The organism is Adlercreutzia sp. (genome assembly GCF_056795635.1).
The window spans coordinates 1-57,671 of the sequence record NZ_JBQIIT010000003.1 but is presented as its reverse complement, the minus strand read 5'-3'; the positions used below and the strand labels follow the sequence as shown (position 1 = coordinate 57,671).

Below are 57,671 nucleotides of genomic sequence, written 5' to 3'. Positions count from 1 at the left end.
TGTGACGGTTATCGATCATGCCGAGACGTCCTTCATCTCGGACATGGCCCTGGAAGAGCTGCCGGCGCGCATCGTGGAGCACCAGTCCACGGGACTCGATGCCATTACGGGCGCGACGGTCACATCCATGGCCATCAAGGCCGCCGTGGAGGATGCCGCCCGTCAGGCTGACGGCGATGTGAGCGCCCTGCAGAAGGCGCCGGAGATCGAGAAGAGCACCGAGGTGAAGGACATCACCTGCGACGTGGCCGTGGCCGGCGCTGGCGCCGGCGGCATGGGCGTGGCCATTGCGGCGGCCGAGGCGGGTGCCAAGGTGGTGCTGGTCGAGAAGACCTCCAACATCGGGGGCAATGCCTTCGTGTCCGGCGGCCTGTTGGAGTTCATCGACGCGCCCCAGGAGATGCGCGCTGAGATGACGCCCGAGCTGGAGGACTACTTCAACGTGCTTTTGGCCGAGGCCCGTGCGGGCGGCGCGGCGCCCGAGTTCGTGGACGCGTTGCAGGCCGATCACGACGCTTACTATGCCGACGGTAAGACCACGGTGTACGACACGACGGGCCTATACGCTCTGGAGCGCTGCCAGGTGGAACGCGCTGGCGACTACTCGTCCATCACGGCGGATACGCCGGTCAACGACCGCGAGAGCCCGTTCGTGAAGGTGGGGCCGTGGCTGACGGGTCTGGGTATGGAACTGCAGGCTCCTTTGGATGTTTGCTTCGGTTACATTTGGCCGAACTTCACGGTGCCGGCCGATCAGTCGGCTGGTTACGGCGGTGCTGGCTATTTCGACTTCTTCAAGAAGACCTTCCTCGATCCGGGCACGCTGGACATCGAGCTCATCACGTGTACTTCGGTGACCGAGCTTATCAAGGAGGGCGACGCGGTGGTGGGATTTACGGCCGTGGCCGACGACGGTACGACCTATCATGTGCGCGCGAGCCGCGGCACCGTGCTCGCCACGGGCGGCTATGCCGGCAATCCCGATATGCTGAAGGAATACAACACCACCTGGAGCTGGGATGACGACACGGTCATCATCAGCGACAACACCGCCGGCCACAAGGGCGACGGCATTGTCATGGCCCTCGATGCCGGCGCCCAGGTGGACGGCATGGGCAGCCCCGAGCTCTTCCCCACGGTGGATCCCGTGCAGCACATCATCGAGAACGTCGTATGCTTCGGTCCCTTCCTGAACAAGGAGGGCGAGCGCTTTGTGGACGAGATGAAGGGTCGCTTCGACATCGTGGAAGCCACGCTCCAGCAGACCGACCACATGCTCTACATCCCCTGCGATTCGGTGTGCCTGGCCGTGGTGGACGGCTACACCATGGGAGGCATCGGCCCTTCGGAGGAGGCGCTTGTCGAGCGCGGCATGCTCTATCGAGCCGACACCCTGGAAGAGCTGGCCGAACAGGCCGGGGTTAACGTCGAGGGCCTTGTAGCCAGTGTGGCGAAGTGGAACGAGATGGTGGTCTCCGGCCAAGATCCCGATTGCGGCCGCACCATCTTCACGAACGAGATGCCCATCGAGACGCCGCCGTTCTACCTGTCGCCTGCCACCTTCGCGGCCCATGCAACCCAGGGCGGCGTCGTTGTTGACGGCAGCGGTCAGGCGCTGCGCGCCGACGGCACGCCCATCGAGGGCCTGTATTGCGTCGGCGAGCTTGTGTTCGATCGTCTGGGCGTACGCTCGGTGGGCGAGGGCATGGATGTCGGCCAGAAGCTCATGGCCTAGAGAAGGAAGGGATTGCTATGACTCAATCGCTGCTGAACGGGCGCGCGCACCTCACGCGCCGCCAAATCGTCTTGATGGGCGCTGTCGGCGCCATGACCCTCATGCTGGGCGGGTGCGCGCCTCAGGCCAAGCCCCTCGGCGAGTCTGGAAAGGCGGGCGCGGGCCTTGCGTTCACGCCCGGCACCTACACCGGGGCTGGCGAGGGCCGCGCCGATGCGATCGCTGTGGAGGTTACGTTCGCTGCCGATAAGATCGAGGACATCAAGGTTGTCGAACACGAGGAGACCGTGTTCATCTCCGATGCCGCTCTGCAAGATCTGCCCGCGCGCATCGTCGAGCTGCAATCAACGGGCATCGATACCGTCACCGGCGCGACGCTCTCCTCTATGGGCGTTATCGCCGCCGTGGAAGATGCGGCTCGGCAAGCCGGCGCCGATTTGTCGGCCTTGCGCAAGGCGCCCTCCATTGAGCCGAGCACCGCGGTGGAAGAGATCGAATGCGACATCGCCATCGCCGGTGCGGGCGCTGCCGGCATGGGCGCGGCCATGGCCGCGGCCAACGAGGGCGCGAAGGTGGTTGTGCTCGAGAAAACCTCCAACATGGGCGGCAACTGCCTGGTGTCCGGCGGTCTTATCGAGTACATCGATGCGCCGCAGGACGTGCGCGCCGAGATGACCGAGCCTTTGGCCGACTACTTCACGAGCCTTCTGTCCGAGGCGCGGGCGGGCGGTGCCTCGGCCGAGTTCTGCGATGCCCTGCAGAAGGCCTACGACGACTACTACGCCGACGGCAAGACCACGGTGTTCGACACGACGGGCCTGTACGCCATGGAGCGCTGCCAGTGCGAGAAAGACGGCAACTACTCCGAGCTCGTGGCCGATATGCCCATCCACGATCCCGAGAGCTATCTCGTGAAGGTGTGCCCGTGGCTGCTGAGTTTGGGCGTGGAGCTCACCACGCCGCTCAATATCTGCTACGGCTACACCTGGCCCAACTTCACGACGCCGGCGCTGAACCTCGGCACGGGCGGTTCGGGCTACTTCGGCAACTTCCGCGACATCATCGCCGAGAAGCAGCTCCCGGTGCAGCTGCTCACCTGCACGCCGGCCACCGAGCTCATTGCCGAAGGCGACGAGGTCGTCGGCCTGGTGGGCGTTGCCGAGGACGGCACGACGTACAACGTGCGTGCCTCCAAGGGCGTTATCCTGGCCACGGGCGGCTTTGCCGGAAACCCGGAGCTGTTGAAGAAGTACAACAAGCTGTGGCCGTGGGACGAGAGCACCGAGCTTCCCTCGACGAACACCTCGGGGCATACGGGCGACGGCCTTTTGATGGTGGAGGCGCTCGGCGGCAAAATCGACGGCCTGGGCAATCCCATGGTGTTTCCGACGGTCGACCTGAAGCAGCATAACATCGAGAACATTGCCTGCGAGGGCATGTACGTGAATCGGGAAGGCAGGCGCTTCGTCAACGAGACGGCCAACCGCGTTGATATCGTGAACGCCACCATGGAGCAGACCGACCAGGTGCTCTTCATCATTTGCGATGCTCCCCGCATGGGCATCGTCGACGGCCTGACCATGGGCGGTTGGGGGCCGAGCGAGGATAAGCTTCTGTCCCATGAGCAGCTGTATCGCGCCGATACGCTCGAAGAGCTTGCCGAGGCCATCGGCGTTGATAGCGCGGGGCTGCTGGAAAGCGTCGAGGCGTGGAACGCGATGATGGCCACCGGCGAGGATCCCGACTTCGGCCGCCGCGTGTTCGATATGGTGGGCCCCATCGAGGAGCCGCCGTTCTACTGTGCGCCGGCCACCTATGCCGTGCACGACTCCGGCACCTGCGCCGGCGTTATCGTGGATGAGAACGGCGCGGCGCTGAGGGAGTCCGGGGAGCCCATCGCCGGCCTTTATTGCGCTGGCGAGCTCGTCAACGACCGCGGTGGCGTGCGCAGCATCGGCGAGGGCATGCAGCTGGCCCTGCGCCTGCTTGGCAAGTAATCCGCCTCTCTCGGGACGGCCGCCTTCCTCCCGGGTGGCCGTCGATCTTCCCCGAGGGCCGCGTGCCGTACGTAACGGCTCGCGGCCCTCTTGCGTGGGCGGGGCTATTCCAGGCCGCGTCCCCGATACGCCTTCTCCACGAAGGTTTTCAGGGCGCGTTGGGCCTCGTTCATGGGCAGATCGGTGCGCCAGAACAGATCGAGCGACGAGGTCACGGGCTTGCCGTCCTCATCGACGAGCGGGATAGTGCGTACATGCTCCACCGACAGGTAGCGCAGGGCGTTCTGGGTGGGCTTCACGATGAACGAAAGCGTGCCGCGCAGAAGCTTCTCCTCGCTAATGGAGGTTATGCGCAGCGGCGAGACACGCTGGTGCTCCAGGCTGATGTCTGCGAAGTTGGGAAGGCCCGACGGGCCCGATTCCATGGAGGGGACAATCATCTCGTAAGGCTCGAGCTGGGCAAGCGAGAGATGCGATTCGCCGCTCAAGGGGTGGTCGATGCTCAGCAGCACGCTGAAGGAGAACTCGGCCAAAGACGAGGAGCAGAGGCGGCCGTCGTCCTTCGGGAAGCTGCCGATACCGAAATCGTAGGTTCTCTCCAGCACGCCCGATGCCAAAAGCGCGTCGGGCAGTTCCGCGAAAATGAACTTGAGGGGTGCGTGGGTGGCCTGGAACTGCTCCATGGCTTTCGCCGACAGGGCACCTCCGAAACTCTCGAAGCACAGCGGCAGCGCGCACAGCGAGGCGGTGGGCGGGTGCTGATGTCGGGCGAGCTCCTTGCCGTGGGCTACGCAGGCGTCGAAGGCCGCGAGCGCTGCTAAGGCGTCCTGATAGAAGGCGCGCCCCTCGGGCGTGAGGCTCACGCCGGTCATCTCGCGGGCGAGCAGCGAGAATCCGAGCGTGCTCTCCAGGGAGCGCAGCCTTTTGGAGAGCGCCTGCTGGGACACGAACATCTCCTTCGCGGCCTTCGAGATGCTCTTGGCATCGACGGCGGCGACGAAGCATCGCAGATGCTGGATATCGTAGTCGTGCACCCCTGCTCCTTCCCCTCGTTGACATTGTATCGAACGTTTCTCGGCGGCGAGAAAGCGGTGCCACAACTTTTCGTCGTAGCCGCACAACGAGGGGTTCTCCGCGAAGTCGAGAGGGCACAACGCAGGCTTGTGGCCCTGCAACGATACGCTGTTTTTCGGGGTTCGGGTTCTTCGCTATGGTTGACCCACCCTGTCATCAAAGGAAAGGAAGGGCAATGGAGGAGAACGTAATGGAAGCACGGCAGTCGCTGTCTCGTCGCGACCTGCTCAAGGGCGCCGGCCTCGTCGGCGCGACGGCTGTTTTCGGGGCTGCGCTTTCTGGCTGCGCGAGCCAGGGCGAGGATGGGACGACCCTGGCCGCCACGGCCGACGTGGAGTGGGCCCGTGAGACCGACATCGTGGTGCTCGGCATGGGTGCCGCCGGCCTGGCCGCGGCCATCACGGCGTCGCGCGAGGGGGCCGAGACGCTGGTGCTCGAGAAGTCGAGCGAGGAAGATTCCGGTGGAAACTCCCGCGTGTCGGGCAACATCTGGTGCGTGGCCACCGATGAGGCCGCGGGCTTGGAGTATGCCCTCAACTGCGCGAACCGTATCGCTGACCAGGACACGGTGGAGTATCTCACCGCGTTCATGAAGGCGGGCATGACGCTCAACGACGACTTCCTTATCGACTTCGACATGGACATCGTGGAGCTGCCCGGCGTTTACGCGCCGGAGCATCCGGGCGTGCCGCACAGCGACGGCTGCTCCGTCGTCTACTGCGCCAACGGCACGGTGGGCGAGTCGGCCCTGTGGGAGGCCATGCGCGTGGGACTCGACGAGTGCGAGAACGTGGAGGTGCTCTACGAGGCTCCCGGCCTGCGCCTCATCACCGACGCTGACGGTGCCGTTATCGGCGTTGTGGCCAACGTGGAGGGCGCCGAGGTGAACATCAAGGCGCGTAAGGGCGTCATCCTGTGCACCGGCGGCTACGAGTTCAATGACTCCATGATCGAGAACACCTATCCGGCTTGGCCCCTGTTCGGCCGCGGCACCCCCTACAACACCGGCGACGGCATCAAGATGGCCCAAAAGGTTGGTGCCGACCTGTGGCACATGAACTGCACTCAGATGGGCGTGGGCCAGATCAAGGTTCCGGGTCTCGATTTCGGCAACGGCGCCTATGACTCCGATATCATCACCACGGCGGTGCACTTCACCGTGACTGAGCCCACCGAGGGTCGCCTGTCGCTCATCCACGTGGACAAGCACGGCAAGCGCTTCATGGCCGAGGACCGCCCCGACCGCCACTCCTTCGGTCGTCGCGAGTATCTGGGCTGGTACGACGGCATCGAGTGCGAGTGGCCGAACCTGCCGTTCTGGCTGATCACCGATGCTGCCACGGGCACTGCCGGCCCGCTGGGTGTTGCGAGCAACAACGAGTCGTCGAAGTTCAGCTGGTTCAATGCCCACAGCGGCTACGAGTGGAGCGAGGACAACGCCCCCGAGGTGGAGCGTGGCTGGGTCCTGAAGGCCGACACGCTGGCCGAGCTGGCGTCCATGATGGAGGTGGAGGCCGCCGACTTGGAGGCCACCGTGGAGCGCTACAACGCCATGGCCACGGCTGGTGTGGACGAGGACTTCGGCCGTGCTGCCGAGCTCATGGCCCCGCTGGGCGCAGGCCCCTATTACGCCTTGCAGGTGTTCCCGGCCATCTACAACACCCAGGGCGGCCCCAAGCGCAACACGAAGGCCCAGACGCTCGATCCGTTCGGCGAGCCCATCCCCGGCCTTTACAACTGCGGTGAGTGCGGCGCCGGCTTCGGCTGGGTTTACAACGGCGGCTGGAATATGGCCGAGTGCTGCATTACCGGCATGTGGGCGGCCACCGATGCGGCCGCGCGCGATGCGTGGGACGCCTAGGGCCGTGCGGGGAAAGGAGCGAACCGCGATGGGTTTGATTGAGCGGAAACAGTTCCGCAAGATGCGTTTGGCGGCGCTTTGCGTGGCGTGCGTGGGAGTTCTGGCGGTATGCGCCGCCTGCGCTCCGCAGACGGCGCCGTCTGCGGAAGAGAAAGCCAGCGCCGATGCCGGCGATGCCGTGAGCGTCGAGTGGTCGATGGAATCCGACTGCGTCATGTGTCACACCGACCAGCAGGCGTCCATGGAGAACACGGCTCAGGCCGCTTCCAACCACGCTGCCGTGACGTGCGTCACCTGCCACAACGACGAGTCGGCTATGGAGAAGTCCCACGACGGCAAGACGGCCGATTCGAAGATGCCCAAGAAGCTGAAGCGCTCGAAGATCGATGCCACTGCCTGCGCGAGCTGCCATAGCGCCGAGGATTTGAAGGCCGCCACGGCCGATGTGACCGTGCTCACCGACCAGAATGGTACGACGGTGAACCCCCATGACGTTCCGGCCAACAGCGGCCATGAGGGCCAGGTGGACTGCGCCAGCTGCCACACCATGCATGGTGAGGCCGATGTGCAGGCGGCGGCCCAGGAGAAATGTTCGAGCTGTCACCACAAAGACGTGTACGAGTGCGGCACCTGCCACGAATAGACTTCCCTTGCGGGGGGCTCGCATTGCCCGCACGAGGCGCCCCGGCGTGGTCGGGGCGCCTCCCGGTGAGGGGGCTGCCCTTCCGGCGGGCCGCGATCCTCCAGCTGAGCCGTGGCCCGTTTGCCCGAGGACTTGGTGCCTCCCCCTCGCCCCGTCCACCGTGCGCGGTCGGCGGGGCGAGGGGTTTTCCTTGCGAAACGGCAGGGTTCGGGGTACTATGAACCCAACATCAGGAAGTCAATGGGCGCGTGAGGAGCGGGCCTGTTCCATAGAAGGAGTTTCCCATGCTTGATTTCATTCCCCCCGAGGTCATCTGGGTCAGTGTCGCGGTCATCGTCCTGATCATCGTGGTGTTCATCGCCAAGGGCTTCATGGACGAGATGAAGAAGTAGCATTCCATGCGGGCCCCTTCGGGGGCCTTTTTTGTTTTGGGCCGGCCAGCCCAGGGGCGGGTCGGGTGCCTGCGGCCGCGGGCCGGGGGCGCGTAATCGACGTGGAAAGGGGCCGTCAACCATGGCGACCGAGAGAGACCGTAAAAAGAGGAAGGGCGGCTGCCTCTGGCGCATCGTGTTCTGGGTGGCCCTCATCGTGTTCATCGCCTCGGTGGGCACCCTGGGCTATCTGGCCTGGACCTACTGGTCGAGCCAGAACGAGTACGACGAGATCGCCCAGAGCGCGGGCCCGGCGGTGACCGAGGCCGAAGCGGCTCCGGAAAGCATCAACCTGGCCGACCTGGTGGTAGATTGGGACGCCCTGCGGGCGATCAACCCCGATGTGGTGGCCTGGGTGTACATGCCCGGCACCATGGTGAACTATCCCGTCGCCCACAAGGACGGCGATTCGGAGTACTACCTGCACCACAACTTCAGCCTGGGCGAGGGCTCCTTCGGGGCCGAGTTCGGCTCCATCATGCTGTCGGGCGAGAACGCCGGCGACTTCTCCGACGAGGTGAACATCCTCTACGGCCACCACATGCGCAACGGGTCCATGTTCGCCCTGTTCGCCGAGCTGCGCGATTCCGATATTTTCAACGAGCATCGCACCATCTACCTGCTCACGCCCGAGGGGAACTACCGCCTGCAAACCTTCGCCGTGGAGCACGTGCCCATGACCCATTCCTCCATCGCCACGCCGAACTACGCTACCGACCAGGAGTTCTCCGACTTCAAGCAGTGGCTGCTCGACGAGTCCATCGTCGCTCCCGACAACGATGTGGCGGCCCTGGTCACCGATGCCACGAAGCTCTTCGGCTTCTGCACCTGCGACGGCGCCGACAACACCTGGCGCTACATCACCTTCGCCGCGCCGGCCGAGTTCGTGCCCATCGCCCATGTGGGCACGGGCGACTACCGCAGCGACCTGACGGTGGAGGACGAGGCGGCCACCGACATTGCCGGCGACGTGTCGGACCGAACCGAGTAGAGCCGTCGCCTGAGGCCCGGGCCGCGTGGGAAGCCTCTGCGCCGTTGCGGGGCCCCAGGGCCGTTCCGTCCCTTATACTATGAGCCAGCGGATCATTCTTGGAAAGGAACCCCATGGAAAACCAGAACAGCGTGACCTATGCCGAGGCCGGCGTCGATATCGTCGAGGGCGCCCGGGCCGTGGACGCCATCAAGGACACGGTGCATTCCACCTACCGCCCCGAAGTGGTGGGCGACATCGGCGGGTTCGGCGGCCTGTTCTCCATCGCGGCGGCCAAGGCCATGGACGATCCGCTGCTGGTGTCCGGCACCGACGGCGTGGGCACCAAGCTGAAGGTGGCCCAGCGTTTGGGCGTGCACGACACCGTGGGCATCGATCTGGTGGCCATGTGCGTGAACGACATTCTGGCCACGGGCGCCGAGCCGCTATTCTTCCTCGACTACGTGGCCGTGGGCAAGCTGGACTCCGAGGCCATGGCGAAGATCGTCGGCGGCATCGGCGAGGGCTGCCGCCAGTCCGGCTGCGCGCTCATCGGCGGCGAGATGGCCGAGCACCCCGGCGTGATGGATCCCGATGACTACGACCTGTCCGGCTTCTGCGTGGGCGTGGTCGATCGCCCGAAGATGCTCGATCCCGAGAGCGTGCGCGAGGGCGACGTGCTCATCGGCCTGGCCTCCTCGGGCCTGCATTCCAACGGCTATTCCCTGGCCCGCAAGGTGTGCGTGGAAGGCCGCAGCGAAGAGGCGCTGCGCGAGGCTCGCGAGGACCTGGCCGGTCAGAGCATTCTGGAGGCTCTGCTCACGCCTACGCGCATTTACGTGAAGCCGGTGCGCGCCGCAATGGAGAAGGAGCCCGGCGCCATCCGTGCCCTGGCCCACATCACCGGCGGCGGCATCACCGAGAACCTGAACCGCGCCCTGCCTGTCACGGTGAACGCCGAGGTGGATTTGGGCACGTGGCCCCTCCCGCCCGTGGTGCGCTTCGCCTGCGAGGCGGCGAACCTGTCGGAGGTCGAGGCCCTGAAGACCTTCAACATGGGCCTGGGCATGATCCTCATCGTGGATCCTGCCCGCGCCGAGGCCGTGGAGGCGGCCTTAGGCGCGGCCGGCGAGCAGACCTACCGCGTCGGCCGCATCGTGGCCGGCACGGGCGAGGTGCAGTACGCGGGCGAGGGGAGCCTGTTCGCGTAGCGTCCAGTCCATTTTATGGCTTGAAAAGAACGATCTGGGGCCTAAAAAGAGCGTAGAAGGCATTGCGTGTATTACCAGCGTTGAATTTTCCCAGGTCATGTAATACATCTGGGCGATAAAGCGCATAGAGCGGTTCCCAAGTCGTCGATTTCAAGCCAAAAGCTGGAATAGGAAAGTGCGCGGATGGCCAAACCGTGCTTTTCAAGCCAAGGGAAGGGATTGGAATGACTGACAAGCTGAAGATCGGCGTTTTGCTCTCGGGCAGCGGAACCAACCTCCAAGCCATCATCGATGCCATCGCCCATGAAGGCCTGCCCGTGGAGGTCGTGCACGTGCTGTCGTCGCGCCCCGATGCCTACGGCATCGAGCGGGCTCGGGCCGCGGCCATTCCCGTGACGGTGTTCGACCGCACCGTGTACGAGGATCGCGAGGCCGCCGATGGGCGCATTGCCGCCATCATGGCCGAGGCCGGCGCCGAGTACCTGGTCATGGCCGGCTACATGCGCAAGCTGACCCCCGTGGTGCTGGACGCCTTCCCCGATCGGGTGCTGAACCTGCATCCGGCCCTGCTGCCCTCTTTCAAGGGCGGCCACGCCATCCAGGATGCCTGGGACTTCGGCGTGAAGGTGACGGGCGTGACTGTGCACCTGGCTAATGAGGAATACGACAAGGGTCCCATCGTGGCCCAGCGGGCCGTGCCCGTGCTGCCCGGGGATGACATCGACGCCCTGGAGGCGCGCATCCACGAGGTGGAGCACGAGATCTACCCAGCCGTGCTGCGGGCCATCGCCGAGGGGCGCATGACCATGGACGAGCAGCGCATCGTCCATATCGCCGAGTAGGCAGTTGCAGCGGGGCGGCCCCAGGGCCGCCCTTTTCATTGAGAGATCTGTTGCGAGAATCGAGGAATTCCATGAAGCGCGAAACCCTTGAGGCGGTCATTGCCGATCTGCGAGTGGGGCGCGTGCCCGCGCTCACCCCCGAGGACGTGCCCGCGTTCTCCGAGGCGGCTACCGCGGGCGACCCCCATATCGGCCCTGCGGTTCTGGCGGCCATCGCAGCCGCCCTGAGCGAGGCGGACATCCCTACCTTCGAGCGGGCCCTGCGGGCCCTGGACGAGGGGGACTTGGCCTGGCTCGGCTTCAAGGTGGTCTACGATGCAGCCGCGGCCGTGGGCAATGTGGACAACGAGGTGACGAAGAAGTACGGCGAGGTGGGCTCCGCCGACGGGGAATCGCTCGTGTTCTTCTGCAACGACGCCAAGGAAATTGTGGCATCGCGGCCCCTGTCGCCGCGCGATGTGTTCCAGGCCAAGGACGTCACCCGCGGCCCTTCTATGCACAACGACCAGTTCGCCGGCCTCACCTGGGCGAGCGAGCCTTTGTTCGGGAAGGTGCGCGTGTGGCTTCTGGGCGCGTCCGATGCGGCTGTGGAAGTGGCGGCCCTGGCCGACCATGTGGGCTTCCATGTGATCGCCGTCGACTACGACGAGGCGTTCCTGAACGCTGAGCGGTTCCCCGCAGCCGAGCGCATCCTACTGCACGGCGGCACCTTCGACGAGCTGGCGAACATGCCGGCGCGGCCCGACGACTATGTGTGCGTGCTCACCCGTGGCCACATGTTCGACCCCGAGGGTTGCATCTGGGCGCTCCAGAACGGCGTGCACTACGTGGGCATGATGGGCTGCGCTGGGAAGAACGCCACCGTGCACGACCTGGTGCTGGCCGCGGGCATTACCGAGGAGGACTGGGAGCGCGTGAAACGGCCCATCGGCCTGAAGTTCGGCGCGAAGACCCCGGCCGAGCTGGCTATCGCCATCGTGGCCGAGCTCGTGGACGTGCGCTACCGCGACCGCTACAGCGCCGAAGCCCGCGAGCGCCACGAGCAGAGTCTCGGGCGGGCATAGGCGGTCGGTTGCGCGGCGCATAGCTGGGCGCTCGCGAGGGTGTCCGGCTGGACGGTCGGCGGTGTGCGCGGCCGGGCGCCCGTGTGGTCGGTCGCGGTCCTCTGGCCGGCCGTTCTCGGCTGGCGCGCCCGTGTCCCGGGCCGCGCCGTCCCTTTGGTAGAAATTGAGCCGTTCCTTCGGGAGCGGCTCTTTTATGCCATAATGCTGGGGTCAATGGCTCATCGGGCTGTCTGCGTTGCGGGCAGCGCGGGCGCGGTCGGGTGGTACGGATGCCGCCGGGAGCGCCTGATCCTTGGGGAATGCGGGTGGGAATCCCGCGCTATGCCAGTAACCGTATGGCTCCCGAACCGGTGGCGACCGGTGCCGTGAAGCGCGGGCTTCAACGGGCGGTCGCTTGCGGGCGGGACGAAGTCGGAATACCAAGCCGAGAGGCACGAGCCCTGGAGAGAAAGGTTTGCCTCATGTACCAGTCTATCGTTGCGTCCCCCTTGAAGAAGCTGTCTGCGACCCTGCTGGCCCTGGCCTGCGTCGCCGCTCTGGCCCTGACCGGCTGTGCCGGCACCGAGCCGGCGGCCGATGATGGCGCCGCCGATGCCGCGGCAACCCCGGCCGCCGAGCAGGGTGCCGAATCGTCTTCCGATAACGCCGAGCAAGGCGCGTCGATTGCCGTGTCCGTCGCCATGCCCGAGGGGGCCGATGCCGCCTCCGAGACCGTAGAGGTGTCGCTGCCTGAAGGCGCCACCGTCTTCGACGCCCTTGAGGCCACGGGCTGGGACGTGCAGGCCGAGGACGGCGACTACGGGAAGTACGTCACCGCCATCAACGGCGTGGCCAACGGATCGCAGGGCGAAGCGAGCGGCTGGGTGTTCACGGTGAACAACGAGCAGGTCATGGAGGGCTGCGACAGTTGCACCCTGGCTGCGGGCGACAGCGTCGAGTGGAGCTTCTTCGTCGCCTAGGGTGCCGGTTACCTCGCCCCGCTGATGGGAACCCCTCCGACAGCATTTCTCATTCCCGTTCATCCCATCGTCGAGTTGGGATTCTTCCTGTGCGCCATCGGGCTGGGCGTATTCTTGCTCAGCCCGCCCTTCGCCCTGGTGGGCGCGGGGGCCGCCGCCCTTACGTTGCTGCTCCTTCAGGGGCGCGCGGCAGGGCGGTTGATCGGGGCCACGGTGCCCCTCGCCGCTGTGGTCGCCTTGGCGAACCCGCTGTTCGTGCCCCTGGGCCAGACGGTCCTGTTCGCCTATGCCGGCGGTCGCCCCTATACTGCCGAGGCTCTCGCCTGCGGTGCGACGGTGGCGGCGCTGCTGGCGGCGGTGCTCTGGTGGTTCGCCAGCTTCAACCGCGTTATGGACACGGCCAAGCTCCTGTACCTGTTCGGCCGTTTCGCACCGGCTGTCTCGCTGACGCTCACTCTGGTGCTGCGCCTCGTGCCCACCTTCGGCCGGCGGGCCTCCGCCGTGGCCGAGGCGCGGGCTGGCATCGGGCTCGGCCGCGGGTCGAGCGCGAAGGTGCCCGCGATTGCCCGGGTGCGGGAGGCGACGGTGGTGCTTGCGTCGGTGTCGGCCTGGTCCCTCGAGCACGGGGTGGCCACGGCCGACGCCATGGAGAGCCGCGGCTTCGGCACGGGACACCGCACCACGGTGCCGTGCTGGCCCCTCCGCTGGCGGGACGCCGTGGCTCTCGGCCTTATGGGGGCGCTTGTCGCCATCGTGGTTGCCGGTGCCGCCCTGGGTGTCACGGAGGCGACGTTCTTCCCCCGGATCGCAGTGCCGACGGGCGCGCCGCTGTTCGGGGTATCCCTGGTGGCCTACGGGCTTCTGCTGCTTCTGCCCGCCCTCGTCATGGGAAGGGAGCGGTTGCGATGGCACTTCTCGCGTGCGAGGCGCTGACATTTGCCTATCCCGGGAGCGCCGCGCCGGCTCTCCGAGAGGTATCCCTGAGGGTAGAACTCGGGGAATACCTGCTCGTGGTCGGCCCCAGTGGCAGCGGAAAGACCACGCTGCTACGGCACCTGAAGAGCGCCCTTGCGCCCCATGGCACCCGCACAGGCCGCGTGCTCTTCGAGGGCCGTCCCCTGGAGGCGGTGTCCCGGCGCGAGCAGGCCCAGCGCATCGGATTCGTCATGCAGAACCCGCGCGACCAGATCGTTGCCGACCGGGTGGCCGGCGAGATGGCCTTCGGCCTGGAGAGCCTCGGGTGCGATCCGGCCCTTGCCCGGGCGCGTATCGCCGAGGCGGCGAGTTTCTTCGGCCTCGATGGGTGGTTCGATCGCGCGACCGCCGATCTGTCGGGCGGTCAATGCCAGCGTCTGAACCTGGCGGCCGTCATGGCCGCCGACCCCGCCGTGCTCGTGCTCGACGAGCCCACGGCCCAGCTCGATCCTTTGGCTGCGACCGAGTTCATGGCTCTTGTGCGCCGGCTCAACGAGGAGCTGGGCATCACAGTCATCATGGGGGAGCAGCGGATGGAAGAGGCCTTTGCCGACGCCCACCGGGTGGCGGTGCTCGAAGAAGGAGCGGTGACGGCCTGCGGAAAACCCCGGGCCGTGGCTGCGCGTCTCGTCGCTGAGGACAGCCCCCTGGCTGCGGCTCTTCCGGCTCCCGTGCGCATCTACCGCGGGGTGATGGGACTGGGGACACTGGATGCTTGGAAAGAGGCTGGAGGGGCCAGCGCTGCTGAGTTCGGTAGTCGCGCTGCTGCCGCTGCGCCTGGTCCTCGCGCTTCCCTTCCGATAATGGGCGACGAAGTTCCTGAGGAAGATGCCGTGCCGATGCCCCTTACGGTGCGTGAGGGCCGTCGCTGGTTGTGCCGGTGGTGCGCCGAGCATGGCCACGGGACCGGCGCATCTGCGACCCCCGTGCCCGTAGAGCCGACGGGCCGCAGCGAGGAATCCAGCTTCGCGTCCCCCTCGGCTGCCGAGCCCGAGCGCTGCCCGACCGATGGTTCCGGTCGCAAGATCGGGGCCTCTCGAAGGGTCGGCGTCCACGGCTGCGATGCGGCGCTGACCCTGCGCGATGTGTGGTTCCGCTACGACCGCACCGGGGACGACGTGCTGCGGGGCCTGTCCCTTGAAGTGCCCCAGGGCAGCCTCTGCGCCCTGCTCGGCGGCAATGGGGCGGGGAAGACGACGCTGCTCAAGGTGGCGGCCGGTCTCGCCCGTCCGCTGCGCGGCTCCGTGCGGGCCCTGGGCCGTTCCGCCCGCCGCGGTCCCTTCCCGGGCGTGGCCCTGCTGCCCCAGGATCCGCAGCTGCTGTTCTCCCAGCCCACGGTGGCCGCAGAGCTGGCAGAAATGGCAGACATAGCAAAAGCGGCCGGCGCCAGCCAGGCCGAAGTCGTGGAGCTGTGCGGCCTCGGAGGCCTGCTGGAGCGCCATCCCCTCGATCTATCCGGTGGCGAGCAGCAGCGGGCGGCCCTGGCCAAGGTGCTGCTGGGCAACCCCGCCGTGCTCCTGCTCGATGAGCCGACGAAGGGCACCGACGTCCTCTTCAAAAAGCGCTTCGGCCAGCTGCTCTGCGCCCTGACCGAGCGCGGGGTGACGGTGGTTATGGCCTCTCACGATATGGAGTTCTGCGCCGCATGGGCCGATCGCTGCGTGCTGCTCTTCCGCGGGGCCGTGGCCGCCGATGACGAGCCGCGGCGCTTCTTCGGGGCCAACCGCTTCTACACCACGGCGGCGAGCCGCATGAGCCGCGACGTCTTTGCCGACAGGGTCACCGACGGGCAGGTGATCGCCGCCTGTGGGGCCGTGGCTGCACAGGCGACGGAAGGGGAGTGTCCGTGAAGCCATACTGCCTGATCAGCGTTCTCATCATCGGAGCGGCCCTCGTGCCCTTCTTCGCGGGGTTCGAGCGCCGCCGTCCCACGGCGCGGGATATCGTGCTGTTGGCGGTCATGGTGGCCCTGGCCGTGGCCTCGCGTGCCGCCTTTGCCGCCGTGCCCCATTTCAAGCCCATGGCGGCCGTCGTCATGATAACGGGCATGGCCTTAGGCCCGCGCCAAGGTTTCTTGGCCGGGGCCCTGGCGGCCCTCGCCTCGGGGTTCCTCTTCGGTCAGGGTCCGTGGACCCCCTTCCAGATGCTGGCCTTCGGCAGCGCGGGGCTCGTCTTCGGCCTCGTGGGGCCGCGCCTGCCCGTGCCGCTTTCGGGCTGGGCGCGCCTCGGCCTTGCCGGCGCCGGCTTCCTCTTCGTGGTTCTGGTGCTCGGGCCCACTCTGGACACGAGCTCGGTCTTCCTCATGCTCGCGTCTCTCACCCCGGCCAGCGTGCTGGCCATCTACGGGGCGGGCCTCCCCATCAACGTCATCCACGGGGTTGCCACGGCCCTCACGTTGCTGCTGGTAGCCAATCCGCTGCTCGGGCAACTGGCCCGGTTACGAACGAAGTACGGTCTGGGGGAGTAGAGCGACCCGCGGAGCGGATCCGAACGGCCGCCGAGGCTACTTGCCCGCGAGGGGGTCCACTTCGCCGGGATCGATGAGGGCGAACAGCTCCTCCCGCGAGTGAATGTCCAGCTTCTGGTAGATGTGGCGCACGTGGGCCTTGGCCGTGCCGTTGGCGATGAACAGCTCCCGCTCGATCATGCCCACGGTCTTGCGCTGGGCCAGCAGGTTCAGAATCTCGGTCTCGCGGCCCGTCAGGCGGTAACGGCTCGCCACCTCGGCGCACTGGGCCGCAATGCGCTCGCGATGCAGCTCCTCAGGGCTCTTGCCGCGACCTGTCAGCAGGTTCGCGCCCCAGTTGCCCGTAATCTCCTTCTGGCGGAACAGCAGCAGGGTGGCCAGCAGCACGGCGGTCACGGCGAAGCCCGACACCAGGCTGGCCCCGTCGATGCCGCCGAGGTGCGCCGTCAGGCCCACGTAGGCGACGCTGCGGCCGAGAATCATGAACACGAGCCGCACCGACCGCTCGATGCCGAAGAGCCAGATGGCCGACACGCCGTAGCGGTAGCACATGTTGCTGCACAGCGTCATGATGAGCACCGACACGGCCGTGTAGCCGCCCACGGCCGCCGGTCCGCTGAGGGCGTAGGCCTCGATGCCCAAGGCCGGCACCAGCCAGAAGGCCACGATCATGAGCGGAAGGGCGATGCGCACGATGGAGTTGAAATCGAAGCGCTCCCGACGCAGGGCCACTCCCAAAAAGATGATGAGGGCCACGATGAGGCAGCCCGGCGAGGAATGGGGCCCGAAGCTGCCGGAATAGGCTCGCGTCTCGATAATGCCATAGGCGAAGGCGTATAAGGCCATGAGCAGGAATATCTTCCACGGGGCCTTGAATTTCACGTCGGCGGGAGCCGGGCGCTCGGCGGCGGGCACCTCGTCCATGGCCCGGCGGGCGAAGATGAGGGAGACGAGGGGCAGGATGCTCGCGAACACCGCGAGCCATTCCATGCGGAATCCCATGAACACGTAGACGATGAGGGCGCCGGCGATCATGGAGGCCGCGTAGTACAAGGTCACGCGCAGCGGATTCAGGCACCCGTAGACCTCGCTCCAAATCAGGATGATGAGGCCGAGCCCGATGCCCCCCAGCACGGCGGCCGGCATGCCCAAGAGGGGGGCGACGGCCGGCGCGAGGATGGTGGCGAAGAGCATGGCCGTGGAGACGACCATGGTGGTGCCGCACAGCACGAAGATGCTGCGGTGGCGATAGAAGGGGCCGATGCGGCGGGCGAGCACCACGCAGAGAACCATGACGAGGGCGGCCGTGGCATCGAACCATTCTCGAGTGGGCAGGGGCAGGGAGGGGAAGTTGACGAAGGAGCCGACGAAGGCGATTTCGATCCAAGCGCGGTACACGCCGATGCCGAGGAAGAACAGGGGAACGCGGGGGAGCTTGAACTTCAGCAGCGCGGACAGGCCGAAGTGCCACGGCTCGGCGGTCTCGGTGCCGGCTTCCTCAACGATGGGCATCGCTTCTTTTGGGGTGTCGGGGCGCCCTGGGGCGCAGTCCCGGCGATCTCGATTGGCCATGGTCATGCTTCCTCCCGTTTATGCATGGGGTTATGATACATGAACCTGCCCGTCATCATTTGTTGACAGTTCATCAAATTACCTGATCGTTAAAGGGTTAGAAAAGGGGGTTATAAAAATAATCCCGTGAAGTGGCGGCGTGGTCGACGCATCTCGCCCGAGGTTACGCGCTAGGGTGCCTCCAACGTCGATCGTGATTCGGCGTGGAGGGAAACCCTCGCCGGCTCAGTCTCCGCGAGGTGTTTTGAATCACGGGTCTAGAGAAAGGACCACCCATGACTGCAGAGTTCACTCGTCGCGACATGTTCAAGATCAGCGGCCTGGCCGCCGCCGGCCTCGGCACCGCCGCCCTGCTGGGCGCTTGCTCCCCGGCTGGCAATGAGGCCGGCGCGGGCGCCGGTGCTGCCGCCGGCTCCACCGAGACGGCGACGACCGGCACCACCGTGGTGGCCGGCCATACCCGCGAGGGCCTGCCGAGCTTTTTGGCCGCCCCCGAGCCCATCACCGACGTCGCTGACACCAAGGACTTCGACGTGGTGATCGTGGGCGCCGGCGCCGCTGGCGTGCCCGCCGCCATCACCGCCCGCGAGGCCGGCGCCACCGTGGCCCTCATCCAGAAGGAGGCCACGGCCATCTCCCAGGGCAACACCGCCACGGGCATTCTGCTGGACACCTCCGATGAGGCCGGCGTGGAGGCCGTGGTGTCCCGCCTGCTGAAGGACCACCAGTACCGCGGCAAGCGCGAGCAGGTGGAGCTGTGGGCCAAGAACTCCGGCGAGGCTATCAAGTGGATGCTCGACCTGGCCACCGCCGAGGGCGCCCAGGTTTCCGACACCACCATGAAGTGGACCGCCGCCATCAAGGAAGTGAACGGCTACCCCATGGACTACCTGTCCATCGACTTCGGCCCGAAGCCCTACAACACCGGTGACGGCATGCAGGTGCTCGCCGACTACGCCGCCGCCCAGGGCGTCGAGATCTTCTACAACACCGAGGCCAAGCAGCTCGTGGGCGACGCGGCCGGCGTGACCGGCGTCATCGCCGAGGGTCCCGATGGCATGGTGCAGTTCAATGCCGCAAAAGGCGTCATCCTGGCCACCGGCGACTACCAGAACGACGACGACATGATGGCCTACTATCTGCCCGACCTGGCCAACCTCGGCCGCAAGCAGATGAACAAGACCGGTGACGGCCACAAGATGGCCGTGTGGGCCGGCGGTGCCATCGAGGACATCACCCACACCAAGATGCTCCACGACTTCGACGGCGGCCCGGGCTCCATGGCCGACATGCCCTTCCTGGCCGTGAAGCAGGACGGCACCCGCTTCTGTGACGAGACGCTGGGCATGTCCCTCATGAACAACTTCCTGCGCAGCGAGGCCGATCAGGGCGACTACAACCAGATCTTCGACAGCAACTACATGACCGCCGCTGCCGAGTGGCCGGGCAAGCTGTTCGATCCCGAGGCCATCAAGGTCTACATGCCCGAGGAGGACGTGGAGAAGGTCGGCGTCTTCGAGGATCAGATCGGCACCTTCAAGGCTGACACCCTGGAGGAGCTCGCCGGCAAGCTCGGTATCACCGACACCGCCGCCTTCGTGAAGAGCGTCGAGCGCTACAACGAGTGCGTCGCCGCCGGCAAGGACCTGGATTTCGGCAAGGAGGGCAAGTGGCTCACGGCCATCGACACCCCGCCCTTCTACGGCATCCACCGTCACGTGCGCGTGTCCGCCGTCGTGTCCGGCGTGAACGTGGGCCCGAACATGGAGGTGCTGGCCGTGGAAACCGGCGAGCCCATCCCGGGTCTGTTCGCCATCGGCAACACCGCCGGCAACTTCTACGGCGGCGTGGACTACTCCATGTACATGCCGGGCCTCTCGCTGGGCCGCGCCCACACCCAGGGCTACGTCACCGGCAAGTACGTCGCCAGCCTGTAAGCCGCAGCGCTCCGGCCGGCCTTGCGGGGTCGGCCGGGAATGTCGGCTCCTCACGCTGGCTCGCGCTGCCTCCGGGCGGCGCCCCCACCGTGCCATTCCCTCCCTTTATGAGAAACGCGCCCCCATCCTCCCAGGGGGCGCGTTTCCCGTTTTCGGGCGCAGGTCCCGCGCGGTGCGGGTCGATGGCTATAATGGGGTCCATGCGTTCGTTCGGAAGGCCGCCTCGGCGGCCTCGCTTCAAAGGAGTCCCCATGATCATCATCGATGCCCCCTACGCCTCAGCACCCCTGCTCGACTATATGGAAGAGTCGCAGCATCCGGTGCTTGCCAACGATTTCGCCCGCAGCCTTGCGGACGGTCGCGCCCTCAACCTGGTGGACGACGCCGAGGCGGCGCGGCGCCTGGAGGCAGGGGAGCGGGTGTACACCAATTCCGAGAACGCCCTGGCGTGGATCATGGACCATGTGGACAATCCCGGGCTCACCGAGGCCATCGCGCTGTTCAAGGACAAGGCCCTCATGCGCGAGAAACTGGTCGCGCTGAATCCGAACCTGTTCTACGCCACGGTGACCCGCGACGAGCTGGATGCCGTGAACGTGGACGATCTGCCCCTGCCCGTGGTGTTGAAGCCCTCGGTGGGCTTCTGCTCCATGGGGGTCTACGTCATTGAGGAGCCCGACGACTGGGCCGACGCCGTGGCCGACATCGCCCGGCGCGAGGACGGGTGGCACGAGCGCTATCCGGAGAGCGTGGTGGGCGGTGACGTGTACATCATCGAGGGCTTCATCAGCGGCGTGGAATACGCCCTGGACTGCTATTTCGACGAGGAGGGCGCACCCCATCTGCTGAACGTCCTGCGCCACGATTTCGCCGGCCCCGAGGACACTTCCGACCGCATGTACCTTACCGACGAGGCCATCGTGAACGAGATGGGACCGCGCTTCTTGGCGTGGCTTGAGGCCGTGAACGCCATCGTGGGCGCCCGCAACATTCCCGTACACGTAGAACTGCGGGTGGACGGCGACGTCATCGCCCCCATCGAGTTCAACCCCCTGCGCTTCGCCGGCCTCGGCGGCACCGATGTGGCCTACTTCGGCGTGGGCCTGCGCACCTACGAGGCGTTCCTGGAAAACGAGAAGGTGGATCTGGCCGCCCGGTACGGGGCCCATCCCGGCCGCGTGTTCTCCATGTCGCTGCTGAACCCGGCGCCCGAGGCCGATCTGGCGGCCCCCTTCGACCACGATGCCCTGCTGGCCCGCTGCTCCCATGTGCTGTCCTACCATCGCTTCGATCCCGAGACCGTGGGATTCTACGGCTTCCTTTTCCTGGATACGGGAGCCGACGAGGCGGGGGCGGCCGAGCGCGATTGGCTGCTGCGCAGCGACCTCATGGAATTCGTCGGCTAGGAAGCCCTGCTCCTCTTCGCCGCTGAGCCGGCCAGGCTCGGAATTCCTGCCCGGTTTCTCCTCGTCGCCTCCGGCCCCGCTTCGCGCCCATCGTACCGTGGTGACCCGCATCGCGCGCTCGTTGCGATGCGGGTCACCTGCCACTTACGGGGGGATGACGGGCCGCGAACAAAGCCCGCTCCCTCGGCACCCGGTGCGAATCAGCCCCTATGCTAAGGGGGCGTGGCCCTCCGATCGCCGCGCGTTCTGAGTGAGAAAGGGCGGGTGATCGCCATGGTGGGGAACGGGGAGAAACCGACGAGCCGGTGGCGGCGCACAGCGGCTTGGATCTTGGCGGCTCTCATGGTAAGCGTTGTCGGGCTGATGGCGGCTCCGGTGGCCTTCGCCGAGGAAGCCGACGGGCTGCCGGGGCGCTTGGGGATGCCCCTGACCGCTGCGGCCGCAGGAAGCCAGCCCGAGCCCGTCTCGTTCACTATTTCCGGCATGAAGTACCTGGAAGGCCGGCCCTTGGCGGCCGGGGAATTTTCCTTCCGCCTGGCGGCAGCGGGCGTGTCTTCCCTACCGGCGGGGTCGAATCTGCCGCGGCAGCTGCGCTCCAGCGCGCTCTCCGATGCCGAGAAGTACGAGCTCGTGGCCCATGGCGATCTGACGTACTATCCCGAGAGCGATCAGCCGATGCCCGCCTCGGCTCTGGCCCAGAATAACGCCGGGGGCGCCGTGACCTTCGGCTCCCTTGCCTTCAACAGCGCGTTGCTCGGACAGACGGCCACCGAGCGCTCCGTGGGGCGCGTGTTCTGCTATACCGTCGCCGAGCAGGTGCCGCGCAATCCTGACGGCTCTCTCAAGGACGGGGTGACCCGCGACGAGCGCGGCCACTATGTCTACCAGGGCGTCACCTACGACGACAGCGTGAAGCGCATCTACCTGTACGTGTACCAGACCGCCGACGCAGGCGGCAGCCCGGTGCTCGCGGTGCTGCCCCTGGGCGACGCCACGTTCGACGACCGGCCGGCCAAGCCTACCTCCGGAGCGGGGCAGGGCTTCCTCAACATCTTCAACGGGGCCGTGCTCGATCGCTTCGATGGCGCCGTGCTCCTGGACGGCGAGTCCATCTCGGCCGGCGAGTTCACCTTCTCCGTGAGGGAGGTGGCCGAGGACGGCACCATCATCGAGAGCGGCACCGTGCCCTGCGCCGCCGCGGCGAGCGGGTCGGAGGGGGCGAGCGTGCGCCTGATCGACGGAGCGGTCTTCGATGGGCCGGGACGGTTCTTCTACGCCGTGAAGCAGACGGGCGCGACCCGCTCGGCGCCGGCCGATGTGGTGCTCGATGAGAGCTCCTACATTGTTACCGTGGAAGTGGCCGAGGGCAGCGACGGCGCGCTGGACGCCGCGGTCACCTACGTGCGGAAGAAGCCCGCGAACAGCGACCGCTGGGTGGATGTGGATCTGGATGCCCAGCCGAGCCCCGTGGTGTGGGAAAACCATCTGAAGGCCTCGGAAGAGCCCGGCACCGACACCCCGGCCGACCCCGATCAGGGAGGCGCGAGTGACCGGCCCGGCCAGTCTGGAACCGAGGAGCCCCCGCCAGGAGGCGATGGCGGCCCGGGCGCCGATGCGGATGGGCCGCACGGCGACCATCCTGGCGCAGGGGCCCCCGATGCGACTGACAATGCCGGCGGTTCGTCCGATCAGTCCGGCGGTGCCGCAGCCGGCGGCACGGGCGAAGGGGGCTCCGGGACGGCCGGCGCGAGCTCCGGTGCCGGTCAGGGTGCGGGAAGCGGGACCGCATCGTCTCGTGGCGGGGCGCCGGCTCGGGGCTCGGCCCCGGCGGCCTTCGCCCAGACCGGTGACGACTTGGGCGTGCCCATGGTGATCGCGTGCGTTGTCGTGGTGGCGAGCGGTGCGGCCCTGGCCCTCTTGAGCCGCCGCCGGCCGCCGCGTTCCTAGGAAGGTGCCGACTTTGAGGAGGGCCCCGCTGCCCGTCGCAGGCGTCAATCCCGCTTTTGGCGCCGAGGCGGCGGCGCGGGATGGCGCCGTCGGCTTTCGTTGTCGCGGCGCGGGCCGCCGAAACGGCTTCGGTGGGCTATAATCTGTCGGTGCCCCGAAATGGCCGGGCGGTTCTTGGTACCGCGCGGGACCGGGGCGAGGCCGATCCCGTCGCTGGCGCGGCGGCCGGCGCGAAGGAACCGAAAGGGAGGTGTGCTCCGTGCGTGGCAACTTGCAGAAGATCATGATCGGCGTCGTGGTCGTCATCGTGCTCGCCTTCGTGTTCTTTTCCGGCGATTCGCTCGTGAAGCTCGTCGAGACCATCAAGCAGGGCACGCCGTTCTTCATCGGCGCGGCCGTGGTGGCCCAGGTGTGCAAGTACCTGGCCCAGGGCCGCGGCTTCCAAGCCTGCTTCAACACCGTCAACGGCCACATCAGCTACGGCACGGGTCTGTCGCTCGTGTTCGGCACCTTCTTCATGAACACCGTGGCGCCCTCCATGAATCTGGCGGGCACCTCGCTCGTCATGGCCACGGCCACGAAGAACGGCATGCAGGCCGGCAAGGGCACGACGGCGGCCCTGCTCATGCAGTTGTCCATCGATACCGGCTTCGTCATCATCATGCTCGTCACCTTCGGCGTCCTGTCCCTCACCGTGGGCCTTCAGCCGGGCTGGCTGGCCGTGGGGGCGGTGGCCATTGTGCTCGTGGGCGGCCTCGTGTTCGTCATCACCGTGGGCGGCCTGAAGCCGAACCTGGTGCTGAAGGTGCTGCGGCCCTTCGTGAAGCTGGCCGATTGGGTGCTCGCGAAGTTCAAGAAGGCCCCCATCGACGAGGCTGTTACCCGTACCATCCACAACTTCTCGAGCGCGGCGCACCTCATCACGAAGAACCCGAAGAAGACCGTGCAGTCGTTTCTGTGGACCACGCTGTCGAGCATCTGCGAGATGAGCTGCTTCGTGCTCGTGGGCTTCGCCTTCGGCGTCAATCACCCCGAGGCGCTCATCTGCGGCTACGTGGTGGCCACCCTGTTCGCCATGATCTCCTTCGTGCCCCAGGGCGTCGGTGTGGTGGAGGCGGCAGTCACCGTGGCCTTCGCCCTGTTCGGCATTGATTCGGCCACGGGCTTGGCCGTGGTCATGGTCTACCGCGGCATCGTGTTCTGGTTGCCCTTCCTCGTGGGTGCCTTCGTCATCCAGCGCATGAAGGCCTTCGCTCCGCCCGAGAAGGCCCGCACCCGCAAGCCCGTGCCCCTCGAGGAAGTGCGGGCCCGGGCCGCTGCGGCTCCAGCATCGGACTCGACGGCCGAGAACGGCCTTCCGGGAAAGGAGGCTCCCGATGGAGGCGACGCCGCTGACCGGTAGGGCCGCCGAGGTGGCCCGCAAGCGGGAGACCACGGGGCTGAACCATACGCTGGGCATCGTCATCACGGCGGCCAGCGACGAGCGGGTGGAGGCAGTCATGCCCATCACGCCGGCCATCACCCAGCCCTTCGGCTTCGTGCACGGGGGCGCCACCATTGCCCTGCTGGAAACCGTGGCCTCGGCCGGCGGCGAGATGATCTGCGACGGGCAGAGCGAGCAGCCCTTCGGCGTGGAAGTGTGCGTGCGCCATCGGAAGAGCGGCAAGAACGGCGCCGTGCGCGGGGTGGCCACCCTGGCCGAGCGCGTGCCGTCGCGCCGAGCCGGCTACAAGCTCATCTGGAATGTGGCGGCCTATGACGACGAGGGCGATGTCATGAGCGACGGCCACGTCGTGGTGAAGGTGGTACCGAAGGCCTATCTCGCCGAGCGCGAGGCCGAGCGTGGCCGCTAGAGGCGGCTTCGCGTCGATCGCGCGGGGAGGCCTCGCCAATCGCTCAACTTTTTCCTTGCATGGCGGCCCTTCTGTGGTATCATAGCGTTCGCTGCCCGCAAGGGAGCAAAAACGGGTTGTGGCTCAGTTTGGTAGAGCGCTGCGTTCGGGACGCAGAGGCCGCAGGTTCAAATCCTGTCAACCCGACCATGAAATTTTGAGAGCCGTCCTTCGGGGCGGCTCTTTTTCGTGGTTTGCGCGAGAGTCGCGGGCGGCGCGGGACTGCTTCAAAACACCGGCCCCCGCAGGGTGCGCGAGGGCCGGGGAGGGGGCGGCGTGGCGCACTCTGCGGGAGTGGATGGGGAAAATGCGGGGAAGGGAGCCCGGCGGCCGGCGCTGGGGGCCGGGCCTCGATGCGGGGCCTACTTGCCCGCGGCGGCGTTCTCGCCGGCGATCTTGCCGTAGACCATGCACATGCCGGCCGACAGGCCCTTCAGCGAGATGGGGTACTGTACGGCGAAGCGGCCGCCCTGGGTGGCGCCGGCCACGTACAGGCCGCTGATGAGCTCGCGGTCAGTGTTGTACACGTGGCAGTCCTCATCGGACTCCAGGCCGCCCAGGTTGCCCAGGGTGAGGGCGCACCCGCACTCGGCGGCGTAGAAGGGACCGTTTTCCAGGGGGAACAGGCGCTGGGAGCTCTTGAAGAAGTCGGTGTCCTCGCCGGCGCGGGCCAGCTCGTTGTAACGCTCGATGGAGGCCTTGGCCGTCTCCGTGTCCATGCCCTCGATCATGGCGAGCAGTCCGTCGATGGTGTCGGCCTTCAGGCAGCGGCCCTCTTCCACGGCCGCCTCGATGTCGGCGGGGGTACGCACATTGATGCGCAGGCCGGAGGCGGTGTACTCGGGCAGGGGCTCATCGCGGTAGATGCAGGCCACGCCGTGGGCCGCGGGGAAGTACGCCAGCTGCTCGGGCCAGGAGGCGTCGAAGAACTGGTAGGCTTTGCGCTGCGGCTGCAGCTCCACCTGGTTCTCCAGCTGCTGGCCGGGCAGATCCTCGTTCATGAAGCGCTTGCCGCGCAGGTTCAGCCACAGGTACCCGTTGTTGCCGATGACGCCGCGGCCGTCGGGGCCGGCACCGCCGCCCATATGGTGGATCATCGGGGCATGCCATTGCTCGATGGCACCGCCGATCCAGGCGCCCATCTTGTGGCCCTCGCCGATGTTGGTGAAGGCGCCGCTCTCATCCAAGTCGAGGCTCAGGATGCCGATGCCGTTCTCGATGCACTCCGGGGCGTAGAACTTCATCATGTCTTCGTTGGCCAGGTAATCGCCCGTGGCCAGGATGACGCTGGGCGCGGTGATCTTGATGTAGCCCTCGGAGCCGGCGGCCTGGGCGTAGATGCCGGCGATGGCGCCGGCCTCATCCTGGATGAGCTTGACGCCCTTGGTGTTGTAGCGCACCTCGGCGCCGGCGTCCACGGCCGCCTGCAGGTTGTCCTCCATCACCGTGGCCAGGCTGCTGAAGCCCACCGACGTGGGGTAGCAAGGCAGGTCTTCGGTGGTGTAGTCGTAGGTCTCGGGCACGGGGTACATGTAGGGGAACATGTAGTTGGCCTGGCCCTCGGCGGGAATCTCGGCGTAGCTCTCGGGGGCCATGTACAGGTTCTTGCTCGCGGCGACGAACCAGTCCAGGGCCGCGCCGGACTCGTCGTAGTAGCGGCTGATGATGCTCTGGCTCACATGGTGGCTGCACTCCTCCATGTGCATATTCACGACCATCTTCTTATCGAGGAAGCCATCGCCGCGGCCCCACTGGGCCTGGGTCTGGCCGCCGAAGATGGCCATGTCGCTGGCCACGCTGTTGAGCTTCGGGGACGATTCCAGGCACACGACCTTCGCCCCGGCCTCGGCGGCGGCGCGGGCCGCCGGCACGCCGGCTGCGCCGAGGCCCACCACGACCACGTCGGCGGTCAGCTCTTCTTCCACTTGCCCGTCATCGATGGTCGGCGCCTCGCCGAGCCAGGGCAGCTCGCCGGTGCCGTCGAAGCCCGCGGTGCCGCCCGTGGTGGCCAGCGTGTCCGCCTCGCCGGCGGCCGACGGCGCGGGGGCGGTTGTCTGCGGGGCGCAGCCTGCCAGGCCGGCCCCGGCGATAGCGGCGCTCATAAGCGCGGCTCCGGACAGGAAATTGCGACGAGTGACATTCATTGCGGCCATGATAACCTCCCAGTTTCTCGAGGGGAGCGCGTTGCGGCTGCGCCCCCGCGCCCCCGCTTTTCGAGGGCTTCGTCTCTGAAGCGACCCGCCTTCCGAATCGCTGGGCCCATCATGGCGGTCCGGGGGCTCCGTGGCATCCACCGCGAGGGTCGAATCGGGGTTGAAAGAGGGGAAAGGGGAAGCGGGGCATGGTGGAAACCACGGGACATTGCGGTCGATGGCAAGCAAAACCCCAGGTGGGCCATCGTCCGTTAGGGTTGAATGGGCGCCCCCGTGCTTTTCGCCGCGCTCGTCGTCGGGCGCTCGTTCTTATGCCATAATGGCGTCGGAAGGGAGGAGTGTATGAGTGAGCGTTCGTCCATAGGGGTGCGGCCGGAGCATATTCGCTATGCCGTTGGCTATGCGTGCACCAACGCATGGGGCATCATGATGCTCTATGTGCCCTGGACCGGCTCGCTCGCCTTCTCGCTGCAGGCCCTGCTTTCCATGGTGCCCGGTTTGGCGACGTGCTTGGGGTGCCTGTTCTTCTTCCGACGGCGGCTGGCGCTGGCGGGGCGCACGCCCGTGGTGGCTGCGGCCGCGTTCTGCACGAGCCTGGGAACCCTCGCCTGCACCTATCCGGCCCTGGCGCATTTGCCCGGCGCGTTCGTGGCGGGCATGGTGCTCTCGGGGGCCTTCGCCATCATTCTCATCATGGCGTGGTTCGATACCTACGCATCCATCGGTCCGCGGGGCATTATCGTGCTGTCCGGGTGCAGCATCTTGGTGGCGGCATTGGAGAGCTGGGCCCTCATGCAGTGCGACGGCGCCCTGGCCAGCGTGCTCGTGTCGTTGCTGCCCATGCTGTCGTTCGTGCTGCTGCCCCTGCCCCCCGCGCCGCAGCCGACCACGGCCGCTGCATCTGCGGCGCTCGGCGAGCTGGAGGCCGCGGCGCCGACGACGGGGGCCTTCGGCGGCACAGTGCCCGCGAGGGCGCCCGAGCTCGGGTCGGCGCGGACACCCGGCCTGCGGGATGTGCTCCAGGAGGCGGTACCCCTGCGTACCCTGGCCGGCTTCGCCATCACGTTCTTCGTGCTCAGCTCCATCACTACCGTCGCGGTGGGGCACGAGACGGCACCGTCGCTGAGCTTCGCCTCGCTGCTCATTCCCTTGGCGGCCACGGCGTTCTTCGTGGCCAGCGGCCTGTTCGCTCGGGAGAAGATCGACCCTTCCATCTTGTACAAGGTGCTGCTCGTTGCCTCGGCTGCCTTCGTTTTCTTCTCCTTCTACCTTGGGTACGGCAACGGCGGCCTGTCGCTGCACGCGCACAACGTCATCGAGGTGATGGCCTGGGTGGTGCTGGCCCTGGGCGCGAAGAAGACGCCCGTGGCGCCTCCGCTGGTATTCGCCATGGGCTGGCTCGCCGAATGCGCGGGCAAGACCTTGGGCCAGCTGACGGCGCCCCTGCTGGCCGGCGAGCCGCTCGCGTTCATGGCTGTGGTCGTCATGCTGGTGCTTCTGGGCGTCGGCTTCGCCTTCAGTGAGGGTTACCACTTGCTCGATGTGGACGAGGGGGAAGAAGGAGGGGCGGCCAGCGCGCCTCAGCGCTCCGTCTCCGTTTGCGGGAGCGCGTCCGGCAAAGGCGTTTCGGGCCTATCGGGCGGTGGTGCGGAAAACGGTACGGCGGAAGACGGTTCGCGGGCATGCGCAGAGCCCACTTGCGTTGGGGCGGATGCTGCCGAGAATCCCGACCCCTACGGGGCCTTCTGCGCGGAATACGATCTGTCGCCCCGCGAGAGCGAGGTCTTTCGCCTCTGGGTTACCGGCCACGGCCTGAGGTACATCCAGAATGCCCTGTTCGTCTCGGAGTCCACGGTGAAGTCGCACCTGCGCAGCATCTACCGCAAATGCGATACCCACAACCGCGACGAGATCATCGCCCTCTTCGAACGGGAAACGATGTAAGTCTTTGGCTCAACCTGGAGAACGCCTATCAGCTCAAAACCATCGACGAATCCGCTTTGCCGAACGTGACGGTGCTGGCCCGCTAGGTCTTACTCGTAGCCCATGGCGGCGAGCTGGTCTTCGTCCAGGCCGAAGTAGTGGCCCAGCTCGTGGATGATGGTCTTGCCGATCTCGGCCACCATCTCGTCACGGTCGCTGAAGCAGCGCTCGTGGGGGCCTTTGAACACGGTGATAACCGCCGGGCCGTCCTCGTCGTAGCCGTCGGCCCGCTCCACGAGGGAGAGTCCGTCGAAGAGCCCGAGCAAGTCGTCGGGCAGCTGATCGCCGTTAAGGCCGTCCTCGCTGGCGCTTACGCTGTCGGCGGCGTCCCACGGCCCGTCATCCCCTCCGTCGGCCCCGCCCCACGGCGCGCCATCGGCGCCGTCTTCCCACTCGTCCCCATCGTAGCCCAAGTGGTAGGCGCTCGGCTCCTCTTCCCAGACGATGGCCACGTTCTCCAGGGCCTCCAGGAACTGCGGGGGCAGCCCGTCGAGGGCCTCTTCAATGGCTCGCTCGAATTCCTCGTCGCTCATCTGGTACATGGTGCTCCCTTCGATCCGGGTTGTGCCGGGCCATTGTACCCCATGGCGCCCCAGTCATCGGGGCCAGAGCCCCGAGGCTGCGACGGCTTGCGGGACGGTCGCGGCTCGTGGGGTGGTCATGGCCCGAAGGATAGTCGCGGCCCGAGGGGCGAGCCCGGAGCGGGGGAGAACCCCCTACAGGCTGCCCAGCACGGCCTCGTCGGCGGCCAGGTGCTCGCGGGTAAGCCCGGCGATGCCGTAGTAGAAGGCGGTACGGGCCCGCTTCTCCACATCGTCGCAGAGGGCCGCCACCCAGGCCAGATGCTCGCCGAGGAAAGCTCGCTGGGCCGCGATGAGCCCCGCGGGGTCCTCGCCCGCATCGGCGGCCGCGCGGGCGCGGTCGGCCAGGCAGGCCATGAGCTCCAGTTCCAGGGCCACGTGGTCCTCGGGCAAATCGAAGCTCTCGGGCACGCGCAGGCCCCAAAGGCGGTAAACCCGCAGGATCTCGTCCCGGGCCTCCTGCATGATGAGGCCCTCCTCGCTCGTGTACACCGACTCGTAGGGAGCCACCGGATGGGCGCTCATGCTCAGGAACAGCTGGTTGTAGTCGGCGGCCAGGTCGATGCGCAGGGCCTCGCTGTCGGCCTCCGCGGCCTCGGCGTAGAACGGCGCCAAGGGTCCTTCGGCGTTGGCATCGGCCGCCGACAGGACGGCGGCCACGAAGGCGGTGTCGGGGGCGGCGCGGAAGGCGCGGGCCAGAAAGCGGTACCCGAGGGCGCGCTCTTCCATGAGCGCTGACAGCTCCGGGGTATTCATAGGTGTCTCCTTGGGGAGGGCGCCGCGGGGCGTGGGTCGGACACAATCCCTGCCATTCGAGCGCAGGGTGGTAGCGCTGTCGTGCGGCCCGGGGCAGCCCCAAGGGCGCCCCGGGCCGCCTCGCACAGGTAAAAAGTACGGGCGCCGCAGGGGGAGGGGAAAGCGGCGCCCGTCGAAAGGGCCGGGCCGCGGGGCCCGGCCGGGGGTGGTTAGGACACGTACACGCTCGGGGTGGTCTCGCCCTCCATGCGCGCGCCGCCCTTCTCAGCGGCCAGGGCCTCCATCTCGGAGAGCGGGCCGAAGTGCAGCGCCTGCACGGGGCAGGTCAGCACGCAGTGGGGCTGGTCGTCCTCGCGACCGATGGACAGGCAGGTGTCGCACTTGTCCATCTTGAAACCCTCGCCCTCCACTTCCACGTACTGCGGAACGCCGAAGGGACAGGCCTGCTCGCAGGTCTTGCAGCCGATGCAGACCGTATCGTCCACGACCACCACGCCGTCTTCCTCGCGCTTGCTCACCGCACCGGTGGGACAGTTCGCCACGCACAGGGGGTTCTCGCAGTGCATGCAGGACAGGGACTCGAACTTCCGCTTCACGTCGGGGAACGTGCCCTCGACGGTCTCCTCCACATTGCGGCGCGACACGGTGCCGGCCTCAATCTCGTGCCACTGCTTGCAGGCTACCACGCAGGCCCAGCATTTGATGCAGCGGCTCGTATCGACGTAGAATCCGTACTGTTCAGCCATGGTTTACCCCTCACTCTTCGAGATCTTGACGAGCGTCTGCTTCGCCATAGCCGAAGTGAAGCCGTCGTAGTTCGCAATGGTGTCGTCGTACAGCACGTTGACCTCGCTGCCGCCGTCCAGGCTGCCGTAGCCGGGCAGCCCCAGCTCGTCGCAGGGCTCCCACCAGCCGCGCTTGGTCATGAGCACGTTGGGCTGGATGGCCTCGAAGAAGCGGGCTACCATCTTGATGGAGCCGTGGGGCGACTCGATGAGCACCCAGTCGCCGTCGGCGATGCCGTACTGGGCCGCTGTGGCCGGGTTGATCTTCACCCAGGGCTCCGGTTGCAGCTCGCGCAGGTAGGGCACGTCATGGTAGTAGCTGTGGTTGCACAGGCGGTAGGCATGCACGTCGGAGATGACGAGCGGGTACTCCGCGGCGATCTCGGGGGTGCCGGTGAGGCTCTCCGGGGCGCCCTTGTACACGGGCAAACGCTCGATCGTGCCCGTGTCGTCGGCGTTGGGCTTGCCGCCGATCCACTCGTTCACGCACTGGACCTTGCCCTGGGGCAGCGTGGCGAACATCTTCTCGTAGTTCTGGTACTCCGGCTCGGTGGGCTTGGCGCCATCGGTGCGCTCCTTGAAGATGCCGCCCTTCTCGCGCAGCTCTTCCAGGGTCACGCCGGAGCCGTCCAGCTGCTCGGAGAGCATGGCGTCGATGTCGCCGTTCCAGAAGTCGGCGCCGTAGCCCATCTTCACGGCCAGGTCCAGATAGTACTGCCAGTCGCTGCGGCACTCGCCCACGGGCTCGGAGATCACCTGGTTGATGCCGATGAACGTGCCGGCCGGGGAGTTCTTCGTGGCGAACTGGTCGGCGGACTCGTACTGGGTCGTGGCCGGCAGCACGATGTCGGCGTAGTCGCAGGAGGAGTTCCACGCCACGTCCATGACCACGTAGTAGTCGAGCTTCTTCAGGGCCTCGGCCACGGTCTTGGGCTGGCGGGTGGCCGACATGGGGTTGGACGACTGGGCGAAGATGAAGCGCAGCGGATAGGGCTTCTCGCTGAGAATAGACTGGATGCCCTTGTTGTAGGCCGTGGTGGGACCGGACTCCTGGGTCACCATGTCCTGGAACCAGCGGGGCGTCTCGGGGCCGACGAGCTTGGCCACGCCGGCCATCCAGCCGTTGGCGGTGTCCTCTTCGCTGGCCGGCAAACGGTCGCTCAAGAGGTCGATGGGCTTGGTCTTGATGAGCGGCTCGGGCATGACCATGCCGGCTCCGCCGCCGCCGGCGATGCCGAGGTTGCCGGTGATGGCCTCAATGAGGCAGGCGCAGGCCACGGTCCAGTGGCCGTCAGCCGACTGGTCGCCGATGCCGTTGCCGATGTTGATGCCCATGGGCTTGGTGGTGCCCATGAGGCGGGCCACCTCGATGATGCGCTCCTCGGGAATGCCCGTGATGGGGGCGGCCCAGGAGGGCGGGAACTGCTTGACGTGCTCGGCCAGCTCATCGAAGCCGAGGCACCAGTTCTCCACGAAGTCGTGGTCGTAGAGGTCCTCGCCGATGATGACGTTCAGGAAGGCCAGGGCCAGGGCGCCGTCGGTGCCGGGGATGACGGGCAGCCAGTAATCGGCGTGGGAGCCCAGTCCCTCCTGCATGGGGCGGATGTCGATGACCTTCATGCCGCCTTCCTGGGAATCCAGGCGCTTGTTGGGGTTGCCCTGGTTGATGGCGGAGTTCTCGGAGTTGTAGCCCCACACGACGAGCAGCTTGCACTTGTCCAGCTGGCCGGGGGCCGTGTCGGTGGCCTTTGCGTGCTCCGGGCCGCCCAGGGTGACCAGGCGCGAGAACATGCGCTGGGAGTTGCAGATGGCGGAGTGCAGGTAGTTCGGCGAGCCGTGCACGTTCAGGAAACGGCGGCCGAGGGAGCCGAGCACCGCATAGAACTGCGGGGAGAGCACGCCGTAGGACTCGGCGCCGTACTGCTCCTTCTGCTCCTGGAGCTTCGCGGCGATCTCGTCGAGGGCCTGATCCCACGTGATCTGCTCGAACTTGCCCTCGCCCTTTTCGCCCACGCGCTTCATGGGGTACAGCAGGCGGTTCGGGGCGTACACGGTGTGCATGGCGGCGTTGCCCTTGGCGCACAGCGTCTTCGAGCCGCGCCCGAAGTTGTTGCCGGCCTCGGGATTGCCCTCCACGTGCACCCAGCGGCCGTCCTTGATGGTGCACAGGGTGGAGCAGTGGGTGCGGGCGGGGCCGCACATCTTGCACCAGGCGTGCTTGACTTCGATAACCGGCTCGGGGCCTTCCTCGCCACCGGTCTGGGACAACTCGTCTTCCTCGAGCGTTTGCGGCGCGCAGCCGCCGAGCATCGCTGCGGCACCGAGCGCGGCGGCGCCCTTGAGCAACGTGCGTCTGGTGAATTCAGCCATAAGACCTCCTCTTGTCGGTATCCCCGTGGCACCCGCTGCATCCGACAAAACCTCCCCTTCCCCTTCAATCGACCAACCATGAGTGCAGCATCCCTGGGCCTTGCGGGGGTCGCCTCTCGCGACGTATTCCACCGTAGCGCTTTTGGTTCTCAGAGAAAATCGTGCATTTCCTATATTTTGAAAACAAGGCTTTGAACTGGGACGATATATGTTTTATATGACAGGCTCGAGTGCCCCTGCTTCCCGTCTTTTATGTTAGAATCGCGCCAAGGAGGCTTTCCCGGCTTCGGAAGACGGGAAAGAGTTGGGAGGAATCTATGACGCAGTCGGGAGGGGTCGGGCCGGCCTTGCCGCCGGATGCCGACACCCGTCTCTCATGGGGCTCGGTAACCCTCGGCGACGTGCTCGATCGTCGGGTGTGGGGTCTTGCGCTCATGCTGGCATGGCAGTTCATCACGTTCTTCAGCCCCGCCATCCACTATTCCACGCGCAACGACGTCAGCCATTTCAACAGTGTCGTGGGCTACTCGAGCCTGGGCCTCGTGGCGGTGCTCTTGGTGGCGGCCGGCCGGGCAGGGGCCTTTTCCCGGGCCATGGGGCGCCCCGTGCTGCGCTGGGCGGCTCCGGCGGCTCTCGTACTGAGCACCGTCGTGCTCGCCATCGTGGATGTCAGCGAGGTGTTCCGGCAGCCCTGGTGCTCCATCGCCGCGGCCATTTCCGGCGTTGGCTTGGGGGTGCTCTACCTCGCCTGGGGCGATGTGCTGCGCCGCCTGAGCATCGTGCAGGTCACCGTGAAGACAGCGGCGGCGTTCCTGCTCGCCGCGGTGTTGTTCGCGCTGACGGTCATGCTGCCGAAGCTGGCCGCCGTCGTCATCACCGGCGCGCTGCCCATAGGGGTCGGCGCCATCCTGTTCCAGGGCCTCGGTGTGTGGCGCACGGCGGAGGAGGCGGGGAAGCCGGCGCTCCATCAGGGCGCTTTCTCGGTGCGGGCCGTCTTCTCGCTGGGGGTGCTCTCCCTGGCCGGCTCCTTCGCCCGGTCGTTCTTCCTGGCGGGGACGCCCATTGTGAGCGACGGCTCCTATCCGTGGCTGTTCCTCATGGCCACCATCGGGGCCATCGTCATCGTGTGCGGACCGCTCCTATCGGCCACGTCCCCCGATTTCGCCGCCGCATACAAGACCTCGGTGTTCGCCCTCGGCTTCGTGATGCTTCTGCTGCCCCTGCTCGAGCCCGGATCCTTCGCGGCCGACGTGGCGGGGCTCGTCACCTATTGCGTGGTGATGCTGCTCATGTGGGTGGTGCTCGCCCGCCTCACGGGGCTCTACGGCCTCTCGCCCTTGTTCGCCTTCGGTATCGGCTGGGCCTCCTGCACGGCCGGCCTGCTCGCGGGCACCTTCGGCGGCGCCCTCGTGCTGTCCACCGTGACCATCACCCCGCGACTGCTGAGTCTCGTGACCCTTCTGTGCGTGTGCCTGCTGTTCTTCGCCTACCTGTTCCTGTTCACCGAGAGCACCATGGCCCGGCTGCTCGGGGGCGGCCGTCTCGGGCGCCGTCCCTTCCGCGAGCGCTGCCATCAGCTGCGGGTCGACTTCAACCTGACCGAGCGCGAGGAGGAGGTACTCGTGCTGGTGGCCAAGGGCCGTTCCACGCCGCGCATCCGCGAGGAGCTGGGCCTGACGGCGGGCACGGTGAACGCGCATCTGAGTCACCTGTACCGCAAGCTCGACGTGCACGATCGCCAAGAACTGATCGACCTGGTGGAAAGCGAGCGCTAGGGCCGGCCCTGCCAGAGGCGTCCCGTTGCGTCCATCGTTGAAGTATTTGTGCTCGTTGCGCCGCTGGCGTGGGGTTTGTGCTACCCTTGTCGGCACGCAAAAGCGCGTCTTTGGGGAACGCACCGCGTCGCCAAGAGGCGAAAGAACGAGGCAAGGGAAACCTTGCCCGACCTGACGGAGGATTGCATGAAGATTTTGGGCATGGGAGTTCCTGAGCTCCTTATCATCCTGGTTGTCATCCTGCTCATCTTCGGCCCGAAGAACCTGCCCAAACTCGGCAGCGCCCTCGGCAAGACGGTGAAGAACCTGCGCGATGGCATGGGTGCCGGCCAGAAAGAGGTCGAGGAGGCCGCCGACGATGATGAGGTTGTCGAAGTCGTCGAGGAAGTGGTCGAGGAGCCGGCCGAGGCCCCCAAGAAGACCGTCAAGAAGGTCGTGAAGAAGAAGGCCGAGTAGCCTTCCCGCCCTTCGCATAACGTGGTAATCCGTGGTGCGCCCGCATAATTGTGCGGGCGCACCACCAGTGTATAAAGAGAGAAAACGGGACAAATCATGGCTAACGAGAACTACGTACTGACCCAAGAGGGCAAGGAGAAGCTGGAAGAGGAGCTTCACTACCTGGAGACCGAGAAGCGCGCCGAGATCGGCGAGCGCATCAAGGTGGCCCGCGAGTTCGGCGACATCTCCGAGAACTCCGAGTACGACGACGCGAAGAACGAGCAGGGCATGATGGAGGCGCGCATCGCCGAGATCAGCCGCATCCTGTCCGAGGCCACCGTGGTGAACACGCCGAAGCGCTCGAGCAAGGTGAACATCGGCAGCGTGGTCACGGTGGACATGAACGGCCGCGAGCGGGTGTTCACCATCGTGGGCGGCGCCGAGTCCGATGCCGCCGAGGGCAAGATCTCCAACGAGTCCCCCGTCGGCCAGGCGCTGCTCGGCCGCAAGAAGGGCGACGAGGTGACCACCACGGGCCCCACCGGCCGCGACATCACTCTGACCATCCTGAAGATCGAGCACTAATATGGCTGAAGAAACTGTTGAGGTAATCGAAGACGATCCCATCGAGGTGCGCAAGGCCAAGCGCGAGGCGCTGATTGCCGCGGGCGTGGACCCCTACGGCCATTCCATCGAGCGCAGTCACAGCGTGGGTGCGTTGAACGAGCAGTACGCTCACTTGGAGGACGGCGATTCCACCGAGGATGCGGTCACCATCGCCGGCCGCATCATGGCCAAGCGCGTGCAGGGCAAGATCGCCTTTTTGGAGCTGCGTGAGTCCGGTTGCGACATCCAGCTGTTCTGCCGCATCAACGCGCTGGGCGAGGAGCGCTTCGCCGACCTGTGCGACCTGGATGTGGGCGACTGGATCGCCGTCACCGGTACCATGATGCGCACTCGCCGGGGCCAGCTGTCCGTGGCCGTGGACTCCTTCGAGCTCATGAGCAAGTCGCTGCGCCCCTTGCCCGAGAAGTTCCACGGGCTGCAGGACAAGGAGACCCGCTACCGCCAGCGCTATGTGGACCTGGTCATGAACCCCGAGGTGCGCACCACTTTCGAACGCCGCTTCAAGATCGTGTCGGCCATTCGCCGCTACATGGAGGATCAGGGCTTCTACGAGGTGGAAACCCCCTTCCTGCACGCCATCATCGGCGGTGCGAACGCGAAGCCCTTCATCACGCACTTCAACGCGCTGGATCGCGACTACTACCTGCGCATTGCCACGGAGCTGCCGCTGAAGCGCCTGCTCGTGGGCGGTTTCGAGAAGGTGTTCGAGATCGGTCGCCAGTTCCGCAACGAGGGCATGGACCCGTACCACAATCCCGAGTTCACCACCATGGAGGCCTATGCGGCCTTCAGCGACCTGGACGGCATGATGGACCTCACCGAGGGCTGCATCAAGGCCGCGGCCGAGGCCGCGTGCGGTAGCCTGCAGATCGAGTACCAGGGCACGGCGGTGGACCTGTCCGGCACCTGGCGCCGCGCCTCCATGATGGAACTGGCCAGCGAGCACGCCGGTGAGGAGGTGTCCTTCGACCGCAGCCGCGACGAGCTCGTGGCCATCCTGGAGAAGCACGGCGGCCACGCCGAGGCGGCCTGGGGCAAGGGTAAGCTCATCTCCGAGATCTTCGAGGCCGTGGCCGAGGAGAAGCTCATCCAGCCCACCTTCGTCATCGATCATCCGCTGGAGATCTCGCCGCTCGCGAAGAAGGATCCTGCCAATCCCGAGCTCACCCAGCGCTTCGAGCTGTTCATCCTGGGCCACGAGTACGCCAACGCCTTCACCGAGCTGAACGATCCGGTGGACCAGGCCGAGCGCTTCCGCGCCCAGGTGGCGGCCAAGGACATGGGCGACGACGAGGCCATGGGCTTCGACGCCGACTACATCCGCGCCCTGGAGTACGGCATGCCCCCGGCGGGCGGCGTGGGCATCGGCATCGACCGCATGGTCATGCTGCTCACCGACGCGCCCTCCATCCGCGACGTGCTGCTGTTCCCCCACATGAAGGACGAGGCTCCGGCTGGCGGCAAGGCCGCGGCACCCGCCGTTGCGCCGACCGCTGCCGAGGTGCCGGCCGAAGCGTCCCCGGCGGCTTCCATCGACTTCTCCAACGTGGTCATCGAGCCCCTGTTCGAGGAGGCCGTGGACTTCGACACCTTCAGCAAGTCCGACTTCCGCGCTGTGAAGGTGAAGGAATGCGTGGCCGTGCCGAAGTCCAAGAAGCTGCTCCAGTTCACCCTGGACGACGGCACCGGCACCGACCGCACCATCCTGTCGGGCATCCACGCCTACTACGAGCCCGAGGAGCTGGTGGGCAAGACCCTTATCGCCATCACCAATCTGCCGCCGCGCAAGATGATGGGCGTGGCGTCTGAGGGCATGCTCATGTCCGCCATCCACGAGGTGCCGGGCGAGGACGGCGAGCCCGAGGAGCGCCTGAACCTGCTCATGGTAGACGACCGCATCCCCGCCGGCGCCAAGCTGTACTAGGCGAACAGTTACCAACTTACTTACGGATGGGCCCGCGCTGAGCAGTGCGGGCCCATTCATTTCTAGAATGGGCGTCAGCGAGAGGCGGGGCGTGAAAGAGGCGGTCGATCCGAAACGAGAGGAGGTGCGGCCATGGTGCGGCATCGGGAGAGCGAGCGCGCCGAGCGGTTCCGCCGGCGGTTCAAGCTGGCCCACACCAACGAACTGAAGCGCGAGACGTTCTACGCGCTGGAGAACTTGCGCCGCGCCAGCTGGCCGGCCCGCATCGTGGGCGGGGCGCTGTTCGTGCTCATCTTGCTGAATGCCGTCGTGGTGTTCGTGTCCACGCAGCCGGGGCTCGATCCCGTCACGGCCGACGTGGTCGCCGGCTTCTACCGGTTCTCCACGGTCTGCTTCTGCATCGAGTACCTTGCCCGCATCTGGATCGCCGATCTGGCCTTCGGCAACTGCACCCCGGCTCGCGCGCGGCTGCGCTACATCTGCTCGCCCTGGGGCATCATCGATCTTCTGTCCTTCGGGCCGAACATGGCGGCTTGGTTCGTGCCCGTTACGCCTATGCTGTTGAACGTCATCAACGTGGTGCGCCTTGTGCGTCTCGTGAAGATCTCCCGCTACATGCGGGGCCTGCGCACCATCGGACGCGTCATCGCGAAGCACTACCACGAGATCGTCGCGGCGTTTCTGGTGATCGCCCTGCTCGTGGTGGTTTCCAGCGTGGTCATGTACGAGATCGAGCATCCGGCCCAGCCCGACCGGTTCAACAACCTGCTGTCGGGCGTGTACTGGGCCGTGACCACCATCACCGGCACCGGCTACGGCGATTTGGTGCCCATCACGCCGGCTGGGCGCATCGTGGGTTCCATCATCATGTTCCTCTCGGTGGCCCTGGTAGCCATTCCCGGTGGCATCTTTTCCGCTGGTTTCGTGGCCGAGTTCCAGAATGCGAACCTGCGCAAGATCGAGCGCGATGTGCGCCGCGAAGATGCCCGCCAAGACGACCGCGACGAAGCCGAGCGCACCGGGGCGGAAGGGCCTTCCGGTGAAAGCGGGGCAGTCGCGGGCGACGATCAGCAGGGGTAGGGCGGCCGTGGCGTCGCTTCCCCCTCACAACGTGCCCACAAAACCGTGGTTCTCGGCTCCGTGCTTTAGCAATTCGGCCGCGTGAGTGCTAAACTGCTCGGGAACTATATTTCGTGCCCGGCCTGTCTGATAGCGAGAGAGAATCTTTGTCGCGGGGCACCAACGAAGGAACGAGGAAACTATGTCATTCGAGAAATTCACGGACAAGGCCCGCAAGGTGCTGGTCCTGGCCCAGGACGAGGCCCGGGCGCTCCATCAGCCCTACGTGGGCACCGAGCATATCCTCCTCGGCCTCATCCAGGAGAAGGACGGTCTGGCCGCCCAGGCCCTCGATCGCCTGAACGTCACCTACGACGGCGTGGTGCAGGCCATCCGCCAGGTGGTCACCATCGACGAGGACGCCGACGTGTCGGGGCACTTGTCCTTCACGCCGCGGGTGAAGCGCGTGCTGGAGAACTCTCTGCGCGAGGCCATGCAGATGGGCCAGTCCTACATCTCTACCGAGCATTTGCTCCTCGGCATCGTGCGCGAGGGCGAGGGCACGGCCCTGGAAGTGCTCGGCCGCCTGAACGTGTCTGGCGACGATGTGCGTGGCGCTCTGAACGACCTGGTGGGCCAGTCGCCCGTCTACGCGGGCCGCTCCGGCTTCGATGGCCCGGCCTCGTCGGACTCCATGCTCACCGAGTTCGGCACCGACCTGACGAAGAAGGCCCGCGACGGCAAGCTGGACCCGGTCATCGGCCGCGCCTCGGAAATCGAGCGCGTCATGCAGATCCTATCGCGCCGTCAGAAGAACAACCCCCTCATCCTGGGCGAGCCCGGCGTGGGCAAGACGGCCATCGCCGAGGGCCTGGCCCAGCTCATCGTGAGCAACCAGGTGCCCGACATCCTGCGCGGCAAGCGCCTCATCACCCTGGACGTGTCGGCGCTCGTGGCCGGCTCCAAGTACCGCGGCGAGTTCGAGGAGCGCCTGAAGAAGGTCATCAAGGAGGTCATGGACGCCGGCGACGTGCTGCTGTTCATCGACGAGATCCACACCATCATCGGCGCCGGCTCCGCCGAGGGCTCCATCGACGCGGCCGCCATTCTGAAGCCCCCGCTGTCCCGCGGCGAGATTCAGATCATCGGCGCCACCACCCTGGAGGAGTACCGCAAGCACCTGGAGAAGGACTCGGCCCTGGAGCGCCGCTTCCAGCCGCTCACCATCAACGAGCCCAACGAGGAGCAGGCCGTGCGCATCATGGAGGGCCTGCGCGACAAGTACGAGGCGCACCATGGCGTGCACTTCACCGACGACGCCCTGACCGCCGCCGTGCAGCTCGCGAACCGCTACATCCAGGATCGCTACCTGCCCGACAAGGCCATCGACGTCATGGACGAGGCCGGCGCCCGCATGCGCATCCGCAACATGACCCTGCCCAAGGAGCTACGCGATCTCGATGAGAGGCTGCGCAAGATCCGCGCCGAGAAGGATCGGGCCATCGGCGACCAGAACTTCGAGCGCGCCGCCGAGCTGCGCGACGAGGAAGAGGCCGTGAAGAAGGAGCGCGAAGAGGCCGAGAAGCAGTGGGAGGAGGACACCTCCAAGACCGTGCAGCAGGTGACCGTGGAGGACATCGCCGACGTGGTGTCCATGTCCACCGGCGTGCCCGTGAGCAACCTCACCGAGGCCGAGACCGAGAAGCTGCTGCGCATGGAGGGCGTGCTCCACGAGCGCATCATCGGCCAGGACGAGGCCGTGACCGCCCTGTCCAAGGCCATCCGCCGCTCCCGTTCGGGCCTGAAAGACCCGAAGCGCCCGGCCGGCTCGTTCATCTTCCTGGGCCCCTCGGGCGTGGGCAAGACCGAGCTGTCCAAGGCCCTGGCCGAGTTCCTGTTCAACTCCGAGGATGCGCTGCTGTCCTTCGACATGTCCGAGTACATGGAGAAGCATACGGTGTCGCGCCTCGTGGGCTCGCCTCCGGGCTACGTGGGCTTCGACGAGGGCGGCCAGCTCACCAAGGCCGTGCGCCAGCGCCCCTACTCGGTGGTGCTCTTCGATGAGATCGAGAAGGCCCATCCCGATGTGTTCAACATCCTGTTGCAGATCCTGGAGGAGGGGCGCCTGACCGATGCCCAGGGCCGCACTGTGGACTTCCGCAACACCGTCATCATCATGACGTCGAACGTGGGTGCTCGCGACATCACGACCACCACTACGCTGGGCTTTTCCAACTCGGGGCAGAACGGCCTGTCCGACAAGGAGATCAAGAGCCGCGTCATGCACGAGCTGAAGAACGCCTTCCGGCCCGAGTTCTTGAACCGCATCGATGAGATCATCGTGTTCAAGAGCCTGACCGAGGACGAGATCGTGCAGATCGTGGACCTCATGGTGGCCGAGCTGCGCGAGCGCATGATCGCCCAGAACATGACCATCAACCTGGACGAGGCGGCGAAGAAGCTCGTGTCCAAGGAAGGCACCGACACCGCCTTCGGCGCCCGTCCGCTGCGCCGCGCCATCCAGCGCCTGCTGGAAGATCCGCTGTCCGAGCAGATCCTGGAGGGTCGCTGGACGAGCGGCAGCGTGGTGGACGTCACCGTGGCCGAGGACGGCGAGGAGCTCGTGTTCAGCGAGGGCACCGGCTCCATCCCGGCGCCTCGCAAGCGCGACTCCATCGCGCGGGACGCCGAGCTTCTGCTCACCAACTACGACTTGGGTCGCGCCGGTCTCGGCAGCGGTCGCGGCGCCGGCGCGCCGGCCGGCTCGGTTGCCGGCGAATAGCCCGCCATTCCAAAGCCCCTCTCCGTGGAACAGTCTTACCCGGTAAGACTGCCCCACTTTTTTGGATGATGCCGCAAGACAGCCGATGCCGCCAGCAGGCTGGCGTGTGTCCGGGGCCTTCACTTTCGCGTATACTACGGAGTACGGAAAACGAACGCCCTATGACAAGGGGATGCCATGCCTCAGATCATCGACCCCATCTTCGAGCCCTCGGTGCTGCGCGACCCGGGCCTGCTCACGGATGATTTCAATTTCGACGCCCTTACCTGCCCGCTGCTGCAACTTCAGGGGAAGGTGGACAAGAACCCCAAGACCGCGGCCATCATCTTGGCGGGTGGTACCGGCGAGCGCTTCGGCAAGGAGGGTGGCAAGCAGCTGGTGGAAATTGCCGGCAAGCCCATTCTCACCTGGTCGGCCGAGGCCTTCGATGCCGTGGGCGACGTGGGGCTCATCGTGGTGGTGTGCCCCGAGGACCGTATGCACGAGTACCTGTCCCGGGCCATCGATCCGTTCCCCTTCGTGACGCCGGTGGTGCTGGCGCCCGCGGGCTCCATCCGCCAGGAATCGGCCTTCTCGGGTTTGGAAATGGTGGGGGAGGAATACGAGTACGTGGTGCTGCACGACGGTGCCCGCCCGCTCGTGTCGCCGGAGCTCATCGAGCACACCATCAACACGGTGAAGGGCAACTTCGATGCCGACGGCGCCGTGGTGGCCCATCCGGCTGTGGACACGCTGAAAGTGGTGGAAGACGGCGTCATCATGGGCACGCCCGACCGCTCGGTGTTCTGGAATGCCCAGACGCCCCAGGTCTTCCGCGCCGGCATCTACCGCCGCGCCCATGCGAGCGCCCTGTCCGACGGCTTCGTGGGCACCGACGACTCGTCGCTCATCGAGCGGCTCGGCGGCCGGGTGCTCGTGGTGGAGGGCAAGCGCGACAACATCAAGCTCACGGTGCCCGAAGACTACGTGCTTCTGGCCAGCGCCGTGCGCACCATGCTGCTGAACTCCGAGCATCGATAGGGGATGGGTATGGATATTCGCAATCTGCGCACGGGCTTTGGGATGGATGTGCACGCGTTCGCCGCGGGCCGCAAGCTCATTTTGGGCGGGGTGGACGTTCCCCACTACCACGGGCTTGACGGCCATTCCGATGCCGATGTGCTGGCCCATGCCATTTCCGACGCCCTGCTCGGCGCGGTGCGCGGGGGCGACATCGGGAAGCTCTTTCCCGATACCGACCCGGCCTACAAGGACGCCGACTCCCTGAAGCTGCTTGCCGAAGTGGCTCGCTTCGTGCGCGATCAGGGCTTTGAGATCATCGACGTGGACAGCGTCATTGCCGCCCAGGCGCCGAAGCTCTCCCCCTATCGCGAGGCCATGCGCGAGAACTTGGCGGCCGCCATGGGGCTGCCCGTGGAGAGCGTGGGCGTGAAGGCCACCACCACCGAGCACTTGGGCCCCGAGGGCCGCGAGGAGGGCATCACCGCCTACGCCACCTGCCTGGTATGCCGCGAGTCCTAGTCAGTCGTTTCGCTGCGCGCTGTCGCAGGCCGCTGGGGATAGTGGGGGCGCAGGGTGGCTTTGCGTTTGGCTCGCAGCGGGAACCGCGGCGCCCATCTTGCGAAGTTTTGGGGTCACGGGGGAGACGGGATGGGAGGCAGCTGCGACGGTGATGCGGTGCAGCTGCGGCTTGCGGGTGGTATCAAATGCGACTTTCCGGAGACAAAAGTACGGTTTCTAGATGCTAGGCTGGCTTCGCAACGTTTGGAAGCTGAAAGGGGCGTAGCGTGGAGAGGCGGAAACTTACATTTTCGGATCGGTGGATGTTCAATCGCGTGATGTGCCGAGAGGATGTACGCCGCCGGGTGTTGCGGGCCGCCCTCGGGATCGACGTGGGACGCATCGAGTATCTCAATGCTGAGCAGGCCGTAGAGCCTGCGGCAGCGAGCAGGGGCATTCGCATGGATGTGTTTGCTCGGGAGGGGGATAGGGTCTACGACATAGAGATGCAGCTTGCGAGCGAGCCCCTCCTTGGTCGTCGCATGAGGTACTACCAGGCGGCCATCGATGCGGGTGAGCTTGATCCCGGGCGAGGTTTCGACAAGCTTCCCGAGAGTTTCGTCGTGTTCGTTTGCCGTTGCGACCCCTATGGAGCCGGTGCGTCGGCTTACCGTATTGAGCGGAGGTGCCTTGAGGATCCCAGCGTAGTGGTGGGGGATGACTCGCACTGGCTCGTGCTCAACGCCTCGGCGTGGGAATCCGAGGTGCGGTTCGACTTGCGCGACGTGCTACACTATGTCCAGACCGGAGAGGCTAGCGGGGAGTTGTCCCGAGACATTGACTTCCTTGTCGCCTCGTACAATCAGGATCGTGAGTGGGTGAATCGCGTGCTTACCTATGAGCAGGATACTGAGATCCGTTGCCGCCGCGCCAGAGCGGAGGGCGTCGAGCAAGGCGAGGAGCGTCTCTTAGCGCTTGCGGGGAAGCTGTCTGCCGCGGGCAGGCTGGAGGATCTCGTCCGCGCATCCGAGGACAAGGCCTATTGCGACGCCCTGTTTGAGGAATTCGGGCTCTGAAGCCTCGTCTTGCTATCATTCTGTCGGGCAGGCTGTCGTCGAAGCCGCGCTCTCTGTGGGTGCGAATTGCTCGATCACCTCGAACCGGTTGGCCCGCTTTCTGGGCGAGGATGACCTCGATCATGCGATCCCTACAGCGATCGCCCTCTCTTGCATAGTCTTCTAAATTTTTTCGCGATATCGCACATTGAGCGATGTTAGAGCGTATTACTCTTGAAAGGCCTTTCAGGGAAGGGGCCGGCGAGGCGGGCAGCGAGTGCCCGTGCCGTCGGCGCCTTCCCATCCGGACAAGAGGGACGCCCGTGGACAACCGTCAGTATCGACAGATTGTGGACGCATACACCGACATGGTGTATCGCATCGCGCTCAATCAGACGCGCTGCGCCGCTGATGCCGACGATGTGACCCAGGCGGTGTTCCTGAAGCTGTACACGAAGCCCCCGGCATGGCTCGGCGATGTCCCGGAGGCTGAAGGGGCCGTGCGGGCCGTGGGTAGTGGCGCGCGCGGGCCGTCGGGCGCAGCATCTCGAAGCGCGGGACGCAACGGGGACGTTGTCGTTGTCGAGCGGCTGCGGGCATGGCTCATTCGCGTGACCGTGAACGAGTGCAAGAGCCTGTGGCGCACCCTGTGGCGACGGCGCGTGGAGCTGCGCGAGGTGCGCGACGACGAGGCGCCGCCCTTCGAGGAGCCGGCCTTTGCTGACGCAGGCCACGAGGCGCTCTATGCGGCCTTGGGCGCGTTGCCCGAGAAGTGCCGCATCGTGGTGCACCTGTTCTACTTCGAGGACTACGGGACCCGTGAGATCGCCGCCATCTTGGGCGTCAAGGAGCCCACGGTGCGCACTCGTCTTGTCCGGGCGCGGAAACTGTTGAGAGAATCGTTGAAGGAGGCGTGGGAAGATGAGCAACCAGAGCCAGTACAAAGCCATGATGGGCGCGGTCCATGCCTCTGCTGACCTGCGAAGAAAGGTAAGGGATATTCCCATGGAGAAGACGAAGAAGCGCGCCGTGGCGCTGCGATTGGCCACGGCGACCTGTGCCGGTCTGCTCGGTGTGTTCGTGGTCACCAACGGCGTGTGCTACGCTGCCACGGGCGAGACCTGGGTGGAGAAGGCCACGGTGTGGGTGAACGGCGAGCCGGTGGAAATGGACGTGCAAATGAGCCAGCAGGGCAATGTCACCGTGGGCACCGTCGAGTACACGGTGGAAGATGCCGATGGCGAAGGCGGCGACATTGCCATGACCATGAGCGCCGAAGACGGCGATTTCTCGAACATGGCCTACGAGATCAAAGACTACACCGCTGAGGGCGCCAATGCGGCTGACGGTGCGGCCGAGGGCATGGTGCTGGAATCCGATGACGGGCGCGTGCTCTTGGTGCCCGGCGATGGCTCCCAGGCAGAGCCCATCGACATCACCGACCAGATCAAGGCCCAGGGCACCGCGACCGGCACGTTCGAGATGGGCGGCGCCACCTACGTCTACCAGGTGAGCGGCGAATCCGGCGACTGGCACGTGAGCATTCAGGCCGAGGCCGAGGCGCTTGGCACCTCCGCCGAGGCTTCCCCTGCCGCGAGCGTGGAGGCGCAGTAGAGTTCGGCGGCTTGCTCCGCGCGTCTTTTATAATGTACCGCACCGGTGTCATATCCGGTGCGGTTTTTCGTTTGGCAGAGGAGCTGCGGGCCAATTGCGAAGAAAATGACGGTTCTCGTAGTTTTGACTCTGTGTTTGAGGGATCGTTGGGTGTATTTTCCCAGATCGCGTCTTCACAACTTGCTGTCGAGGGGTCACAAAAGTACGAGAACCGTCATTTTCTTCGCAATCGAGGTCCGCGAGTGAGGAATGGACGATCGGACTATCTCTTTGAGGGGGAGCTATGGCGAAAACGAGAAGCGCATTTCACCATGCGGTGGTGCGTCTGCGCGATGAGCGCAATGCCCTGGACGCGTTGCACGAGCAACGGGAAGAGCTGGCGAACCAGATGCTCGCGCGGCTCGCCGGCAGCGACGAGTTCTCCACTATGCTGGAGCGCAATTTCGCCCCCTACCGGCGGCTCATGACCTACTATGAGTGCGCCATGATGGAGGTGGAGACGAAGTTCCGCGTGCTGGATGCCGAGTTCGGCCTGCAGCACGACCACAACCCCATCGAGTCCATCAAGTCGCGCCTGAAGAGTACCGACAGCCTGGCGAAGAAGCTCGCGCGGAAGGGCTTCCCCATGTCGGTGGAATCCATCGAGCGCAACATCTTCGATGTGGCCGGCGTGCGTGTCGTGTGCACCTTCCCCGAGGACATGTTCTCCCTGGCCGAATCGCTGCTGGCCCAAGACGACGTGGTGCTCATCGAGCGCCGCGACTACGTGGCCGCCCCGAAGCCGAGCGGATACCGCAGCCTGCACCTCATCATCGAGGTGCCCATCTTCCTCGAGCACGAGAAGCGTTCCGTGAAGGTGGAAGTGCAGCTGCGCACCATTTCCATGAACTTCTGGGCCTCGCTGGAACACCAGCTGCGCTACAAGAAGGACCTGCCCGAGGAAGAGGCCGCCGCCGTGGCCGCCGAGCTGGCCGATCTGGCCGAGACAGCCGCCGAGCTGGACGCCCGCATGCAGGCCCTGCGCAACTACCTGGATGACGGCGGAGAGGGGTAGGAATCGATAGCGACTGAGCCCGGAGTGCTGACTAAAATCATCGGCTTATATTATTCCCGATCGGTAAGATAGTCGTCTGAAATCCCTTATCATTCCCGATCGGGAATGATATAGTTCTTGATTGATGGATATTCCCGATAGTAGGTAATGGGGTCATCATGCGTATTAATTCGATAGAGGTTTTGGGGCAAGCTATTCGCGCTCGCCGCAAAGAGCTTGGCTACTCGCAGCAAGAGATAGCCGACTATTGCGGGTGTGGCACGCGCTTCATTTCCGATTTGGAGAATGGCAAGGAAACCATTCAGTTCGGCAAGACTCTCGGTGTGGCCTCCATGCTCGGACTCGATCTGAGCATCGACGTGAGAGGAGGGGCACGGTGAGCGAACTGCTCAATGTGTTTCAGGGGGGCGTCTTGGTTGGCTCTCTCGACAAGGGCGACGGCGAGCCATTCTATGGCTTCACCTATGATGAGGCCTATCTGAAAACCTCATCTGCTGTGCCGCTGTCCCTGTCGCTGCCGCTTTCGGCTTGCCGCTACACGGGTTACGAGGCGATGCCGTTCTTTGAGGGCCTTCTGCCCGAAGGCGATGTTCGCGAGGCAGTGGCCCGCCAGTTCCACGTGTCGGCTACGCGGCCCATGGAGCTCATTCGCGTGCTTGGCAAGGATTGCGCCGGCGATGTCGTTGTGTTGGAGGAGGATGATAGCGGCGATTTGTCGGAGGAAGCGACCTATGTTCCGCTCCCAAATGCCCTTGAGGAAATTGCCCGCTACCCTTACGGTGCCATCTCCCAACTTCGCGCGGAATATCGCTTGTCCCTTGCTGGAGGTCAGGAGAAAATCGCACTTTTTCATGATGATCGCGTGCCGCTGGACAAGGGCTGGTTTGCGCCATTGGCGGGAGCACCTTCAAGTCATATTATTAAGCCCCAGGTAACCGATCGCTTTCCGTTTCTTGCCCCTAACGAGTTCATGTGCATGGAAGCAGCGCGGGCTATGGGATTCGAGGTTCCCGAGACGGCTATTGTCTTGGGCGAGCGCCCTCTCTTCATTGTCCGTCGCTATGATCGCGAGATAACGGGAGAACCCGGCGACGGCTCGCTCCAGATGTTACGGCGGGTACACCAGGAGGACTTCTGCCAGGCTATCGGTCTCATCTCAGCGAGGAAGTACGAGGGGCAGAAAACTCATCATGCTCAGGATATGGCGAGTGTCTTGGTGGAGTACGCCATGCAGCCCATTGAGGCGCTCCGTGAGTTGTTCCGACGGATCGCCATGAACTATCTCATCGGAAATTGTGACGCCCATCTGAAGAACTACTCGCTCTTTCTTCGCGAGAGCACAGCGGTTTCTCTTGCGCCTGTCTATGACTTAATGTGTACGACAATCTACGATGGGCGCTTCGGGAGCGAGTTGAGCAGGGGCATGGGGATTCGCATCGGCGATCACCTCAATATAGACAAGGTGACGCCCAATGATTTCGCCCTGCTTGCTCAGGATATGCGCCAGCCGAAGCGAGCGGCTGCGAAGATTCTTGAGGAATTAGCTGGTTCAGTGGAGGAGGCATTCGAGGTGGCTGCCGTCGAATCGGTGAGGGTTGGTCTGGGCGACGATGCTTGCGACCTGATGCAACGCATCGTAAAAAGCACAGCCAAACGCAAGGACGTTATGCGGAAGGCCGTTGACTTGTTGGGCTGATGCTCAGTAGTAATAGGCTCCTGTCGTGCGAAAGGGCACGCCCATTTTGTCGCACAGATCCTCGAAACTGCCTTCTTGATCGCGGGCCTTCCACTCGTCCCAGCAGCCGTAGAGGCGCTTATGATGTCCGAAAGCGGCAATGCGTCGATCGTCAAGTGAAAACTTGCGAATGAGTTCCTCTCCTTCGTTAATGAGATCGTGATACTCCTCAGTTGTATAGAGGCACCCCTCGGGAAAATGGTGATGACCGAACTCGAGCCATTCGAGAAGCTCGTCAAAATAGAGATCTACAGATTCCCGATCGACGTCCTTGCGGACGAGCGCCTGCCGCAGTCTTGCGAAAGCCTGCTCGGAGAAGACGGGGTTGTTGCGGAACAATTCGAAATACCAGCGAAGCCACGGCATACCATGCTGGTCGCACTGGCGGCTCACGGTTTTCTCTACGAGTTGTTCAAGGCCGTAAGGCAGTCGCCCATGATGCCCGAGAGGACTTTCTCCTTGGGCCTTGCGGGCAAAGAACTCGTGGCAAAACGGAATAATGATCGCATCACGTTTCTTGTCGGTCGGCAGCCTCTCCAGCTGATCAACCAACTCTTTCATGACGGAATTGGCTTGCTTTTTGAGGCCTCGGCGCCAAAGCTCTGCATATTCATCGAGGTATCGATTGAAGGTGATGCAATTCATGTTGGAAAGGTCTCCTGCCGTGAACGATCGATTGGGCGTGTGGAACTTTTGCTCGAAGAACTCAGGGCGGAGTATACTCGATTCCTGTACTCGATATTGGCGCAAAGATTGTCGTCGAATGCCGAGAATCCGAACAGTCAATAGGACGCAATTTGTTCTAATCGCCCTGCGCCGCAAGGGCGAAGATACTTTCTTGCGCTACAATGGCTCTCATTCTGAAGTAACGCTTAAGGAGCTCATTCATGATTAAGCTGTACGATACGCGCTTGCGCCAGAAGGTGGATTTCAAGCCGGTAGAGCCGGGGAGGGTGGCCATGTACGTGTGCGGCCCCACGGTGTACAACCGCATCCACATCGGCAACGCGCGCACCTTCATCTCCTTCGACATGATCCGCCGCTACCTTAGCTGGCGCGGCTTCGATGTCACCTTCGTGCAGAACGTGACCGACGTGGACGACAAGATCATCAAGCGGGCCGGCGAAGAGGGCCGCAGCGCCGCCGAGGTGGCCGAGGAGTACACGCGCCTGTTCATCGAGGATATGCGGGCCGCCGGCGTGCAAGATCCCGACATTCGCCCGAAGGCCACCGAAGAGATCGACACCATGATCGCGCTGATCGAGCGCCTCATCGAGCGAGGCCACGCCTATGCGGCCGAGGGCGACGTGTACTTCGACGTGCGCTCCTACCCGGGCTACGGCCAGCTCTCGGGCCGCGACGTGGACGAGGCGGAAAGCGGCCACCGCGAGCTGCGCGCCGACGGCCAGGGCCTGGAAGACCGCAAGCGCGACGAGCTGGACTTCGCCCTGTGGAAGGGCGCCAAGCCCGGCGAGCCGGCGTGGGCGTCGCCCTGGGGCGCGGGACGGCCGGGCTGGCACATCGAGTGCTCGGCCATGTCCGAGAAGTATCTGGGGCTGCCCTTCGACATTCACGGCGGCGGGGCCGATCTGGTGTTCCCGCACCACGAGAACGAGCGGGCCCAGTCCGAGTGCGCCTGCGACAGCACGTTCGCCAACTACTGGATGCACTCCGGCATGCTGCAGATCGCCAATGCCGAGACCGGCGAGACTGAGAAGATGTCGAAGTCGCTGAACAACTTCCTGCTGCTACATGAGGTGCTGGAGCAGGTGCGCCCGGCGGCCCTGCGCATGCTCATGCTGCAGAGCCACTACCGCAGCCCGCTTGTGTTCGGCGAGCAGCGCGTGAACGAGGCCGACGCGGCCCTCACGCGCATCGAGAACGCCGTGAAGGCCCTCGATTGGCTGTTGGAGACGGGCACGCCCCGCGGCGAGGCGGCCCTGGCCCCGGAAACCGCCGAGGGAGAGCTCGCGGCCGTGCTGGATGCTGCGGCGCTGACCGATCGCGTGGCCGTGCTGCGGGCCAACTTCACCGAGGCCATGGATGACGACTTCAACGCCCCGGCGGCCCTGGGCGAGATCTTCTCCTTCGTGAGCGATGTGAACGGGCTCGTGGCCGATGTGACTGTGCTGGCGGCCGAAGAGGCCGCGGCCGGCCGCGCTGCCCGGGATGCCATCGTCGAGCTCATGGACGTGCTCGGCATCGATGTGACCGCCGCCGAGGCAGGGGCGGCCTATCCCGTGGAAGTGGTGGGCCTGGCCGCCGACTTGGCCGGCTACGAGGGCGACGATCCCGAGATCGCCGTGGCCCGTCTGCTCGAGGCCCGCGCCACCGCCCGCGCCGAGAAGAGGTGGGCCGTGGCCGACAGCGTGCGCGACGGCCTGGCCGCCCTTGGCTTCACCATCGAGGACACCCCCCAGGGCGCCCGCGTGAGTTACGAGGGGTAGAGAATATCGCGGAGGCCTGCGCCTTCAGCAAGGAGTAAGCGAAGGGCTCGGACGCTAGTGGCAGTCCGAGCCCTTTTTCTGCGAAAGGCCCCTTCCGCAAACGGGTCAACGGGGTAGAGTGGAAGGCGCATCAGGAAACGCCGAGGGAAGGGGCGCTGTGGAACCGATTATCCAACTGGATCGGGCGACCAAGGACTACGGGGGCGGACGCGGGGTGTTCGACCTGTCCTTCGCCGTTGGCCGCGGTGAGGTCGTGGGTTTCCTCGGCGCGAACGGGGCGGGGAAGTCCGTCACCATGCGCCTGCTCATGGGGTTCGTGCGGCCCGGTGCGGGGCGCGTGGCCATTGCCGGGCGCGATTGCTTCGCCGAGCGAGCGGCCATTCAGCGCACCGTGGGCTATCTGCCCGGGGAGCTGGCCTGTCCCGCCGATATGACGGGCGCGGCCTTCCTCGACTTCATGGCCGCCATGCGCGGCGATCGCGACCGACGGCGCCGCGACCGGCTGACAGCCTTCTTCGAGCTGGATCCGACCGTGCGTATCCGCTCCATGTCGAAAGGCACGAAGCAGAAGCTCGGCATTGTGGCGGCCTTCATGGGCGCGCCCGAGGTGCTGCTGCTCGATGAGCCCACGAGCGGCCTCGATCTGCTCATGCAGCGCCGTTTCGTGGAGCTGGTGCGGGCCGAGCGCGAGCGGGGCGCCACGGTGCTTCTGTCGTCCCACGTGCTCGGCGAGGTGGAGGGCACCTGCGACTGGGCGGTGTTCATTCAGCATGGGCGCCTGTCGTCTGAGGCCCGCGCCGCCGATCTCACCCTGGACGCCACCCTTGAGCACCTCTATGGCGCCGATGCCCTGAACCGTCACTGGGAGGCGGCGAAGGCGGCCGCGCCTGCCGCTCCGTTGGAAGGAGGCCCCCGATGATCTGCCCGCTCTTCACGCGCAGCCTGCGCAGCGTCGCGCCGGTGCTGCTGGCCCTGGCGGCCATTGCCGTCATGTACGCCGCCTCCATCGTCTATCTGTACGATCCCGCCGTCAGCGAGAGCCTTGTGGCCATGCAGGAGGCCATGCCCGAGCTGTTCGCCGCCTTCAACATGGCCAACGTCGCGTCCACGCTGCTCGACTTCCTCATCAACTACCTCTACGGGTTCTTGTTCACGGTGCTGCTCATAGTGCTGGCCGTGTACCTGGCCTGGCGGCTGGTGGCCGGTCCGGTGAAGGACGGCTCCCTGGCGTGGCTGCTGGCCGCGCCGCGCTCGCGCGGGGCCCTGGCTCTCACGCTGGTGGTGACGGAGGTGGCGGCCGTGGCGTTGGTGGTGGCGCTCTGCTGGCTCGGCGAGGCGGTCTGCGCCGAGGCGCTGTTTCCCGGCGAGCTCGATCACGCTGGCCTGGCTCGGGCCAACGGAGGTCTGTTCGTGCTCGGCCTGTTCGCGGCGGCGGTCTGCCTTGCCTCGGCCTGCGCCTTCCAGCGCCCGGGGCTCGGGGTCGCCGTAGGCGCCGGTTTTTGCGTGCTCTGCTTCCTCATGGGGCTGGCGGGCAGTGCGGGGGAGGGCCTAGCGTGGCTCGCCGACCTGTCGCCCTTCGCCCGGTTCGACGCCTACGGCTTGGCCGCCGGCGACGGGGATGCGGCTGTAGGCGTTACGGGGCTCGCCGTGGCGGCTCTCGGCCTCAATGGCCTGGCCGTCGCCGTCTTCGCTCGCCGCGACTTCAGCCTTTAGGGCTCGGGCCGCCTTCGAGCCATTCCGGCTTGTAGGTTCCCTGGCGCAGAACGGCGCACCAGCGCTTGTAGGCGGCCATGAGCGCGTTCAAGTCGATGGGCTCGCGGCTGGAAAGGTGCTGGTGCAGATAGCCGTCGCCCAGCATGATGAGCATGTCCACCACGTCGCGCGGCCTCACGTCGTCGCGGAAGCGGCTGAAGTCCACGTGCTTGAAGAACTGGTCGAACAAGACATCGACCTGCCGGCTCGTCCAATGGGCCATGGTGTCGCGAATGTCGCGGTGGTCGGCGTAGAAGGCCCGCAGCGCGAACTCGAAGGCCCAGGGCCACTTCCCCAAGGTGGCCACCTTCCGCTCGCCGGCGTACAGCATCAGCTCGAAGAAGTCGTCGATGGCGTAGAAATCCTCGTCGACCACCCATCCCACCACGCGCTCCGTCAGGTAGCTCAGGGTGCGCGCGTACAGTGCTCCCTTATTGCGGAAATAGAAGAACAGCAGGCCCTTCGACATGCCGGCCCGCTGCGCGATGTCGGCGGTGCGCACGCGCTGGTACTCGTGGCGTCCGAAGCCCTCCACGGCGGCCCGCATGATGGCCTCCTGCCGCTCGGGCGGCAGGCTGTCGAAATCGCCGTGCCGCTCGGCGCGCTGCTCGGTTCTATCCATAATCTCCCTCGCTTCCTCCCGTGCCTCGCGGGGGTTTCATCTTAGGGGTTCGCGGCCCATGCGGCCGCCCGGGTTGCCGTTGCGCAGCACTCGCGATCGGGGGCGCTCCGAGCGCCTCGGTGCGCCTTCCCGGAACGCTCCGCCCGTGCGGTTCGCGATGGAGTTGACCCACGGGTCAACAACCGTCCATTCTAGCCCGTTGACCCGATTGCGGAAGGGGTCGGCGAATTGTGGGTGCCGATTGTGGGGCCGTGGTCCGCGTGGAGCGGCGAGGCGGTATGATATGCCCATGAACGAGAGAATACCCATGGAACTGCTCGCGCCGGCGGGAGGAATGGAACAGCTGCGGGCCGCGGTGGCCTTCGGGGCCGATGCGGTGTACCTGGCGGCCGACCGGTTCGGCATGCGGGCCCGGGCGGCGAACTTCGCCCTGGATGAGATCCCCGCAGCGGTGGCCTATGCCCACGAGCACGGCGTGAAGGTGCACGTCACCTGCAACATTCTCATGCACCCGGACGATATCGACGGACTGCCGGCGTTCTTTCGCTCCCTGGATACGGCTGGGGTGGACGCCTTCATCATCGGCGACCTGGGCGCCTTCGCCGTGGCCGGCGAGGTGGCGCCGCGGGTGGAGCGTCACGTGAGCACCCAGGCCTCGGTGGCCAACGGGGCGGCGGCCCGGGTGTGGCACAGCCTGGGGGCGCGTCGTGTGGTGTGCGCCCGCGAGATGTCGCTCGCCGACATTGCCCGCCTGCGCCAGGACGCGCCGCCTGACCTGGAGATCGAGGCCTTCGCCCACGGCGCCATGTGCATGGCCGTGTCGGGCCGCTGCCTCATCAGCAGCTACCTCACGGGCCGATCCGGCAACAAGGGCCACTGCACCCAGCCCTGCCGTTGGAGCTACTCGCTGGGCACGGCGGGTGCGGGCGCTCTGGCGGCGGGGGATGCCAGTGCGGGGCCGGTTTCGGAGAACTCGCAGCCCGCGTCGGAATTCCTCCTGGAAGAGGAGAAGCGCCCCGGCGAGTTCTTCCCCATCGAGCAGGACGGGCGCGGCACCTTCATCATGAACGCGAAGGATCTGAACATGCTCGCCCACCTGCGGGCCTTGGCCGATGCGGGCGTGGATTCCATCAAGATCGAGGGCCGCAACAAGAAGGCCTTCTACGTGGCCACCGTGGTGGGGGCCTATCGTCGCGTGCTCGACGGCGAGCCGCCCGAGGCCGTGGCCGGCGAGCTTGCGGCCGTATCCCACCGCCCCTACGGCACGGGCTTCTACTTCGACGAGGCCGAGCAGGCGCCCGCCTACGACGGCTACGAGCAGGAGACCATGCACGTGGCCGACGTGGTGGCCTGCGAGCTGGCCGGAGAAGGCGGCTATTGCCTGTACGTCCTCTGCCGCAATCGGTTCGCGGAACGCGACGGGCTGGAAATTCTCGCGCCCCACGAGCCGACGTGTGCCGTGACCGTGCGCGACCTCAGCTGGCTTTCCACCTTTGGTCCCGACAACCATGACGAGAATGCTCCCGCCACGGTGGAAGAGGCCCTCGCCCGCGCCACCGCCGCCGACTGGGAGCCAGCCGCCGCGGCCAACCGCTCCTGCAACCTCTATCGCATTGCGGTGGATGCCCCCGTGGCCCCCGGCTCTTTCCTGCGCAAGCGCACCTTCCGCCGCTCCGCCCGCCACGGGGCCTAGGCCCCTCGTTTTGCGCTGTTGCAGCACGGCTGCCCTGCGGGGACGCTCGAGGGAAATGCCCTGTGCGTTCGCGCCCTCCCAGAGAGACCTGGCACCGCGCAGGGGCGTCGCAGGGGCACAGAAACTTTCCCGCCCCGCCGGAAGCGACCGCCCCGCCGTGCTAGGATGCTCCCGAGGACAACGAGAGAGAGGTGCGGCCGTGATTACCGTCGGCGACGTCATGAATATGAGGGCCTTCGATCGCATCTGGCTTGCGGCACCCTGCGAGGGGGCCGCGGTGCGCGAGGTGATGGGCGTGGGCACCCTGGACCACGAGCCTTTCACGGGCAGCTACGATCTTTTCGAGCGCGGCGAGTTCATCTTCACCACGCTCGGTTTCGCCGCTGTGCATCCCGACCTGGCCGAAGAGGCGCTGCTGGCGCTCATCGAACGCGATGTGGCCGCCGTCGCCGTGAAGCCCGTGGCGCTGAGGGCCCTTCCCGAGAAGGTGGCCGCGGCCTCCGTCGAGCGCGGCGTGCCCGTGTTCTTCTACGAGGGTCGCTATATGGAGCGCGTCATCGCCGATCTCATGAACGCGCTCGATGACGATGCGGCCGAATGGGAACGCAACCACCTCATCGACCTCATTCTGGCTCCCTCCGACGAGCAGGCCGTGCGCTCCACGTTCTTTACCATTGCCGGCGTGACCGGGGCCACCATCCAATGTTTGGCCATCCAGGCCGTTACCGACGACGATGCCTCGCTGCGGGCCCTGCAGAAGGTGGTGGAGGGGGTGCTGGCCGACTACGGGGAGCGCTGGGGCGATGTGGAGCGCACTTTCGTCTGCCGTTACCGCGCCATGATCCTGGGTTTCGTGTCGTTCAAGAGGCCGCCTTTGAAGGCCATCGCCATTTCCGACGCCGACCTGGCGAAGTGCATCGCCACGGCCGGCCCCCTCGTGTGCGGCATTAGTCAGGAGGTGGGTCTCGGCGAGGGCGATCTGGCCCTGCGCCAGGCCATGGCCGCCCTGGAGACCGCCCGCGTCGAGGGCGGCATCGTGCGCTGGACGACCCTGCGGTTCGATGCCTTCCGCGCCGCCGCGCGCAGCGACCGGCTCTACGCCCGCTCGGCCGATCTCATGCGCTCGCTGCTGTTCGACTACGATGCCGAGCATGACAGCGACCTGGGCGCCACCGCCCAGGCTTTTGCCGCGGCCTGCGGCGAGGTGAGCCGCACGGCCGAGGCGCTCTTTCAGCATCCCAATACCGTGCGCTATCGCCTGAAGAAGATCAAGGAGGTCCTGACCGTCCAAGATCTCACCGACCGCGAGCTGGCGGCCCTCCTGCAGCTGGTGTACTTGCCTTAGGCTCGTCTCCTAGTTGTGCATCTGCACAACTTGCGGCGCGATGGTTCATCCGATCAACCAAAGGATGACCTTCGTCATGCCCCTAAACTAGGCGGCGTCGAAAGGAGAACCACCATGAAACTCTTCAATGATCAGGCCACTTCCGCCATTGCCAACCTTGACGCCGCCGACGCCGCCTACTGCGCCAAGCTGGAGCAGCGCTTCGCGCATATGGGCATCAGCTCAAAAGTTGCTTCCGATGCCGTCTGCTCGCTGGTGGAGGCCGACGCCGTGCCCCAGGCCGGTTTCTGGGCCGCTCTGCCCGGTGCCTTCAAGGGCCTCTTCCCCCAGAAGTCCGCAACGACCGTTGCTGCTTCCGATACGTTCGCTCCCGCCCAAGAGGCGCTCGCCTAGGCGTGCCGGCCTGGGGCCTCGCTGCGGGAGATTTCCCCGAACGTAAAACGACCCCGCCGAGAATCGACGGGGTCGTTGCATGAACGGGGAGTGCGACAGCGCGGAGGCTAGTCCTCCACTTCCACCAGCTCGATGTCGAAGTTGAGGTCCTTGCCCGCCAGCTCGTGGTTCATGTCGAAGGTGACGATGCCGTCCTCGATGGACTCCACGAACACGGGGAAGGGCTGGCCGCCCGGGCCCATCAT

General features: G+C 65.9%; 47 protein-coding genes, 1 tRNA gene and 1 pseudogene (1 of these 49 running past the window's edge). 39 read left to right on the top strand and 10 right to left on the bottom strand.

Going from position 1 to position 57,671, the window contains the following annotated elements; all coding sequences use genetic code 11:
- Both ACTOXK_RS02620 and ACTOXK_RS02615 read left to right on the top strand, forming a co-directional pair.
- A protein-coding gene (locus ACTOXK_RS02620; RefSeq protein WP_482278194.1) for an FAD-dependent oxidoreductase crosses the window boundary here: on the top strand, positions 1–1,735 show its 3' portion. 236 nt of this gene lie to the left of the window's left edge; the window shows 1,735 of its 1,971 coding nt (coding positions 237–1,971); its start codon lies beyond the left edge, outside the window; it ends in the stop codon at positions 1,733–1,735.
- 17 nt (positions 1,736–1,752) lie between these two features.
- The gene (locus tag ACTOXK_RS02615) at positions 1,753–3,732 is read left to right on the top strand and encodes an FAD-binding protein (RefSeq protein WP_482278195.1); all 1,980 of its coding nucleotides are present in this window, start codon (positions 1,753–1,755) and stop codon (positions 3,730–3,732) included.
- Between the two features lie 104 nt (positions 3,733–3,836).
- Here the strand turns inward: ACTOXK_RS02615 and ACTOXK_RS02610 are convergent, their stop codons facing one another.
- On the bottom strand, positions 3,837–4,766 hold the full coding sequence (locus tag ACTOXK_RS02610; RefSeq protein WP_482278196.1) for a LysR family transcriptional regulator: 930 nt from the start codon (positions 4,764–4,766) through the stop codon (positions 3,837–3,839).
- Positions 4,767–4,981: 215 nt separating this feature from the next.
- Here ACTOXK_RS02610 and ACTOXK_RS02605 point away from each other — a divergent pair, with 215 nt between their 5' ends.
- From ACTOXK_RS02605 to ACTOXK_RS02560, 10 genes are all read left to right on the top strand, one after another.
- Positions 4,982–6,667 (top strand): FAD-dependent oxidoreductase, encoded by a 1,686-nt coding sequence (locus ACTOXK_RS02605; protein ID WP_482278197.1) that lies wholly within the window; start codon positions 4,982–4,984, stop codon positions 6,665–6,667.
- A 28-nt stretch (positions 6,668–6,695) separates the two neighbouring features.
- Positions 6,696–7,310, top strand: coding sequence for a hypothetical protein (locus ACTOXK_RS02600; protein ID WP_482278198.1), 615 nt, complete (start codon positions 6,696–6,698; stop codon positions 7,308–7,310).
- A 513-nt stretch (positions 7,311–7,823) separates the two neighbouring features.
- On the top strand, positions 7,824–8,732 hold the full coding sequence (locus tag ACTOXK_RS02595; RefSeq protein WP_482278199.1) for a class B sortase: 909 nt from the start codon (positions 7,824–7,826) through the stop codon (positions 8,730–8,732).
- 113 nt (positions 8,733–8,845) lie between these two features.
- Positions 8,846–9,922, top strand: a complete 1,077-nt coding sequence (gene purM / locus ACTOXK_RS02590; protein WP_482278200.1) for a phosphoribosylformylglycinamidine cyclo-ligase — start codon at positions 8,846–8,848, stop codon at positions 9,920–9,922.
- Positions 9,923–10,146: 224 nt separating this feature from the next.
- Positions 10,147–10,764 carry a phosphoribosylglycinamide formyltransferase gene (gene purN / locus ACTOXK_RS02585; RefSeq protein ID WP_482278201.1) on the top strand — a complete coding sequence of 206 codons (618 nt, stop codon included), beginning with the start codon at positions 10,147–10,149 and terminating at the stop codon, positions 10,762–10,764.
- 71 nt (positions 10,765–10,835) lie between these two features.
- Positions 10,836–11,828, top strand: coding sequence for an XdhC family protein (locus ACTOXK_RS02580; RefSeq protein ID WP_482278202.1), 993 nt, complete (start codon positions 10,836–10,838; stop codon positions 11,826–11,828).
- A 461-nt stretch (positions 11,829–12,289) separates the two neighbouring features.
- The gene (locus ACTOXK_RS02575; RefSeq protein WP_482278203.1) at positions 12,290–12,787 is read left to right on the top strand and encodes a DUF4430 domain-containing protein; all 498 of its coding nucleotides are present in this window, start codon (positions 12,290–12,292) and stop codon (positions 12,785–12,787) included.
- A gap of 24 nt (positions 12,788–12,811) precedes the next feature.
- Positions 12,812–13,720, top strand: a complete 909-nt coding sequence (locus ACTOXK_RS02570) for an energy-coupling factor transporter transmembrane component T family protein (RefSeq protein WP_482278204.1) — start codon at positions 12,812–12,814, stop codon at positions 13,718–13,720.
- A complete protein-coding gene (locus ACTOXK_RS02565; RefSeq protein ID WP_482278205.1) occupies positions 13,693–15,612 on the top strand; it encodes an ABC transporter ATP-binding protein in 1,920 nt (639 codons plus the stop codon). The genes ACTOXK_RS02570 and ACTOXK_RS02565 overlap by 28 nt, the downstream gene beginning before the upstream one ends.
- Positions 15,603–16,229: an ECF transporter S component gene (locus ACTOXK_RS02560; protein ID WP_482278206.1), complete on the top strand. Its 627-nt coding sequence runs from the start codon at positions 15,603–15,605 to the stop codon at positions 16,227–16,229. The genes ACTOXK_RS02565 and ACTOXK_RS02560 overlap by 10 nt, the downstream gene beginning before the upstream one ends.
- A gap of 36 nt (positions 16,230–16,265) precedes the next feature.
- Here ACTOXK_RS02560 and ACTOXK_RS02555 read toward each other — a convergent pair whose 3' ends face one another.
- On the bottom strand, positions 16,266–17,741 hold the full coding sequence (locus ACTOXK_RS02555; protein WP_482279455.1) for a response regulator transcription factor: 1,476 nt from the start codon (positions 17,739–17,741) through the stop codon (positions 16,266–16,268).
- A 335-nt stretch (positions 17,742–18,076) separates the two neighbouring features.
- Here ACTOXK_RS02555 and ACTOXK_RS02550 point away from each other — a divergent pair, with 335 nt between their 5' ends.
- From ACTOXK_RS02550 to ACTOXK_RS02525, 6 genes are all read left to right on the top strand, one after another.
- The gene (locus ACTOXK_RS02550; RefSeq protein ID WP_482278208.1) at positions 18,077–19,738 is read left to right on the top strand and encodes an FAD-binding protein; all 1,662 of its coding nucleotides are present in this window, start codon (positions 18,077–18,079) and stop codon (positions 19,736–19,738) included.
- Positions 19,739–19,989: 251 nt separating this feature from the next.
- Entirely contained in the window at positions 19,990–21,144 is a 1,155-nt protein-coding gene (locus ACTOXK_RS02545) for an ATP-grasp domain-containing protein (protein ID WP_482278209.1), read from the top strand.
- Between the two features lie 273 nt (positions 21,145–21,417).
- A complete protein-coding gene (locus tag ACTOXK_RS02540; protein WP_482278220.1) occupies positions 21,418–23,091 on the top strand; it encodes a Spy0128 family protein in 1,674 nt (557 codons plus the stop codon).
- 250 nt (positions 23,092–23,341) lie between these two features.
- Complete coding sequence (locus ACTOXK_RS02535; protein ID WP_482279836.1) at positions 23,342–24,493, top strand: lysylphosphatidylglycerol synthase transmembrane domain-containing protein; 1,152 nt, start codon at positions 23,342–23,344, stop codon at positions 24,491–24,493.
- The gene (locus tag ACTOXK_RS02530; RefSeq protein ID WP_482278211.1) at positions 24,468–24,944 is read left to right on the top strand and encodes a PaaI family thioesterase; all 477 of its coding nucleotides are present in this window, start codon (positions 24,468–24,470) and stop codon (positions 24,942–24,944) included. The genes ACTOXK_RS02535 and ACTOXK_RS02530 overlap by 26 nt, the downstream gene beginning before the upstream one ends.
- Positions 24,945–25,056: 112 nt before the next feature.
- Positions 25,057–25,133, top strand: a tRNA-Pro gene (locus tag ACTOXK_RS02525).
- A gap of 212 nt (positions 25,134–25,345) precedes the next feature.
- Here the strand turns inward: ACTOXK_RS02525 and ACTOXK_RS02520 are convergent.
- The gene (locus ACTOXK_RS02520) at positions 25,346–27,136 is read right to left on the bottom strand and encodes an FAD-binding protein (RefSeq protein WP_482278212.1); all 1,791 of its coding nucleotides are present in this window, start codon (positions 27,134–27,136) and stop codon (positions 25,346–25,348) included.
- A gap of 342 nt (positions 27,137–27,478) precedes the next feature.
- Between ACTOXK_RS02520 and ACTOXK_RS02515 the strand changes: the two genes are divergently transcribed.
- Complete coding sequence (locus ACTOXK_RS02515; RefSeq protein ID WP_482278213.1) at positions 27,479–29,080, top strand: response regulator transcription factor; 1,602 nt, start codon at positions 27,479–27,481, stop codon at positions 29,078–29,080.
- 89 nt (positions 29,081–29,169) lie between these two features.
- Here the strand turns inward: ACTOXK_RS02515 and ACTOXK_RS02510 are convergent, their stop codons facing one another.
- The 4 genes from ACTOXK_RS02510 to ACTOXK_RS02495 form a co-directional block, all read right to left on the bottom strand.
- On the bottom strand, positions 29,170–29,661 hold the full coding sequence (locus tag ACTOXK_RS02510) for a metallopeptidase family protein (RefSeq protein ID WP_482278214.1): 492 nt from the start codon (positions 29,659–29,661) through the stop codon (positions 29,170–29,172).
- A gap of 174 nt (positions 29,662–29,835) precedes the next feature.
- Positions 29,836–30,456: a TorD/DmsD family molecular chaperone gene (locus ACTOXK_RS02505; protein WP_482278215.1), complete on the bottom strand. Its 621-nt coding sequence runs from the start codon at positions 30,454–30,456 to the stop codon at positions 29,836–29,838.
- Between the two features lie 209 nt (positions 30,457–30,665).
- Positions 30,666–31,202: a 4Fe-4S dicluster domain-containing protein gene (locus ACTOXK_RS02500; protein ID WP_482278216.1), complete on the bottom strand. Its 537-nt coding sequence runs from the start codon at positions 31,200–31,202 to the stop codon at positions 30,666–30,668.
- A gap of 3 nt (positions 31,203–31,205) precedes the next feature.
- Entirely contained in the window at positions 31,206–33,611 is a 2,406-nt protein-coding gene (locus ACTOXK_RS02495) for a molybdopterin-containing oxidoreductase family protein (protein WP_482278217.1), read from the bottom strand.
- A 317-nt stretch (positions 33,612–33,928) separates the two neighbouring features.
- Here ACTOXK_RS02495 and ACTOXK_RS02490 point away from each other — a divergent pair, with 317 nt between their 5' ends.
- From ACTOXK_RS02490 to ACTOXK_RS02425, 14 genes are all read left to right on the top strand, one after another.
- Positions 33,929–35,386 (top strand): helix-turn-helix transcriptional regulator, encoded by a 1,458-nt coding sequence (locus tag ACTOXK_RS02490; protein ID WP_482278218.1) that lies wholly within the window; start codon positions 33,929–33,931, stop codon positions 35,384–35,386.
- 186 nt (positions 35,387–35,572) lie between these two features.
- Positions 35,573–35,842, top strand: a complete 270-nt coding sequence (gene tatA, locus ACTOXK_RS02485; RefSeq protein WP_482278219.1) for a twin-arginine translocase TatA/TatE family subunit — start codon at positions 35,573–35,575, stop codon at positions 35,840–35,842.
- 96 nt (positions 35,843–35,938) lie between these two features.
- Positions 35,939–36,409 (top strand): transcription elongation factor GreA, encoded by a 471-nt coding sequence (gene greA, locus ACTOXK_RS02480; protein ID WP_482279500.1) that lies wholly within the window; start codon positions 35,939–35,941, stop codon positions 36,407–36,409.
- Position 36,410: 1 nt separating this feature from the next.
- The gene (gene lysS, locus ACTOXK_RS02475; RefSeq protein WP_482278713.1) at positions 36,411–38,375 is read left to right on the top strand and encodes a lysine--tRNA ligase; all 1,965 of its coding nucleotides are present in this window, start codon (positions 36,411–36,413) and stop codon (positions 38,373–38,375) included.
- Positions 38,376–38,507: 132 nt separating this feature from the next.
- The gene (locus tag ACTOXK_RS02470) at positions 38,508–39,455 is read left to right on the top strand and encodes an ion transporter (RefSeq protein WP_482278712.1); all 948 of its coding nucleotides are present in this window, start codon (positions 38,508–38,510) and stop codon (positions 39,453–39,455) included.
- Between the two features lie 181 nt (positions 39,456–39,636).
- The gene (locus tag ACTOXK_RS02465; RefSeq protein WP_482279835.1) at positions 39,637–42,216 is read left to right on the top strand and encodes an ATP-dependent Clp protease ATP-binding subunit; all 2,580 of its coding nucleotides are present in this window, start codon (positions 39,637–39,639) and stop codon (positions 42,214–42,216) included.
- Positions 42,217–42,393: 177 nt separating this feature from the next.
- Positions 42,394–43,236 (top strand): 2-C-methyl-D-erythritol 4-phosphate cytidylyltransferase, encoded by an 843-nt coding sequence (gene ispD / locus ACTOXK_RS02460; protein ID WP_482278410.1) that lies wholly within the window; start codon positions 42,394–42,396, stop codon positions 43,234–43,236.
- A 9-nt stretch (positions 43,237–43,245) separates the two neighbouring features.
- The gene (gene ispF / locus ACTOXK_RS02455; RefSeq protein WP_482278409.1) at positions 43,246–43,737 is read left to right on the top strand and encodes a 2-C-methyl-D-erythritol 2,4-cyclodiphosphate synthase; all 492 of its coding nucleotides are present in this window, start codon (positions 43,246–43,248) and stop codon (positions 43,735–43,737) included.
- Positions 43,738–44,003: 266 nt separating this feature from the next.
- A complete protein-coding gene (locus ACTOXK_RS02450; protein WP_482278408.1) occupies positions 44,004–44,792 on the top strand; it encodes an Rpn family recombination-promoting nuclease/putative transposase in 789 nt (262 codons plus the stop codon).
- Between the two features lie 302 nt (positions 44,793–45,094).
- Complete coding sequence (locus ACTOXK_RS02445) at positions 45,095–45,748, top strand: RNA polymerase sigma factor (protein WP_482278407.1); 654 nt, start codon at positions 45,095–45,097, stop codon at positions 45,746–45,748.
- A gap of 28 nt (positions 45,749–45,776) precedes the next feature.
- Positions 45,777–46,385, top strand: a complete 609-nt coding sequence (locus ACTOXK_RS02440; protein WP_482278406.1) for a hypothetical protein — start codon at positions 45,777–45,779, stop codon at positions 46,383–46,385.
- A gap of 283 nt (positions 46,386–46,668) precedes the next feature.
- Complete coding sequence (locus ACTOXK_RS02435; protein ID WP_482278405.1) at positions 46,669–47,439, top strand: GTP pyrophosphokinase; 771 nt, start codon at positions 46,669–46,671, stop codon at positions 47,437–47,439.
- 158 nt (positions 47,440–47,597) lie between these two features.
- Positions 47,598–47,819, top strand: coding sequence for a helix-turn-helix transcriptional regulator (locus ACTOXK_RS02430; RefSeq protein ID WP_482278404.1), 222 nt, complete (start codon positions 47,598–47,600; stop codon positions 47,817–47,819).
- Complete coding sequence (locus ACTOXK_RS02425; RefSeq protein ID WP_482278403.1) at positions 47,816–49,135, top strand: HipA domain-containing protein; 1,320 nt, start codon at positions 47,816–47,818, stop codon at positions 49,133–49,135. Before ACTOXK_RS02430 ends, ACTOXK_RS02425 begins: the two co-directional genes overlap by 4 nt.
- Before the next feature lie 3 nt (positions 49,136–49,138).
- Here the strand turns inward: ACTOXK_RS02425 and ACTOXK_RS02420 are convergent, their stop codons facing one another.
- On the bottom strand, positions 49,139–49,819 hold the full coding sequence (locus tag ACTOXK_RS02420; RefSeq protein ID WP_482278402.1) for a hypothetical protein: 681 nt from the start codon (positions 49,817–49,819) through the stop codon (positions 49,139–49,141).
- 242 nt (positions 49,820–50,061) lie between these two features.
- On the opposite strand from ACTOXK_RS02420, the gene cysS reads away from it, so the two are divergent.
- The 3 genes from cysS (at position 50,062) to ACTOXK_RS02405 (ending at position 53,334) form a co-directional block, all read left to right on the top strand.
- Positions 50,062–51,621 carry a cysteine--tRNA ligase gene (cysS, locus tag ACTOXK_RS02415; RefSeq protein ID WP_482278401.1) on the top strand — a complete coding sequence of 520 codons (1,560 nt, stop codon included), beginning with the start codon at positions 50,062–50,064 and terminating at the stop codon, positions 51,619–51,621.
- Between the two features lie 157 nt (positions 51,622–51,778).
- Positions 51,779–52,540 carry an ABC transporter ATP-binding protein gene (locus tag ACTOXK_RS02410; protein ID WP_482278400.1) on the top strand — a complete coding sequence of 254 codons (762 nt, stop codon included), beginning with the start codon at positions 51,779–51,781 and terminating at the stop codon, positions 52,538–52,540.
- Positions 52,537–53,334 (top strand): hypothetical protein, encoded by a 798-nt coding sequence (locus ACTOXK_RS02405; RefSeq protein ID WP_482278399.1) that lies wholly within the window; start codon positions 52,537–52,539, stop codon positions 53,332–53,334. The genes ACTOXK_RS02410 and ACTOXK_RS02405 overlap by 4 nt, the downstream gene beginning before the upstream one ends.
- Here the strand turns inward: ACTOXK_RS02405 and ACTOXK_RS02400 are convergent.
- Positions 53,324–53,995: a TetR/AcrR family transcriptional regulator gene (locus ACTOXK_RS02400; protein WP_482278398.1), complete on the bottom strand. Its 672-nt coding sequence runs from the start codon at positions 53,993–53,995 to the stop codon at positions 53,324–53,326. The genes ACTOXK_RS02405 and ACTOXK_RS02400 overlap by 11 nt on opposite strands.
- A 289-nt stretch (positions 53,996–54,284) precedes the next feature.
- Here ACTOXK_RS02400 and ACTOXK_RS02395 point away from each other — a divergent pair, with 289 nt between their 5' ends.
- From ACTOXK_RS02395 to ACTOXK_RS02385, 3 genes are all read left to right on the top strand, one after another.
- Positions 54,285–55,688: a U32 family peptidase gene (locus ACTOXK_RS02395; RefSeq protein ID WP_482278397.1), complete on the top strand. Its 1,404-nt coding sequence runs from the start codon at positions 54,285–54,287 to the stop codon at positions 55,686–55,688.
- 199 nt (positions 55,689–55,887) lie between these two features.
- The gene (locus ACTOXK_RS02390; protein ID WP_482278396.1) at positions 55,888–57,033 is read left to right on the top strand and encodes a helix-turn-helix domain-containing protein; all 1,146 of its coding nucleotides are present in this window, start codon (positions 55,888–55,890) and stop codon (positions 57,031–57,033) included.
- Positions 57,034–57,147: 114 nt separating this feature from the next.
- Entirely contained in the window at positions 57,148–57,426 is a 279-nt protein-coding gene (locus ACTOXK_RS02385; RefSeq protein ID WP_482278395.1) for a hypothetical protein, read from the top strand.
- A gap of 107 nt (positions 57,427–57,533) precedes the next feature.
- Here ACTOXK_RS02385 and ACTOXK_RS02380 read toward each other — a convergent pair.
- Positions 57,534–57,671: pseudogene (locus ACTOXK_RS02380) on the bottom strand (FKBP-type peptidyl-prolyl cis-trans isomerase); the annotation flags it as partial.

Bases quoted from the DNA above. Each gene is read 5' to 3' on its own strand.
- ACTOXK_RS02575 (WP_482278203.1), top strand. From the start codon at position 12,290: ATGTACCAGTCTATCGTTGCGTCCCCCTTGAAGAAGCTGTCTGCGACC.
- ACTOXK_RS02605 (WP_482278197.1), top strand. From the start codon at position 4,982: ATGGAGGAGAACGTAATGGAAGCACGGCAGTCGCTGTCTCGTCGCGAC.
- ACTOXK_RS02545 (WP_482278209.1), top strand. From the start codon at position 19,990: ATGATCATCATCGATGCCCCCTACGCCTCAGCACCCCTGCTCGACTAT.
- ACTOXK_RS02465 (WP_482279835.1), top strand. From the start codon at position 39,637: ATGTCATTCGAGAAATTCACGGACAAGGCCCGCAAGGTGCTGGTCCTG.
- lysS (WP_482278713.1), top strand. From the start codon at position 36,411: ATGGCTGAAGAAACTGTTGAGGTAATCGAAGACGATCCCATCGAGGTG.
- ACTOXK_RS02510 (WP_482278214.1), bottom strand. From the start codon at position 29,661: ATGTACCAGATGAGCGACGAGGAATTCGAGCGAGCCATTGAAGAGGCC.
- ACTOXK_RS02540 (WP_482278220.1), top strand. From the start codon at position 21,418: ATGGTGGGGAACGGGGAGAAACCGACGAGCCGGTGGCGGCGCACAGCG.
- ACTOXK_RS02395 (WP_482278397.1), top strand. From the start codon at position 54,285: ATGAACGAGAGAATACCCATGGAACTGCTCGCGCCGGCGGGAGGAATG.
- ACTOXK_RS02615 (WP_482278195.1), top strand. From the start codon at position 1,753: ATGACTCAATCGCTGCTGAACGGGCGCGCGCACCTCACGCGCCGCCAA.
- ACTOXK_RS02470 (WP_482278712.1), top strand. From the start codon at position 38,508: ATGGTGCGGCATCGGGAGAGCGAGCGCGCCGAGCGGTTCCGCCGGCGG.
- ACTOXK_RS02495 (WP_482278217.1), bottom strand. From the start codon at position 33,611: ATGGCTGAATTCACCAGACGCACGTTGCTCAAGGGCGCCGCCGCGCTC.
- purN (WP_482278201.1), top strand. From the start codon at position 10,147: ATGACTGACAAGCTGAAGATCGGCGTTTTGCTCTCGGGCAGCGGAACC.
- ACTOXK_RS02400 (WP_482278398.1), bottom strand. From the start codon at position 53,995: ATGGATAGAACCGAGCAGCGCGCCGAGCGGCACGGCGATTTCGACAGC.
- ACTOXK_RS02600 (WP_482278198.1), top strand. From the start codon at position 6,696: ATGGGTTTGATTGAGCGGAAACAGTTCCGCAAGATGCGTTTGGCGGCG.
- ACTOXK_RS02420 (WP_482278402.1), bottom strand. From the start codon at position 49,819: ATGAATTGCATCACCTTCAATCGATACCTCGATGAATATGCAGAGCTT.
- ACTOXK_RS02570 (WP_482278204.1), top strand. From the start codon at position 12,812: ATGGGAACCCCTCCGACAGCATTTCTCATTCCCGTTCATCCCATCGTC.
- ACTOXK_RS02520 (WP_482278212.1), bottom strand. From the start codon at position 27,136: ATGGCCGCAATGAATGTCACTCGTCGCAATTTCCTGTCCGGAGCCGCG.
- ACTOXK_RS02565 (WP_482278205.1), top strand. From the start codon at position 13,693: ATGGCACTTCTCGCGTGCGAGGCGCTGACATTTGCCTATCCCGGGAGC.
- ACTOXK_RS02430 (WP_482278404.1), top strand. From the start codon at position 47,598: ATGCGTATTAATTCGATAGAGGTTTTGGGGCAAGCTATTCGCGCTCGC.
- ACTOXK_RS02440 (WP_482278406.1), top strand. From the start codon at position 45,777: ATGGAGAAGACGAAGAAGCGCGCCGTGGCGCTGCGATTGGCCACGGCG.
- ACTOXK_RS02405 (WP_482278399.1), top strand. From the start codon at position 52,537: ATGATCTGCCCGCTCTTCACGCGCAGCCTGCGCAGCGTCGCGCCGGTG.
- ACTOXK_RS02500 (WP_482278216.1), bottom strand. From the start codon at position 31,202: ATGGCTGAACAGTACGGATTCTACGTCGATACGAGCCGCTGCATCAAA.
- ACTOXK_RS02550 (WP_482278208.1), top strand. From the start codon at position 18,077: ATGACTGCAGAGTTCACTCGTCGCGACATGTTCAAGATCAGCGGCCTG.
- ACTOXK_RS02385 (WP_482278395.1), top strand. From the start codon at position 57,148: ATGAAACTCTTCAATGATCAGGCCACTTCCGCCATTGCCAACCTTGAC.
- ACTOXK_RS02515 (WP_482278213.1), top strand. From the start codon at position 27,479: ATGAGTGAGCGTTCGTCCATAGGGGTGCGGCCGGAGCATATTCGCTAT.
- ACTOXK_RS02505 (WP_482278215.1), bottom strand. From the start codon at position 30,456: ATGAATACCCCGGAGCTGTCAGCGCTCATGGAAGAGCGCGCCCTCGGG.
- ACTOXK_RS02595 (WP_482278199.1), top strand. From the start codon at position 7,824: ATGGCGACCGAGAGAGACCGTAAAAAGAGGAAGGGCGGCTGCCTCTGG.
- tatA (WP_482278219.1), top strand. From the start codon at position 35,573: ATGAAGATTTTGGGCATGGGAGTTCCTGAGCTCCTTATCATCCTGGTT.
- ACTOXK_RS02530 (WP_482278211.1), top strand. From the start codon at position 24,468: ATGGAGGCGACGCCGCTGACCGGTAGGGCCGCCGAGGTGGCCCGCAAG.
- ACTOXK_RS02490 (WP_482278218.1), top strand. From the start codon at position 33,929: ATGACGCAGTCGGGAGGGGTCGGGCCGGCCTTGCCGCCGGATGCCGAC.
- purM (WP_482278200.1), top strand. From the start codon at position 8,846: ATGGAAAACCAGAACAGCGTGACCTATGCCGAGGCCGGCGTCGATATC.
- ACTOXK_RS02580 (WP_482278202.1), top strand. From the start codon at position 10,836: ATGAAGCGCGAAACCCTTGAGGCGGTCATTGCCGATCTGCGAGTGGGG.
- ispD (WP_482278410.1), top strand. From the start codon at position 42,394: ATGCCTCAGATCATCGACCCCATCTTCGAGCCCTCGGTGCTGCGCGAC.
- ispF (WP_482278409.1), top strand. From the start codon at position 43,246: ATGGATATTCGCAATCTGCGCACGGGCTTTGGGATGGATGTGCACGCG.
- greA (WP_482279500.1), top strand. From the start codon at position 35,939: ATGGCTAACGAGAACTACGTACTGACCCAAGAGGGCAAGGAGAAGCTG.
- ACTOXK_RS02435 (WP_482278405.1), top strand. From the start codon at position 46,669: ATGGCGAAAACGAGAAGCGCATTTCACCATGCGGTGGTGCGTCTGCGC.
- cysS (WP_482278401.1), top strand. From the start codon at position 50,062: ATGATTAAGCTGTACGATACGCGCTTGCGCCAGAAGGTGGATTTCAAG.
- ACTOXK_RS02555 (WP_482279455.1), bottom strand. From the start codon at position 17,741: ATGCCCATCGTTGAGGAAGCCGGCACCGAGACCGCCGAGCCGTGGCAC.